This window comes from Haloarchaeobius salinus, from assembly GCF_024464185.1.
GTDB lineage: Archaea > Halobacteriota > Halobacteria > Halobacteriales > Natrialbaceae > Haloarchaeobius > Haloarchaeobius salinus.
This window is the reverse complement of record NZ_JANHAU010000002.1, coordinates 274334-331762: the sequence shown is the minus strand read 5'-3', so window position 1 is coordinate 331762 and position 57429 is coordinate 274334. Positions and strand designations below refer to the sequence as shown.

Here is a 57429-nt window from a genome sequence, read left to right as displayed (position 1 = left end):
TGTTCCTCCTCGTGGTGTTCGGTGCCGTCGTGCTCGTCGTCGTGGTGGTCGGTTCCGGTGTGCTCCGTGCCGTGGTCCCCGTCGTGGTGCTCCGCTGTGTGCTCGTCGTGGTGTTCGGTCCCGTGCTCCTCCTCGCCGTCGCCGTGGCCATAGCCGAGTTGGAGCAGGTCGACGTCCGCGCTCGCATCGACCGTCTCGACCCCGGCATCGTCGGCGTCCAGGTCGGTCGTGATGTCGTCGACCCAGGGCTGGAAGCCGGGCATCCCGTGGACCAGCAGCGACGCGTCGCGGATGGATTCCCGGACGCGGGGGCCGGGCTCCCAGCCGTGGCCGTGCTGGCCGACCGGGACGAGGACCGAGGCGTCCGTGGCGTCGCCTGCCACCGCGGCCGCGACCGCGCCGAAGACGAAGAACGACGACTCCACGCCGCCAGACTCGGTGTCGCCGCCTGCGCTCAGTCCGTCGAGACAGCCGGCGACGGCGCTGAGTCCCGCCAGTCCGGTTCCCGCCAGCACTCGCCGTCGAGTGAGTTCTCGCATATTACTAAGATGGGAACTATATTTAATAAGAATTGTGTTTCTCTGTTTCCCTATTGTTAACACCGGCTGGCGGTCCACGACCCCGCTGCAGGGACACCGTTTTGTCCCCGCCCGCGCAACGACGGACCAACCTGACCGATGCACGACCCACCACCGACACCGCCGCTCGCCGACGCACCCGACGCCCTGCTCGACGGCGGTCACCTCTGGCTCCGCGAGCACGTCACCGGGAGCCCGTTCCGGTTCCAGCTCCAGGCCTCGGGCGTGCTCGCCTTCGGCGACGGTGAGCGCGAGTTCGACCACGACGACGTGCCACTGCCGTACGCCCACGCGGTCCGGCACGTCCGCGAGCGCTTCGACCGCGAGGCGTTCCGGGCGTCGGTCGACGACGTGGCGTCGGTGACGTTCGTCGGCGTCGCGGTCGACGGGAGCCACGTCGCCTACGACTGGGCACGCACGCCGTCGTTCCTGGGCACCGAGGTGTACGACGCCGACCACGGCGCGTTTCTGCCACCGGACTCGGTCGCGAGCATCTACGAGGGGCTCGGGCTGGCACCAGTGAACGCACTCGAGAAGGAGGTGCGGGCTGTCGACTTCGACCCGGAGAGCTACCCGTTCCCCGACTCCGACTGGCGCGATGGCCCCGTCGCCGGTGTGTTGCTCGCGGACAAGACCGGCCACCGGGCCGTGCTCAGGAACCCAGCCGTCGAGACCGCTGGCGGACACGAACCGGTGGCCTCGACCCCGGAGGAGCTGGTCGAGCGCCACGTCACCGACCGCTGGCTCGAGGGCGTGGTCGCCAGCGTCGGTGTCGCCGCCGACGAACTCGGCTTCGACCTGCTGTTCGAGCGCGCCGTCGAGGCGCTGGCGCGGGAGCATGTCCGGGCGTTCCACGACGGCTCGGTCGACACCGACGAGTCAGCGGTCCGGAGCGCGATGGCCGACCGCGTCGAGGCGCATCTGGTCGAACGACGGGGGTAACGCTTTTTTCCGCGGCGGTTCGACTACCGCCCGCATTGAACACGTGCTCGCGGTCGACTCGGGCTCGCGTCGCGGTCTGACGCGAGGGTCGGCCGGCTCGCCGGCTGTGGGCACCGTGACGGACCGACCGGAGGGGTCGGCTCCCGGCGCGGCGTCACGCTGATCGGCACCCCGGTTCGCGCGCCCCGCCAGCGTTGCGTGGACCGTTCTCCCGGTTCTCGAACCCGCTAGCGGAGCGCGTGGGACGTTCCGCCCGCCGACCGCCGCCGCCGACGACCCACGTCGATGCACGCTACACCCACGATCCGTCCGCAGTTCCACCAGTCGCACCGCCCGCCGATCCTCACGCGCCCCACCACCGTCGTCTCCGGGCCGACGACGGGAGGTCCGCGATGCCGCTGAGTCGCCACGAACCGGACCTCGCCCTCGGCTCCCGCGTCGACGGCGGCCCGCCGCGCTACGAGTTCCACACCGCCGATGGCCTGTGTTCGCCCGACGCCTTCCGCACCCCTGCACTCGCCCTGCTGGAGGCGTGCTGGGGCGACGACCTGGGTCACCTGCTCGTCCCCCAGGCGAACTACGGCGTCGTCGGCTGCGTCCTCGCCGGTTCCGCCGACGCGGTCACGATGACCGAGACGAGCGCCCGCGCCGCCGCGTGCTGCGAGCGCAACGCCGCCACGAACGGCGTCGACGCGACGGTGTCGACGACCGCACACCCGGCAGACCGCGACGGCGAGTTCGACACCGTCGCCTACGCCCCGAAACCGTACACGCCCGTCGCGGTTGGCAAGCAGCGGGCCGCCAACGCGCTGGCGTCGCTCGCCCCCGGCGGCACGCTCTACGTCGGCGGCAGGACCGAGACGGGACTGGCCCGATACGAGGACTGCCTCGCCGACCTCGCCGGCAGCGTCGAGACGGTCCACGACGGCGACGCGCGCGTCGTCGCGGCGACTCGGCCCGAAACGGTCGACCCGCCCGTGTTCGTCGAGCCCCGCGAGTTCTCGGCCACGGTCGACGGCGTCGACCTCCCGCTCGTCTCGGTCCCCGGCACGTTCTCGGCCGGCCATCTCGACCACGGCACCCGGCTGCTCCTGGAGACCGCTACCGTCGCGGACGACGACCGCGTCCTCGACCTCTGCTGTGGCTACGGCCCGGTCGGTGCGTACGCCGGCTCCGTCGCCGGCTCCGACCTGTGGCTGACCGACGACGACGCGGTCGCGGCCGCCTGTGCCGAGCGCACGCTGGCCGCGAACGGCGTCGATGGGACCGTCGTCACCGCCGACGCGGTGTCGGGCGTCGGGAACCGGCGCTTCGATCGGGTCCTCTCGAACCCACCGACTCACGCCGGGGAGGGCGTGCTCACGGACCTGTTCTCGGGCATCGCACGCGTGTTGGCCCCCGGTGGCTCTGCGACCGTCGTCCATCACCGCGGCCTGGACCTCTCCCGGCAGTTCGAGCGGTTCCGGTCGGTCGAGACGCGGGCGACCGGCACGGAGCACGTGGTTGTTCGACTGTCCGGGGTGCGTTCGTAGCCGGGGCGGGCACCACCCGGTCGCGCCCCGCAGACCACCGGTCCGACCAGCGCGCCCGAGCGACACCATGTGTCGGAAACGTGATGGGCCTGGTTGCCACCACCTGACATGCCATGCAGAATATGCGGGGTAGGGCACCTATACCGTTCATTGAACCGTTCATTGCCACCACACTAAAATAATTGGATGCCCAACTATTCCTCGCCCATGGGGGTGGGCACGATGGATGCAAGCAATGGGGGAATCACGGTGACGAAGTTCGTGAACAGCGCGGAAGGCCAGTCTCGCGACGGCGTCGTCGTCACGTACCGAATCGAGTCGGAACGCGCCGACGACGCGAGGGTCCGGCTCGTCGACGACTGTCTGGAGACCGAGGCGATGGCACGGGGGATCACCTTCCGGGAGGAGCACGACCCGCAGAACTGGTCGGTCGAGGGGGGCCGACTCGTATGGTCCCGTCGCGTGAACGGCGAGAGCCAGCTGCTCACCGGGTACGACGTCCACCCGGACGCGGTCGAGGGCATCGGGCTCGACGCGACGCCGGAGATCGCGTCCGTCGAGACGGCACACCCGATCCTGCACGCCGGCGGTGGGAACGAGACCGACGAGGCCGTTCCCGAGTTCGGGGACGGGGCCGCCGACGAGGGCTCCGAGACCGAGGCGAGTGGCCAGGACGCCGAGACAGATGCGCCCGTCGTCGAGGTCGTCGAACCCGACGCGAGCGACGACGGCGGCGGGACCGCGGCCGGCGAGGACGCGACAGCCGACGCCACTGCGGACGACGGGGGAGACGGCGACGACGCGGTCGACCGCGACGTGGCAGACGACGACGCGACCGACCACGACGACCCGACCCACGATGACGCCCCCGACGACGACCCGACCGACGACGCGATACGGCGGGCGCTCACGAGCGGCCTCGACGACTCCGACACGCCGTCGCTCTACCACCTCCACGTCGAGACGACGTCGGGGGCGACCGCCGAGGACGTCGAACGGGTGCTCCGGTCGCTGGAGAACGCGTTCTACCTGCTCGGGAGCGACCCGGCCCCAACGGCCCTCCGGAACGGGTCGTTCGACCGGACGCTCGACCTGGTCGTCGGTGCACGGCTCGACGCCGAGCCGGTCCGGCGTGCGGTGGCGACGCTCGACCCGGTGACGGCCGTCGAACTGACGCGGGTCGACGAGACCGTGGTCGAGGAGCTCGACCCGGCCGCGCTCGTGATGGCCGCCGGCGACGCCGGCTGTGGCTCGGACGACGCCGGCGAGCGGTTCGCGTCGCTGGCGACCGAGCTCGAAACCGGGTTCAGCGGCGAGTTCGAGACCACGACGCCCGACGGGGTGGCCGAGGCCAGGACGCCCGACATGACGTGGGAGGAGTTCTCGGTCGAGCCCGGCGCGGAGTCGGACCGGCCCGACGCCGCGTCGCGATCCGGGACCGCGGAGCGGGCACGCGCCGACGACGGGCGACTGCTCGACGAACTCGTCGCGGAGCTCCGGACCGGGGTCCCCGAACGCCAGCGCACCGCCCTCCGGCGTGCGCTCGGCGTCGGACCGAAGCCGAGCGTCGCCGTCCGGCTGCGCTACCTGAGCGGCCGGGTGTCGGACCTGGCGGCGTACGCGGACGCCATCGAGGAGTTCATCGACGAGGAGGGCACCGCCCAGCAGGTGCTCGAGGACCTCGACGACCGGCTCGACTCGCTCGAAGCCGAGCACGAGGAACTGGCCGACGAGCTCGGGCGCGTCGAGGGCGACCTCGGGGACACCGAGGCGACCGTCGAGGAGCTCGGCGACTCGCTCGGGGCCGTCGAGGACGCGGTCGCGGAGCTGGAGGACTCGCTGGCGGCCCAGCACGAGCGCCTCGGGGAGAACCGGGACGCCATCGACGCACAGGGGCAGAAGGTCGAGTCGAACGCGGCGAGCATCGAGGAGAACGCCGACGCCATCGCCGAGGGCGAGCGCAACATCGCGCTGAACGCCCGCGACATCCGGCAGAACGCGGCCGGCGTCGAGGAGAACGCCGACGCCATCGCGGAGACGGAGGCGGCCGTCCTCGAGCTCCGCGAGGAGGAGTGTGCGGCCATCGTCGAGCGGCTCGACAGCCTCGAAGCGGCCGTCGAGGACAACACCGAGTGGCGCGAGCGGATGCGCTCTGCGATGGAGTAGCGACTCCCAGACACAGGGCGACTGCTGTACGCTCGCGTCGGGGTGAACCGCGCTCGCAGTGGAGCCCCGCGACCGTAGCCGTGGGAGGCTGTCAGAGCCCCCAGAAGTACACGATTCCGAGGGTCGTCACCACGGTGAGTATCAGCTGCAGCGGGAGGCCGACGCGGGCGAAGTCGGTGAACTTGTAGCCGCCCGGTCCGTACACCATCAGGTTGGTCTGGTACCCGACCGGCGTGAGGAGCGGGGTGCTGGCCGCGAACGTGACTGCGAGCGCGAACGAGAAGGCGTTGAGCTCGAGACGCGTCGCGACCTCCACCGCGATGGGGATCATCAACACGACGCTGGCGGCGTTGCTCACCACCTCGGTGATGAGCGCGGTCCCGAGGTAGAACACGGCGAGGAGGCCGGCCGCCGGGAGGAGCACGCTCGCGGACACGATGCCGTTCGCCAGGAGTTCGGAGACGCCGGCGGATTCGACGGCAATCCCCAGCGGGACGACCCCGGCGAGCAGGAAGATGACGTCCCAGTCCACCGCCCGATAGGCGTCCTCCGGCGTGACGATTCCGGTGAAGAGCATCGCGACCACGCCGGTCAGAGCGCTCACCACGATGGGCAACACCTCCAGCGCGGCCAGGACGACGACGCCGGCGAGAATCCCCAGCGCGACCGGAATCCGTGTCCGGTCGAACTCCTCCCACCGTCCCTCGCCCGAGACGATGACGCCGCGGTCGCTGCGAAGCCGGTCCAGAGCGGCGTCGCTCGTCTGGACGAGCAGCACGTCACTGGCCTCGAGCCTGACGTCCCGGAGACGTTTGCGGATCACCTCGTTGCCGCGCCTGACCGCCAGGACGGTCACGTCGTACTCGCGCTCGAAGCCCGCGATGTCGTCGCGCTGTCGTGCCCACGGCCGCGGAAGCAGGACGACCTCCGTGATCGTCGTCTTCACCCCGGCTTCCTCGTCGGGGTCCTCCTCGGTCGATGCGCCGGCCTCGTCCCCCGACACCGACGGGTTCCACTCGTGTTGGTCGGGCGTGAACCCCTCGGGGAGCGGTTCGTCCCCGTTCTCGGCCGCCTCGAGCACTTCGGGGAGGAGCCGGAGGTGTTCGTCGTCGAGGATCTGTTTGAGCGTCTCCTGGTCCGTCCGGACCGAAAGGACGTCACCGCCCCGAATCCGCTCGGCAGCCAGGCCGTGAACGACCGTTCGGCCGTTGCGCACGAGCTGGAACACGTCGACGTCGAGGTCGGCCTCGGCCAGCGTCCGGATCCGTTCGCCGACGAGCGACGACTCCGGGCCGACGAAGACGTCGGTCAGGTAGTCGGCCATCCCGAACTCGTCGGTTGCCGACTCGGTGGCCTGGATTCTCGCCGGGGTGAGGTATCGACCGACGGTCAGGAGGTAGACGATGCCGACGGCGAGGACGACCGCGCCGAGCTGGGTGAACTCGAACAGGGAGAACGGCTGGGCGTCCGGCCCGCCGACGTCCGCCCAGACGTCGCTGGCGAGGAGGTTCGTCGACGTCCCGATGACGGTCAGCGTCCCGCCGAGCATCGAGGCGAACGAGAGCGGGATGAGCAGCTTCGACGGGGAGGTGTTGGTCCGCCGTGCGAGGTTCGTCACGGCCGGAATCAGCATGGCGACGATGGGCGTGTTGTTGACGAACCCCGCGGGCGGACCAGCGAGGCCGACGATGGAGAGGAGCTGGCGGGTCTCGTCGTCGCCGGCGAACGCCTGCATCTTCAGGGTGAGGATCTGGATGAACCCCGTCCGGCGCACCCCCTCGCTCAGGATGAACATCGCGAGGACGGTGAGCGTCGCGGGGTTCGAGAACCCGGACAGCCCCTCCTCCGGGGACACCCCCGTCCAGGGACCGAGGAGTATCAGCGCCACCATGAGCGCGATGGCGGTGGCGTCGATCGGGACCGGTTGGGTCACGAACAGGACGAGGGTGACGACGACGACGGCGAGGACGACGAGAACGTCTACCGACACGGGAAGTTCGAGCGACGGCAGTTGGGAGAGGACCGCGAGGAACGGGGGGCCAGTCCGCATTACCGATTCCTTCGGAGCCAGCGTAATAGCAGTTGCTCTGGACGGTCAGGGTGGTCTCGCCAGGTCGGGGTCGCACAGCCCCGGGTCCCGACGAGAACGGCGACCGGTCACCCCAGGTCGCTCAACGGAGTCCCTTCGTTTCGCGCCGCGAGGAGACCCAGCGGGTCACGGTGGGCCGGAGTTCAGAGCCCGTACAGCCCCTCGAACTTCTCGCGGGCGTAGTCGACGAAGTACTCGGCGGTCAGCGGCTCGCCGGTCGCCACCTCGACCAGCTCCTCGGTCTCGTAGCGCTGGCCGTGGCGGTGGACGTGCTCGGTCATCCACTCCTGGATGAACTCGAACTCGCCCTCGCGGACGAGCCCGTCCACGTCGAGGTCCTCGCGGATGGCGGCGTCGAGCTGGGCGGCGACGACGCTGCCGAGCGTGTAGCCCTGGAAGCCCGCGAAGCCGGAGGTCCAGTGGATGTCCTGCAGGCAGCCCTCGCTGTCGGTGTCGGGGACGACGCCGAGGTACTCGTCCATCTTCTCGTTCCAGAGTCCGGGGATGTCGTCGGCCTCAATCTCGCCCTGGACGAACGCGCGGTCGATCTCGCACCGGAGGATGATGTGCAGGTGGTAGGTGAGCTCGTCCGCCTCTACGCGGATGAGGTTCTCCGGGTAGATGCGGTTCGCGGCCTCGTACGCCTCCTGGGCGGTGAGGTCGTCGTGGCCGTCGAGGTGCTCCGTGAGCGTCGGCAGGAACGCCTCCCAGAACGGCTTCGTCCGGCCGACGTGGTTCTCCCAGAAGCGGGACTGGGACTCGTGGATGCTGTAGCGCGGCTGGCCCATCGGCTCGGCGTAGCGGTCCGCGCGCAAGCCGAGCTGGTAGCTCGCGTGACCGAACTCGTGGACGGTCGCGGTGAGCGCGTCGAGCGGGTCGTCGGGTCTGTACCGCGTCGTCACCCAGGCGTCGAACTGGTTGCCGGCCATGAACGGGTGCGGCGCGCTGTCGAGGCGGCCGCGGTCGCGGTCGTAGCCGAGGAAGTCGAGCACGGCCTCGCAGAGCGCCCGCTGGTCGGCCTCGGGGTACTCGCCGTCGAAGGGGGCGGCGAGGTCGGTGCCGGACTCCCGGATCTCGTCGACGAGCGGCGGGATCTCGGCGCGGAGCGTCTCGAACAGCTCCTCCATGCGCTCGATGGGCAGCGTGGGCTGGCCGTCCTCGTACAGCACCTCGTACGCCGGTTTGTCGGGGTCGATGTGCCCGGCGCGCTCGACGCTGAGGTCGCGCAGTGTCTCAAGCCGCGGCGCGAACGACTCGAAGTCGTTCTCGGCCTTCGCGTCCTGCCATATCTGCTGGTTCTCGGCGGAGACCTCGGCCAGCCGCTCGACGAGCTCGTCCGGCACCGAGCGGTTGCGGTCGTACTCCCGGCGGATCTCGCGCACGGAGGCGGCCTGTTCGGCGTCGAGGTCGGCGTCCGCGAGGTCGTCCAGCCACGCCCCCACGTCGTCGTCGACGAGGAGCTCGTGGCTGGTCGCCGAGATGGCCGAGAGCTGTTTGGCGCGGCCGGGCGCGCCGCCCTCGGGCATCGTCACCTGCTGGTCCCAGTTGAGGAACATCGACGCCTGCCGGAGGTTCGAGACGCGTCGGTAGCGGTCGAGCAGGTCGTCGTAGGCGGCGGGGCTATCGTCGGCGGACATACTCCGAAGGCGTTCCGGCCGCCTCAAGGAACTCGGGAAAGCGGAAATCGGTTCGGGTGTGACGGTCGTCAGAACTCGCCGGTGACGATGTCCGCGACCCGCTGGCGGTCGAACAGCTCCTCGTCGCCGGTCACGTCCCCGAACTCGTCGGGATAGAGCTGCTGTGCGGCCCGTTCGGTGAGGAACAGGTTCTGGATGGGCCCCTGGTAGAGGAAGCCGCCGCGGTAGACGCGGCCGTTCTGGACCGCCGTCAGCTCCCGGCCGACCGGGTGGTCCTCCATGTACGCGAGGACGGTGTCGCGGAACTCCGATGGCGACTTGCGCTCGTGGCCCCGGACGAGCATGACGTCGGGGTCGATCTCCAGCAGGTTCTCGTAGTCGAGCTCGTTGCGGTTCGAGGTGCTGAGGTTCTCGATGTCGGTGCCGGCGAGGGCGTCGGTGACGCCGAGGTCGCGCCACTGCTTCTTGCTCGTCCCGTTGTCGACGAGACGGTACGGCGAGAACGTCTCGGGCTCCGTGGTCCCCTCGTAGGTGAGGAACACGCTGGGGCGCTCCTCGGCGGGCGGGAGCCGCGTCTGGAGCGACGCCACGAACTCGTCGTGGAACTCGGCGAACGCCTCGTAGCGCTCCGTCTCCTGGAACGGCTGTGCCATCTTCTCGAACGCCTCGTACAGCGTGTAGTAGCGGTAGTCGTGCCACTCGTCGGAGCGCCGGAAGATGAGGTTCGCGAAGAACGGCGCGACGTTCTCGGTTATCTCCTCGACGTCTGCCTCGCCCCAGTCGAACCAGTTGACGAGCATCTGCGGGTCGTACAGGTGGACGTCGGCGTCGAGTGCGTAGAACTGCTCCTTGGTCCGAACCTCCGGGTTCGCCTCGACGGTGCCACGACTGACCTCGACGCCGGGCAGCTCGTCGTAGACGTACGTGTAGTACCGCCCCGCGTTCCCGACGCCGGTCAGCCCGTCCGCCTGGCCGAGGGCGACCGCCATGTCGGCGTAGCCGCCGTCGTAGGCGACCCAGTTCTCTGGGACGGACTCGAACTCGACCTCGCCGACCGGGGCCATCGAGACGGTGTACGGGTCGGTGCCGTCGGTCGTCGTGGTCCCGTCGTCGGTGGTCGTGGCCTCGTCCGTCGGCCTCTCGGTCGGGTCGGCGCTCCCGTCACCGCTCCCGCCGAGACAGCCGGCGAGCAGCGCACTGCCCGCCAGCGTCCCGCCGTAGGTCAGGTACTTCCTGCGCGTCGGTTTTCCACGCGCAACGTGATCTCTGGACATATTGTTTAGGCTCGCCTAAAACGTTTTAACCGTTCCGATTTTTAGGCTGGCCAAAAAGTACGCTGGTACTCGCCTCAGACAGCGCCGTCCGTCACTCGTCGGCCGGCATCCTCGGGGGACGCTCGCGGCCCTCGTCAGCGTCGTCCTCGTGCCGGGCGCGAATCGGCTCCACACGCGGTCCGCGTTCGGTCTGTTCGACCGCGGCGTCGATCCTGAACACGTCCGCGAGCATCGACTCCGTCACGACTTCCTCGGGCGTCCCGCGGACCTGAATCTCCCCGTCCTTCAGCGCGACCATCCGGTCTGCGAGGCGGGCCGCCTGCTCGATGTCGTGGAGGACGACGACGACGGTGATGTCGCTCTCGTCGCGCAGCGTCTCGATTATCTCCATCACCTCGAGCTGGTGGTGGAGGTCGAGGAACGTCGTCGGCTCGTCCAGCAGGAGCACGTCCGTCTCCTGTGCGAGCACCATCGCGATCCAGACGAGCTGCTTCTGTCCGCCGCTGAGGCTGCCGACCTGGCGGTCGCGGAGGTGGCCGACGCCGGCGAGCTCGATGGCGCGGTCGACGGCCCGCTCGTCTTCGGCGGTGACCGTCTCGAAGAAGCCGCGGTGTGGGTACCGGCCGTGGAAGACGAGCTCCTCGACGCTGATGCTCCCCGGCGACGTGCTCTCCTGTGAGAGCAGCCCGAGCTTCTTCGCCATCTCCTTCGTGCCGAGGGACTTGACCTCCCGGCCGTCGAGCAGCACCGACCCGTCGGTCGGCTCCAGCTGGCTCGCGAGCCCCTTCAGCAGCGTGCTCTTGCCGGAGCCGTTCGGCCCGACGAGCGCGGTCACCGCGCCGGGTGTGGCGACCATCGACTCGCCGTCGAGCACCGGTTCGTCCGTTCCCGGGTAGCCGATGACGAGCTCGTCACCCGTCAGCCGTCTCGACTCGCCGTCACCCGCCGGCTGCTGGCTCCGGGTCGACTCGTCCTCGACCTCGTCCCAGTGCTGTCCCGACATCAGATCTCACCCATGTTCTCCTGGCGCCGCATCAGGTAGAGGAAGTACGGCCCGCCGACCAGCCCGGTCACGATGCCGACGGGTATCTGCGAGTCGGCACCGACGAGGACGCTCATCCCGAGCCGGGCACCCACGTCTGCGGCGACCATCAGCGCCGGCCCCGCGAACAGACAGCCGACGACGAGCTTCTTGTAGTCGCTCCCGACGATGTTGCGGACCATGTGGGGGACGATGAGGCCGACGAAGCCGACGATGCCCGCGACGGCGATGCTGGCCGCGGCAGCGAGCACGGCGACCCCGGAGAGGGCGAACCGGACCTTCTCGACGGACATGCCGAGGGACTTCGCGGTGCTCTCGCCGAGCAGGAGGACGTTCAGCTGGCGCGCCCCGGCCAGCGCGAGCAGCATCGCGCCGACGGTCCACGGCAGCGCCATGCGGACCTGCTCCCAGTCGGTGCCGGTCAGCGAGCCGGTCGTCCACGCGATCGCGGACTGGACGACGCCGATGTCCCCCGCGAAGAAGAACAGGCCCGTCTGCAGCGAGTTGAACACGGTCCCGACGATGACGCCGGCGAGCACGAGCCGGACCGGTGAGGTCCCGTTCTTCCAGGCGATGGCGTAGACGACGAGGAACGCCACCGCGCCCCCGGTCGCCGCGATGAGCGGCAGGAACGTCGACAGCCCCGAGAACACGACGAGCGTGAGCAGGATCATCAGCCCGGCACCGGAGGAGACGCCGAGGATGAACGGGCTGGCGAGCTCGTTGCGCGTGACCGCCTGGAAGATGGCTCCCGAGACAGCGAGGTTCATGCCGACGAGCATCGCGACGAACACCCGCGGGAGCCGGATGTTCCAGACGATGAGGCTCCGGCGGTTCATCTCCGGCAGCTCGTGACCGAGGAGGAACGCCTCCCACGCCTGCCGGTTGAAGAGGACGTCCGGGTTGAACACGGCCTGCCACGCCTGGACGATGCTCATGGAGAACGCACCGAAGCTCACCTGCACGAGCGCACCGGCGACGACGACGAGGACGCTCCCGATGCAGAGCGAGAGGAGCGACCCATCGAACCAGCCGAGCAGCTGCTCGCGACGCGGGGTGGTCCCGGTCCCGCGGACGGTCTCGCTCGACATTCAGTCGCCCACCTCCGTGACCCTCCCGTCGTCGAGGTAGGCCTCGACCACCGCGGCGTCCATCGCGTCGAGGAGGTCGTGCTCGTCGTGTGCGGCGACGACTGCCCCCGCGTCGAGGTGTGCCGCGACGGCCTCGTGACCGCCCATCCGCCGCGACTCGACCTCGTCCGTGTCGATGTACGCCGCCTCCCGCTGGTCGAGTGCCTCCCCTCGGACCCGTTCGTACGCCTCGGAGTCGAGCTCGTAGGGTGCGTCCGGGCCGAACTGCTCGTCGAAGTACGTTTCCCAGCGCTCGCGGTCGGCCCACTCGTCGTCGAGTTCGGCCTCCCGGCGCACCCAGTCGACGTTCGCCGCGATGGCCTCCCACCAGCCGTCGGCGATGCGCCGGTCGGCGACAACCCGGCGGGCGACGCGTGCGCCGCGACCGACCGCCATGGCGACCTGCTTGTCCCTCGGACTGGCCGGGGTCACGACGTACAGCCCTTCGACCGGCGTCGTGCCGTCCGTATCAGGGTAATCGGGGTCGAACGACTCGTGCTCCTCACCGTCGTGCTCGTACGTCCGGAACATCGCCCCGTCGTCGTCCAGTCCGCGCATGTACTCGCCGTCGTAGCGCGTCGCCGCGACGACCCGACGGGCGGTGACCGGGTCGCCCTCCTGTGGCGCGACGACGAACCCTACGCCGTCGTCGCGCCGTTCGACCGACTCGACCATGTCGCCGACGAGCTCGCAGCCCGCGTTCTCGGCCTGCCCGTGGAGCAGGTCGTAGAACGTCTCCACGTCGATGCCCATCGGGAAACCGGGGTAGTTCTCCAGGTGCGCACACCGCGCAAGCGAGGAGCGCCCCCGGTCGTAGATGGCCGTGTCGGCTCCCGACCGGGCCAGGAACACGCCCGCCGAACACCCGGCGGGACCGCCACCGACGACGACCACGTCGTGCTCGACGGGGTCGGGGGTGTCCCCCATCATCGGGACCCCAGCCCCGATTCGAGCTGTCGCGTCACCAGTTCGTCGTCGAGCAGGGCGTCGGGGCCAGCGAGATGGACGACCGGACCGTTCTCGACGCGGAGCCACTCGTCGCAGCCCTGGCCGGTCAGCGTCACGGTCTGGCGGGACTCGGGGACGCCGTTCTCGCGTCGCCGGTCGGTACGCCGGCGGACGCGTGTCAGGCTCCCGTCCACCGTGTCCGCACTGCAGACCGCGAGCTGGTACCGTTCGAGGCCGGGGTCGAGCGTCCGGAGCACGGCACGATAGCGGCGGGCGGCATCGCGGGCGCGCTCGGCAGCGTCGAACGTGTCGAACGTCGCCCCGTCGACGGGCTCGGGGCTGGTGCCCGTCTCGCGGCAGGCGACCGCGAACGCGCCGTCCTCGTGGGTGAGCCGTGCGACGTTCTCGCGCTCGTGGCGCAGCGTCGCGACGAGGCCCGCGTCGCACTCGCGCCCCGCCGCGTGGACCGGGTCGTCGACCGGCTCCATCGACTCGGACATCCTCAGAGCTCCCCCGCGACGATCTCGGCGACGCGCCCCCGGTCGAACAGCTCCTCGTCGACGCCGTAGAGCTGGCCGGCGGTTCGCTCGGTCAGCACCATGTTCGTGATGGGGCCCTGGTAGAGCCCGCCGGCGCGGTAGACGTCGCCGTTCTGGACGGCGGTGAGCGCGCTCGCGGTCGGGTGGTCCTCGAGGCTGGCGACGACCGTGCTCCGGAACTCGCTCTCGGACATCGCCTCGTACCCGCGGAGCATGAGCACCTCGGGGTCGACCTGGAACAGCGTCTCGATGTCGATGGCCGCGCGGCTCCCGTGGAAGTCCTGGATGTCGGTGCTCGCGAGCGCGTCCCGGACCCGCAGGTCGCGGAGGTGCTTGAAGCCCGTTCCCTCGCCGATGATGTACGGGTAGAACTGCTCGGGTTCCTCGCCGACGCCCCAGAGCACGGCGACCGCTGGCCGCTCGCCCTGCGTGGGAACGTGGGGGGCGAGGTTCGACTGGAACTCGTCGTGGACGGCCTCGAACGCCTCGTACCGGTCGGTCCGCTGGAACACCTGCGCGAGCTTCTCGAAGCCCTCGTACAGCGAGTAGTACCGGTAGTCAGCGTGCCACGGGTAGTGCTGGGCGTAGATGCAGTTGCCGAACAGGGGCGCGACGTTCTCCTCGATCTCCGCCACGTCCTCCTCGTTCCAGCCGCTGAAGCGGTTCATGAGGAAGTTCGGGTCCATCACGTGCACGTCGGCGTCGAGGCTGTAGAACAGCTCCTTGCTGACGCCGCTCTGGTAGAGCGACACCATGTCGCTCTTGTCGACCGAGACGCCGTCGATGCCGTCGTAGTACTGCGTGTGGTAGCGACCCGTCAGCCACAGGGCCTTCGGCGGTTCGAGGCCGAGCGCGACGCCCATGTCGGCCCAGCTGCCGTTGTTCGCGACCCACGTCTCGGGCACCGACTCGAACTCGACCGAACCGACCGGCTCGATGGAGACGCTGTAGGGGCCGGTCTCCCCGGACGACGCCTCGGTGGTTGAATCCGTCGTCGAGTCGTCCGTCGTCTCCGTGGGCGCGGTCGACGTCGGGTCGTCGGTTGGTGTGCCGTCGCCGGTTCCCACCCCGCCGAGACAGCCCGCCAGCAGGCTGACCGTCGTGAATCCAGCACTCGTCTGCAGGAACCGCCGCCGTGTCGAGTCGTGATGTGAGTCGTCGCTCATGGGTTTTAGGCTCGCCTAACAATTTAAATCGCTTTCGAATTTTAGGCAGGCCTAATTTCTGCAGGGGCAAGAAACGAACACAGACGGCACCACGAATTTGACGTGGGCGGTCGAACCACTCCGACATGACCGCCACCGTCTCCCGCTGGGCGCGCCGGTACGTCGGCGTCGCCGTCGCCGCCCTGTTCGCCTGGCAGGTCGGCCTGCTCGTCGGCGTCCCCCGTGGAACCGAGGTGGCACTGGGCCTGTACGGGTTCGTCCTCCACGTCGTCTTCGGGAAGGCGTACTCGCTGGTGCCGTCGTACTTCGACCGCGAGCTCGCCGAGCCTCGAGCCGCAATCGCCCAGCTCCCGCTCACCGCCGTCGGGACGGCCTGCCTCGCGCTCGCACCGCTCCGGAGCACGCCCGACACGCTCGAGGCCGCCGGTGCCGTGCTGTGGGCCGCCGGCGTCGTCGTCTTCGTCGGCACGCTCGCGTGGACGGTCCGGGACAACCTCACCGGGGCGGAGACGGGGACGGGCGGCCCGAACGCACACCGCGCCGGCGTCGACCGCGCCGCCAACGCGGTCGTCCCCGTCGCGCTCGCGTACCTGCTCGTCGGGAGCTACGCGACGCTCGGGGTCGCCGGGGTCGTCCCGCCCGTCTTCGACGGCTACCCCCCGCGAACGACCCACCTGCTCGGGACCGGAACGGCGACGCTGCTCGTCTTCGGCATCGGCGCGCGCCTCCTGCCCCGGTTCCTCGTCGCCGAACCGCCGAAGTCGCTGGTGTGGGTCGTCCTCCCCGCGGGCGCAGTCGGTCCCGTCCTCCTCGCGGCGACCCTGCCCGCTGGTCCCGGCTTCCACCTCGCCGCCGCCGTCGAGACCGTCGCCGTCGTCGGCTACGCCGCCATCGTCGGGACCCTGTTCGTCCGGTCCGACAACCGCCGGACCGCGCTCTACGGCGTGCTCCTCGGTGCCGGCGGTGGCGTCGCCGCGGTCGCACTCGGCGCGTGGTTCGCGTTCGCCGGCCTCGACGGCGCGCTGGTCCCGGCACACCGCCGGCTCACCCTGCTCGGGTTCCTCGGGCTGACCGTCGTCGGCGTCTCCCTCCAGTTCTACCCGCCGAACGTCGGCCGCTGGCCCGGCTGTGACGACCGCACCGCGCTCGCGTCGATGGCGCTGCTCGCGGTCGGCGTCGCCGTGCAGGCCGTCGGTGCCGCGGTCCTCACCACGTGGATCGAGTCGGTCGGTGTCGGCCTCGCACTCGTCGGCACCCTCGGCTACGCCTACCTGCTGGCGGGGGCGTTCGCGACCCGCTGACGGGCGACGAGGACGGTGAAAATGCCGTGGACGGGGCGAACATGTGCGGCCAGCCAACCTTGGACGTGGCGACCGGAGCTGTCGACATGGTCTCGACTGGCGACACCGCACCGACGTTCACCGCGACGTACGGCACGAGCGACCACGAACCGTTCGACCTCGCCGACCACCTCGGCGACGGCCCGGTCGTCCTCGCGTTCTTCCCGGGCGCGTTCACGCCACCCTGCACGAACGAGATGGTCGCACTGCAGGAACGCCACGACGAGTTCACCGCGGCCGGTGCGACGCTGCTCGGCGTCAGCGCGGACTCGCCGTTCTCGCTCGGCGCGTTCCGCGACGAGCACGGCATCGAGTTCGACCTCGTGAGCGACATGGCCGGCGAGGCCATCCGTGCGTACGGACTGGAGATGGACATCCCCGACCTCGGGCTGTACGGCATCGCGAACCGGGCGGTGTTCGTGCTCGACGGCGAGCGAACCGTCAGCTACGCCTGGGTCTCGGACGACCCGACGAACGAGCCTGACTACGAGGCGCTACTGGACGCGGTCGCGGCGGCCTGAGTCCGTCGCCTGGAGGGAGTGGCGTCGAATCAGAAGGGTTCGTACACGGAGACCTCGCCGTCGCCCCGCACGCAGACGTCGAACTCGTCGACCGAGAAGTCGACGCTGACACAGTGCCCGCAGCCGTTCTCGATGCCGTGGGCGACGAGTGCGTCGAGCGCGTCCGTGTCGATGTGGTCGTACAGTGGCCGGATCCTGGCCGGGTCCCGCCCCGCGGCCCGGCCGAGTGCGGTCGCGACTGTCGTGCTGACCGACTCTCCGATACTGAAGTCGTGTGCCACTCTCGCTACTGGTTCCGGGTAGGTTCCATCGTCGCTTGCAGCCATGCTCTTTTATAATACAGCATGATATTTATAGCCCCGGTTTATCAATACTCGGTGGTATCCGTCGGGGATGTGACCCACGCCCCCGTCCTGTCACGGCGGCCGTCGACGACCGGGGGCGACGGGGATTCCGAACCGATTCCCCACACCGACGGGGACCGCGGTAGTTTACAATAGACGTAAACCTCAAGGCTGGTGACGCCGTAGTCCGGCCCATGCCCACGACGACACCCTTCCCGCAGTCGCTCGTCGACGACGCGGCGCGCGACCACGGCGTCGACCCGGACCGCCTCGCCGACGCGCTCGCGACCATCCACGACGACCTCGCCGACGGCGGCGACGCCATCACACAGCACTACGACGACGAGTACGACCAGCCCTGGCACACCACCGACGACGGACTGGCCACGGTGCTGTACGTCGGCACGGACGTCTGGAACCAGCTGGCCGACCGACTCGACCTGTCCGGCGAGCTGTGCGACGCCGCGATGGCCGTCCACGCCGCGTTCGCCGCTGACGTGATGGACGAGTCCGTCCCCGGCAGCGAGGCGCTCGTCCTCCCGAGCGATGCGGTCGGGTCGCTCGTCCGCGCCGGGCTCTCCCCCCGACAGGCACAGGTGCAGGTACTCCGCGACGACGGCCGGTCACAGGCGGCCATCGCCGAGGAACTCGGCCTCGACCTCGGCACCGTCAAGACCCACTGCCACCGCATCGACACGAAGGTCAGGGAGGCGCGGGCGCTGCTCGAAGCCGTCGACTCTGGCGGGGGGTAACCCCTCCCCAGCAGCGACCGGCGCGATCAGCACCGACGGACGGTCGCAGTGATGTCGTTCGCTGGACGGAGCTGGCGACGTGCTCGCCAGCTACGACATCGGCGGGCTCGCGCTGCGTGGCTCCCCATCGACCGAGATGGACGCCGAGGTACGCGTGGGGGACCGCGTCGCTGGAATACACATCGGCGAGAACTCGCAGGGGTACTGGGTCAGCCTCTGAGTACGGACCGGGCACCCCCCGTTGCGTCGTCGGTCGCAACGACAGCGAGCCGCTCACAACCGCGGTCGGCCTGGAGCTGAACCTGCTCCCATGCGTCGCTGACGTCGTCTCCCGACGACGGTCCGGACGACCGTCAGGAGGAGACGCTCCCGTGCGAGACGACGTGTTCGCCACCCCGCCGACCTCTCGTGGGAGCCGGTGGCTGCGCGTCGTGCTGCTGAAACCCCTCACCGACGCGTCGACGCTCGGCCAGGTGTTCGACGGTATCGAGGTATCCCGATACAGCGAGTGGATGGGCGCTCGAAGCTCCAGTTCCGGTTCGGCGCGGCCGAAGGACCAGCTCAGGATGTGAGAGCGCCCACCGGCGCTCCGTCGAGGGCGGCGTGCAAACACGTCAGGCGGTCCTGCCCGGTCAGCTCCCGGCCATCATTGCAGGCGTCGACGACGTGGAACACGAGCACACCGTCGTTCTCGAACGAGAGTTGATACCGTGGGGACTCCACGAGCGACTGGTGGAGCCCCTCCGAGGGTCGTACCTGTTCGCCACGGACGGTGTAGCTCTCGTTGGGCACGTAGACGTAGTCCGCGGTCACGTTCGTCCGCTCGAGCGTCCGCGTGAGGCAGGTGGCCGTCGCGCACTCCGAGACGGCCCGATAGCGCTCCATCTGCTCCCCGTACTCCTCCGAGGACTTCCACTCGACCCCCCACGGCCCGACGAGGAGCGTCCGGTTGGAAAAGAGCGGGAACCACTCGGCGCTGTCCCCGAGCACGACGAACTCCTCGTCGGCACCGGTGTGAACGTCGATCCAGTCCATCGCCTCCTGGTCCTGCTCGTCCATGAACGCCGGCTGGGGCGGTCGGTCGGTGGCGACCGGGTCGGTCAGACCCATCGCGTAGACGACGCCCGACGTGAGCGCGAGCGTAGCGACCACCGCGACCGTCGCCACCGGGACGACGCGTCCGAGCGAGTCCACGTCCAGAGCGAGGTCCGCTCCCCACAGTCTCGAGTGGCCCCACTCACCACGACGGGCGGCGACGGCCGCCACGACGCGTGGGACCACCCACCCGTAGACGAAGACGGCGGCCATCATCGAGCCGGCGACCAGCAGGAACCGCCGCTTGCCGATGAGGTAGCCGGTCGTGACGAACCACGCGGGCAGGAAGAACCGACGGTTCCACACGAAGTACCAGCCGGCGGCGAACATCAACAGGAAGTGGTACAGCGTCATGTCGAGGCTGGCGGTGAACAGGACCCCGAACAGGACGCGTTCGAGTCCACCGCCCAGGCCGCTGTGGGTGCCCGATGCAGCCAGGAACACGTCGGGGCCGTACCGGGAGACGACCATGACCCACCACGGTGCGGCGATGAGGGCCCCCGCGGTGGCGACGAGCGCTCCGACGACGAGCCCTCTCGGCGTCCGGTCGAACGCGAGGAACAACAGCACGTGACTGAGCCCGAAGAACACGGTGTACACCGGGTGCGAGAGCACCGTCAGGCCGAACAGCACAGCCGAGGGAACCGCCCAGCGACGGTCGTCGCGGTACGTCCGGATACCCGTGTACACCCCACAGATCGCGAACAGGAACGACGGCGCACGAACGAGGCCGCCGGCGGAGAGGTGCCACTGCAGAACCGCCGGCGCACACGCGAAGAGGAACGTCGCGAACCCGGCCACGCGACGCGAGTCGAGCAGTTCGCGAGCGATGAAGTAGTACGGGACGACGGCCAGGATGACGAAGAGTCCGGGGGCGAACCGGCTCACCACTATCGCGTTCGCACCGGCCGACCGGAGCCCGGCGAGGGCGTAGAACAGCAGCGGCGGGTAGGCGAACGGGACGCCATCCTCGGTGTACTGCGGGATGGTCTCCGGGAGCGCGAAGCCCGCCCCGGTGATCTCGTCGGCGATCTGCATGTACAGTCCGGCCCCGTAGGCTGGATAGGGGTGGGTCAGGACGTACGCGAGATAGGCGACGGTCGCGGCGACCACGGCAGCAACCAGCCACGACTGCGCGGTGTCGAGCGGCACCCGTCCGCCCGGTTCCGTGGCTGCCGGTTCCTCCTCGTCCCCGTCCGCGGGTGTGTCCAACCCAGTCATTCGTCTACTCCGGTCATGTGTCTTCCTGATCGGTTCCGTCCACGTCCTCGTGGCCACTCTCCGCCGACCCCTCGTTCGTACCGCCAGTCGTCGGCTCGTCGGTGTCCGTCCCGTCACCGCCGCCGTCCTCGGCGGCCCCGACCGACATCGCCTCGGCACCCGTCGAGCGAAGCCGGACCGGCGACCGCACCGTGACCGTGTAGGGGGCCCAGTACAGCTCCGTGACGACCCACGCCGCCCCGACGAGCACGAACCCGAGGAGCGCCAGCGCCTCCGCGGCCCCCATCCAGTACGGGAGGACGTAGAACACGGCACTCAGGTACGGCCCCGCGAACGTCGACCGGATCGTCAGCCACACCGAGGTCAGCAGCCCGGGCGACCCACCCTCGGCCGTCTCCCCGGGCGTCCGCGATTCGAGGTCGGCCGACGCGGCGCTCGGGCCACCCGTACTCTCGTCGCCCGTGCCCAGTCGTTCGACCTCGTACGGGAACGCCACGTCGGCGCTCCAGACGATCTCGCCGTCGCGGTCGACCTCGAACACGCGGTTCCCGTTCGAGTCCGCGACGAGCGTGTGCCCGTTCGGGAGCCGGTCGGCGTCACGACCCCACTGGAGTCGCTGGTCCGCCCAGCTCCACGTCCGGTTCCACTCGCCGTCATCCCGCTGGTACTCCACCAGGCGGCTGTTCTCCGAGTCCGCGACGACGACCGCCGGCCCGCCCGCCGACTCGGGGATGTAGTCCGGGTTGTGCTGTTCGTACAGCGTCCCGTGGTCGCCGTCGCTCCCGAGCGTCCACTCCCCGTCCATGCCCGTCTCGGGGTCGACGAACACCACCTGGTCGTGGTTCCGCAGACTCGCCATGAACCGCCCGTCGGGCAGCACCTCGACGTCGTTGACGTGGGTCCAGTCCTCCGGGTACGGACCGCCGCTGCTCGCCGGGTCGAACTCGGTCTGTGCGTCCCACGCCCACTCGACGTGCCCGGTCGTCGTGTTCGCGACGAACAGCCGGTCCTCGGCGATGTCCGCGACGGCGTAGCGCTCGCCGTCCACCCGGTCGCCGTCGTGCCAGCGCGTCGAGTGCTTGCCCGGCGTCACCCGGCTGTACACGTCGGTCGACTCGCCCGTCGTCAGGTTCACCCGCTCGATGCCGTTCCGGGTACACGCTGACTCCCCACCGCACTCCGACGGCGAGAGGTGGTCGGCGTAGAGGAACTCCACGGTCGCCTCGGTCCCCGGAACCGGGTCCACGTCCCAGTAGCGCGTGTGGTCGTCCTCGTAGTACAGGACGCTCCCGTCCGTGTCGAAGGCGATCAGCTCCGCGTTCGCGCGCGGCCCCTGTTGGGCATCACCGAGCCACGTGTTCGAGTCGGTAGCGACGACCGTCACGTTCTCCCGGGGCTCGACGACCGGTTCGGCGTCGTCGGTCCGCGTCACCGCCTCGCCGCCGCGGACCTGCGGCTCGATATCGCCGTTCGAGACGGCCTGCGCCACGTCCACGCGCTCGTCTCCCAGTACCCCGGTGTACCCGACGACGAGCGTGGCACTGCAGACGAGAAGCACGATCGCGAGTATGATCCGGGCAGTCCGTCTGGATAGCACTAGTCCGTGTGGTCAGTATCAGAGCGTAATCAAGCTACGGTTTCCAGTAGCCTTCGCTGGCTGCGAGAGGACGTCGCCGCCCACCCACACCGACGACACCGCCGCCAACGTGGACAGCAGTTCCCCACCGGGTGGTCAGCAGTTCCCCGCCAGCGTGGCCACCAGTACCTACTCGTTGCAGCCGTCCGTTGCCGTCGTATGGACCGGTCCGCACTCCCCGACGCGGCCTTCGTCGACCCGGGCGGCGGGAACGCCGACGCGGTACGGCACCTCTCCGAGTCGGTGCTCGACTCCCTGCTCGACCAGCTGACGACGGCCGACGAGCGCTCACCGATGCCGGCCGACCCGGCGGTCCCGGCTGCCGAAGTCCCCGACTCGTCCCGACCGACCGACGCCATCCTCGACGATCTGGACGACGTGATCGCCGGCTCGATGAACCCCGCACATCCGGGGTACATCGGCCACATGGACACCGTCCCGACGACCGTCTCGGCGCTCGGCGATCTCGTCGCGGCCGCCATCAACAACAACATGCTCAGCGTCGAGATGTCGCCGGTGCTCTCCACCCTGGAGGTCGACCTGACCGACGCCATCGCCGCCGAGTTCGGCCTCGGACCCGACGCCGGTGGCGTGCTCACGAGCGGCGGCAGCCTCGCCAACCTCCACGCGCTCGCCGTGGCCCGCAACCACGCGTTCGACGTACACGAGGGGGGCCTCACCGCGACCACCCACCTGCCCGTGATTCTCGCATCCGAAGTCGCACACACCTCGCTCCAGAAGGCCGCGATGATCCTCGGGCTGGGCACCGACGCCGTCGTCCCCGTCGAGACGGACGCCAACTCCCGCATGGAACCCGACGCGCTCGACGCCGCCGTCGAGGCCGCCGAAGCGGACGGCCGCGACCCGTTCTGCGTCGTCGCCACTGCGGGCACGACGACAACCGGGAACATCGACCCGCTCCCCGAGATTCGGGACGTGGCAGCAGCGCGGGGGCTCTGGTTCCACGTCGACGCCGCCTACGGTGGCGCGCTCGTCTTCTCCGAGCGGGAGCGTGACCGCCTCGCCGGCATCGAGGCCGCCAACTCCGTCACGTTCAACCCGCAGAAGTGGTGCTACGTCGCAAAGACCTGCGCGATGGTCCTGTTCGCCGAGATGGACCATCTCCACGACGAGTTCCGCGTCGGCGCACCCTACATGCGGGGCGAGGATGCGATTCCGAACCTCGGGGAGCTGAGCGTGCAGGGGACCCGCCACGCCGACGTGCTCAAGCTCTGGCTCACGTTCCAGCACCTCGGTCGGGCCGGGCTGACACAGCTCGTCGACGAGAGCTACCGGCTCACAGACCTCCTTTTCGAGCGAGTCCGGACACATCCCGCGCTCGAAGCCGCCACCGAGCCCGACATGAACCTGTGCTGCTTCCGTGCGGCCCCCGACTGGTGTCCAGCCGAGGAACTGGACGACCTCAACGGCCGGGTGCAGGAGAGCCTGCTTCGGGAGCACGACGTGTTCGTCTCCCTGCCGACCTACCGGGGGAGTCGGTGGCTCCGCGTCGCCCTGTTGAACCCCTACACCGACGCGACGACGGTCGACCGGCTGGTCGGCGGTATCGAGGCGTTCCTCGACGGCGAGCGAGACTGAGCTATCACCCCACGACCGGCACGACCACCGTCACCGCCGAGACACCGTCGCGCGTCGTCACCGTCAGGTCCACCGCGACGGCGAGCACGGTCGTCTCGCCGGCGCGCTCCTGCACGACGACGCCGTCGACGGCCTCGCAGTCCCCGAACTGCCGGTCGGGACCGGACGGGCAGTGTTCGGCCGCCCACGCGCTCGCCGCCGAGTCGTTCAACGCCACCTCGTAGGCGACGCCCTCCGCGACCCGGGACGCCTCGAGCGACCGGAATCGGGGTGCGAGCATCTCGCGGACGGTCGCCGCACTTTCCCCTCGGTCAGCCCACGACTGCCCCGTCGCGTCGCTCCCCGCCTCGTGGACGGCCCGCTCGAGCACGCGGACACCGTCGCGGACCGAGCTCGCGGCGTCCTCGCTCGCGTCGATGTCAGGGTGGGCACCGAGCTGGAGGTACGCGAACGTCAGCGGTAGCAACGCGACCGCGAGGACGCCGGCGGCCGCGAGGACGAGCTGCGCGCGTCGTGGGACCCGCATCATACGTACCACACCCGTATCGTCACCTCTCCCCGACCCGTCGGCACCGTCGCGACGCCGACCGAGACGCCCGCCGGGACGCGATAGCCGACCGCGCCATGCGGGGTCTCGACGCGGTACAGGAGGTTGTCCGGCAGGATGCGCTCGACGCGCCGCTCCAGCGCCTCGTGCTCGCGCTCGAACGAGGTCTCGGACCGGGCGACCTCGGAGAGCCGCGTCGCCCCGCCGTGTCGCGGGGGTTCCCCCGAGAGCACCGTCGCCGCGTCGCCCGCGTAGGTGTCGAGCTGTGCCTCAGTCGTGTCGCCGTCGGCGACCGGCAGGGCGAACGTCGCGACGACGGCGAGCACGAGCAACACGCCGATGGCGGCCTCGACGGCGGGCAGCGACAGCTGTGCACGCTCAGTCATCGACGGTCACCACGAGCAGTGCCTTGATCGTCCGCGTCGGGTGGTAGGTGAGCCGCACGCTACCGGTCGGGAGCGTCCCGTTCGCGTCGAACGCGAGTGTCGTCGTCTCGAAGCGCGAGACGGAGACCGTGACGTTCCCCGTCAGGCCGGCCGGGTCGTGCGCGACGACGCGGCCGTTCGCGCGGACCGTCGTGAGTCGCGTGCCGGTCGGCGGGTCGACGTCCAGTGTGACACGGTCGGTCCGTCGTGGGAGAGTCACCGCGTCGCGGTCGAGGTTCGGCGTTGTCGTCACCGTCTCCTCGCGTTCGACGAGGACGATACGACGGACGGTCGACCCGTCGGTCACGTCCCCGGTCCAGGCGACAGTCTCGCCGTCGAGTCGGACCCGCACGTCCCGCCCCTCGACCACCGGGAACGAGTCCGCGAGCGCGTCGCCGTCGAGGTCGTCGACCGCGGTCGCGTTCAGCACGTTCGTACGGGTGGTCAACGGCCCGGTGCCGTCGACGAGTCGGTCCGACAGCGAGTTCGCGAGCCTGTGCTCGCCCGGTTCGCGGTCGGCACCGGCGAACGCACCGTCGGCGACGACGAGTGCGACGCCGAGCACGGCCGTGAGCGCGAGCAGCGCCACGCCGAGGGCGACGAGGTTCGCCTGCCCCCGGTTCGTCCGGACGGTTTCGAACTCGGTCACGACGCCTCACCCCGTGCCAGTCGGACGACCAGCCCCGCGTCGGTCCGCTCGACGACGACGAACGCCTCGGCGGTGCTCGACCACGAGCCCTCGACCCGGACGACCGCGGCGGGCACCGCGAGCGTCGTCTCGGTGCCCACGTTGGGGTCCGGGTGGTCGAGGACGAGCGTACGGTCGTCGGTGCGGACGTGGTACGGCTCGCCCCGGACGGTCCGGGGGAGCTCGACCCGCCGCCGGACGTCGACCGCCGTCATCGAGCCCGGCGGCACCGCGTCCTCGATCTCCTGTGTCGCCCCGGCGAGCGTGCGGTCCGCCAGCTCGTCGCCCGCCGTCGACCTGAAGTCGGGGACGACACCGCCGTACAGCGTCGTCGACAGGAGCCCGATGTAGAGGACGACGACGCCGATCTCGAGCGTCTTCCCGACGACCGGCGAGACGGCACGTCCGTCGCGGGGACGGCCCGAGCGCCCGCTACGCATCGCCCACCTCCAGATTCAGCGCGTGGACGACCAGGTATGCGGTCCGCTCGTCCGGGAACGTCGCGACGACGCTGTCGACACCGTCCCCGTCGAGGTCGCGGTCGGTGACGGTCGCGCCGAGGTCACGGAAGTACGAACGCCACGCCGCCGGCGTCTCGGTCTCGATGGCCAGCCGGTACTCGTCGGAACCGAGGGGACGACGCTCGTGCGTGACGTTCGTGCGGAGCCGGACGGGTTCGCCGGCGAAGTCGACGCTCGTCCGGTCCGCGCCGAGGGTCGCGACGCCGAAGACGAGCACGTCGCCGTCCGGGGTGGCGACGACAGGCGGCTCGGTGGCGAGTCGGGCACCGCGCCCCTCACCGCGCACGACGCCACCGGCGAGGAACGTCACGCGCTGGCCGTCCGTCTCGTAGACGAGCGCGTCAGCTTCGAGACGGGCGACGGTACCGGAGTCGTTCAGCACGCGCACGTCGCGGGCGACGGTCCTGAGCTGGCCGTCGGTCGCCCGGACCGACCCGACGTGCTCGCCGGTCACCTCGACCGGCCTGAGCGCGTCGTCGACGTCGTCACCGACCCGTGCGGCGTCGGCTGCACCCGTGCCTGCGTCGACCGCGAGCCCGATGCTCGCCGTGAGGACGCCGAGGGCGACGACGGTGATACCGAGCAGCAGCGCGACGCCGACGACGTTCGACTGTCCACGTTCGACCGATGGTCGGTGCCAGCCCGTCATACCATCCCCGCCCCCCTGAACACGACGTGTGCGACGAGAACGAGCAGGCCGGACTGGAGCAGGGCGTCGTACCGGTCGCGGTTTGCGACGCCCGCGAACCAGCCGCTGGCCAGCATCGTACACTGCGTGACGACGTAGAAGCGGTAGTGCTCCCGGGAGACGTCGACCGCGTCCGAATCGAGGACGAAGCCGGTGCCCGGTGTCGAGACCGCCGAGAGCTGGGTGAAGCTGTCGAGCACGTAGCCGTTGACGGCGACCATGATGCCGACGACGAGCAGTGCGACGGTCCAGCCGACCGCGACGTAGACGAGCATCGCGTTCCGGAGCGACTTCTTCTCGTGGTAGAGCCGGCCGACCTCGGTCTGGAGCGTGTCGAACACCGTCTCCACGTCGCTGCCGGCGTCGAGCGCACCGGTCACCAGCCCCATCGTCTGCTCGGCCAGCGGCGTGCCCACGCGGTCGACGAACCGCTCCAACGCCGCCGCACGGAGGTCGCCCTCGCGGGTTGTCAGCGTCGCGTTGAACGCGAGGTCGGCGACGTCCTCGTCGAGCGGGCCGAGGTCCACGTCGCGGGCGACCAGGTCGACGGCCTCGGCGAACGGCCGGCCGAGCGCGACGTGGCCCGAGACGGCGTGGACGAAGTCCTTGATCTCGCGGTCCTTCGCGTCGTCGATGCGCGCACGCCGGGTGGCGACCAGCCCGACCGGGACGGCGTATGCGACGTAGCCGAGCAGGGCGGCGGCGAGGGGGCGCTCGCCCGCCGTGAAGACGATGAGTGCGAACAGCGCGGCCGGGAGCGCCCAGACGACGGCGGCGCTCGACGGGTTCGTCGTCGCGGTCCCGAGCAGATCGAGGAGGCCGGCGGGCCGGCGGTACGACGGCCGCCCCGTCGGCGGCCGCAGGCTCGCGACGAGCGCGGCGGCGCAGGCCCCGACAGCCAGCACGAAGAACCCGGAACCGTAGACGAGGACGGCCCGGGGCGTCACCTGACCGAGCGGCGTGCTCGCCGGCTGGTTCAGTCCGGGCGTCAGGACGCTCATCACGGTGAGGACGATGACGAGCAGCGCCGGCAGCACCAGCAGGACGATGAACAGCTCGGCGAGCAGTTCGAGGAACCCCTCGGCGCGGTTCCGGTCGCGGGACTGCCGATGGCCGAGCATCCGCGCCTCCATCCGGAGGTAGCTGGTCAGTTCGGCAGACCCCTGGTCGGCGTGCTCGCGGAACTTCAGGAGGAAGGGGGCGAGCGCGTCCCGCGACGGTGTGTCGCGGGCGACGATGCGGAGGCCGTCGTCGAGACTGCCCGTCAGTTCGGCCTTGTTCAGGACCGTCCGACAGGCGACGGCCGTCTCGCCGTAGGCCTCCCGGTTTGCCGCGACCTTCCGGAGCATCTCGCGCTGGTCGTCGCTGCCGGTCGAGAGCGCCCGGAGGTACCGGACCGCCCCGGGCAGTGTCGCCTCGATGGCGGACCGCCGTGCCGCGACGAGCCACTGCAGGTAGCGCCCGCCGACCAGTCGGGTGCCGAGCTTGGTCGCGGCCGCGACGAGGAGCCCCACGCCGACCGCGACCGCCGCCTGGGAGACCACCGGGACGGACCCCGGCGATAGCAGAGGGAGCCCGATCTGGACGAAGTCGGCGACGCCCCGGAGCGTCGCCGACCGTAGCGCCAGGGCGAGCGAGGCCCCGACGAGGAAACCGACGGCCGCCGCGAGCCACGACAGCGCGTAGAGCCGCGAGAGGTAGAGGTCGAACGGCACGTGCAGGTCGGTGCCCCGGTAGCGATCCCGGTCGCCGTCGTGGCGGGTCCGGTCGGCGTGGCGCGAGAACAGCGCGTAACAGACCTGGTCGAGGAGGGCGTCCCGGTTCGCGCCGAGCGTGGGGCGGTCGTCGTCGGAGAGGCTCACGCTCCCCTCCCCGCGCCGATGCGCTCGACCGTCGCCGCCTCGTCCGTGCGGAGGTCCGAGAGGAACGAGAACAGCTCGTCGAAGTCGTCGACGCCCTCGCGGACCAGGTACTCCACGTAGCGATGCTTGCGGTGGAACTCCCGCTCGACATCCTCGGTGGGACGGTCCGTGCGGTCGGCGAGCCGCTCGAACAGGTCGACACCGCAGCGCCGGTTCTCCACGTCGTGGACCACCGGATGTGCGTAGTCGAACGCGAACTCGCCCTCGACGGTCCGCTCGAAGATGGCGTTCCAGTAGACCGTGGTGTCGTGCTTCTCGACGACGCCACAGCGGCCGCTGCACGTGCGGTACGTCTCCTCGTCGACGAACTCGACCGCGCTCCCGACGTAGCGCTCCCCGTCGACGCGCTTCGGGAAGACGACGAGGTCGAGCTCGCGGAGCAGGTACGGCGGAAGTCCCTGCTCGACGACCCGGTTGACGAGCTTCTCGACGTTCTCGGCGTGGGTCGTTCCCAGTAACCCGTGTCCTGTATTGAGGCTCTCCGCGAAGGTCGAGAACGACGCGGGCGTGTTGATCTCCGCGATTACCTCCACGTCGGGGTTCAGGTAGTTCGCCTCGGTCATCAGGTCGGCCATCGTCACCGCCTTGAACTCGTCCTCGTGGTCGCGCGTCGTCAGCGAGATACCGGTCTCGTGGGGGAGCCTGACCTCCCGGCTCCCCTCGTCGATGGAGATGGGTCGGTCGTCGAACGGGACGAACGGCATGTGCGCGTTCATCAGCGTCGTCTTCCCGACCCCGGTCGGGCCCGAGAACAGCACGACGCCGTGGTGCTCGTACAGCAGCCAGAGCACCGTGACGAGGTCGGCGGTGAGGCTCCCGCCCTCCACGAGGTCGACCGGCGTCAGCGCGTCGGGTGCCTGCTTCCGGATGGAGATGTGCGGGCCGTCCTCGGAGATGACCGGCAGCGCGACCGCACAACGGATGGTCACGCCGTCGTCGACCTCGCCAGGGCGGAGGTTCACCTTCGCTGAGGGGTTGGAGGCGTTGAGCTCCGCGCCGTCGGCGGCCGCGAGCTGGGTGACGACGTTGACGAACGCCGACTCGTCTTCGAAGGTGAGGTTCGTCGGGATGCGCCCATCGTGGCCCACGTCGGTGCGCGGCACGACCTTCACGCGCTCGCCGACCCGGTTCGCCTCGATGTCCTCGAGGTTCGGGTCGCGGATGGGGACGGTGAGCTGTCCCTCGCCGACGTAGTCCCGGAGGACGTAGTAGACGAGGTCGGCCAGCCGGCCGTCCTCGTAGCGGCCATCGACCGGCGGTACCCCGAGCCCGGTATCGGCGAGTACGCTCCGGACGCGGTGGCGGGTCGCGTCGAGCCACGCGCTCGCGTTGCGTGCCGTGAGTCGCCGGGCGAGCAGCTGCTCGGCCCGCTCGCGGACGAACGCGGTGCTGTCGTCGACGACGTGCTCGACGTTCGTCTCCCAGATGCGCTCCTTGGCCTCGGCGAGCAGCTCCTCGTCGCCCGGGAGGAGACCCGGCTCGCGCACCGCGTACTTCGTCGCGAACGCGTCGTGGCCGAGCAGTCGCTCGCGGTAGAGCACGACGGGAATCGAGAACCCCCGGAACGGGACCCGGTACGTGGTCAGCCGCTCGCTCGCGACACGGTCGAGGAAGCGTACGTCCGCCGGGAACTCGGTCTCGGCGGGCGCGAAGTTCGTCGTGTGGACCGACAGCCGGTCCTCGCCGGGGTCGGCGACCTCGACGTGTTCGTCCAGCGCGAGCGGCGTCACCGCGCCCAGACAGCCCACGTCCCGGAGCGCGTAGTACCGAAGCCGCCGGCGTGTCTCCGGGCTCCCCTCGAGGATCTGGTCGAGAGCCGTACGGTACTTCGGCCGCAGCCCGGTCTCCATCCGCGAGACGGTTCCCTCGCGGGTGCGTGGCCGGCGAAGGTTCGCCGCCGCGAAGTGCTCGCGGATCTCCGCAAGCGTCGTCTCCTCGTCGGCGGTGAGCGACGGCTCCCGCACGTCGTACGTGAAGCCCTCCTCGGTCTCGGCGACGGTCGCAACCACGTCGCCGTGGACGGTGTAGTGGTCCCGCACGTCGGGTGCGTACCAGGCGTCGGGGTCGCCCGGCGGGATGGGCGGGGGGACGCGCCCGTCGTCGTCGGTCGACGCTCGACCCTCGTGGTCGGGGTGTTCGAGCGTCGGGTCGTCAGTCATAGATTAAATTGCATCACATCTGTATTTAAATTCTAAGGATTGGTGTGGCGGGGACTCGTCGGGGTGAGCAAGTCGGTGTTCGAGCGCTCCAGGCCTCGTTGGCACCGCTCCCTGTCGGGGAACACGTCTCGACAGAGTCGCCACCGAGGAAGAACGGGACCTCAGGCGAGGAAGCCCACGTACACCGCGAGGGCGTAGAACAGCAGGGCGACGCCGACGAGGAGCCACTGGTTGGTTCCGAGGTCCGCGGTGAGTTCGTCCCGGGTCATGTCGGAGACGATGAACTCCCCGCCGTCGTCGCCGATGGTGTCGGTGCCGTCGTCGTTCTGTCGGGCGTACCCGAGGACGTAGCCGGTGTCGCCGGGCTGGAGTGCTCGGCTCTGGTAGTCGAGTCCGTCGACGCCGTGGACCCTGGCCTCGTTGATGGGGGTGTTGTGGACCTGTGTGGTGCCGGCGTCGTGGCTCCGGCGTTCGTTCTCCTGCACGCGCTCGATGAACGTCCGGGCCTGCTCGCCGGGGGCTCGCAGCTGGTCGACGAACGTCTCGCCGTGGGTCGTCGAGAGGTGGAGGTCTGCTCCGGTTGGGTCGACGTCGACCGCGCCGTCGTCGTCGACCAGACGGAAGGGGACGGTCTGGCGGCCGCTGTCGTTCACCTCGGCGACCTCGTCGTCGACGCCTCGTTCCTCGACGTCCCAGCGGACCGCGAGCGCGTCGGTGCCCGTGACCGGATGGGTGAGCGTCCCGGCGGGGCCGGCCTCGACCGTGCCGGCGACCGCGACGGTGCCGTCGGTCAGCGACGCGGTCGAGCGCGTCTCGGTCTCGCCGACCGCCTGCGAGGCCTGTCTCGCCTGGACGAACAGGTAGGTGGGGATCACTGCGATGCCGAGGAAGACCAGCCCCGTGGTGACCGAAGCCATGCGAGGGGAATCACGTCTCGAACGTTAAGCACTCGGGCCGCACGGTCGAGCCGACGGCGGTCCGTGGACGACGGGGGGAGCCGACGGTGGGCTGGCGTGCTCAGGCCTCTGCACGCCGGTCGAGCGGGTCCTGGAGCTCGCCCATCACAGCTTCGAGCGCGTCGGGGAGTCCCCGGCCGTCGGGTCGCCTCGGTGTCGCACGCACCGTCAGTCCCGGGGGTGGAACCGTTCGACGGCCGTTCGGACCGCGTCGCTGTCGCCCAGAAACGTCACCCGGTCGCCGAGTTCGATGACCTCGTCCGCGTCGGGCACGTGCGAGTCCGCCCCGGTGCCGATCTCCGCGATGAGACAGCCCCGGGGGATGCGGTCGTGCAGTTCGCGGACGGTCAGGCCGGCGACCGACGCCGCGGTCACCTCGATCTCCTGGACATCGTGTCGATCGGCCGTGTCGGTCATCCACTGGGAGAGCGCCGGCCGTTCGATCTCGTTGTCGATGGCGTAGGCGGTCGCCAGCGGGTCGTCGATCGCGGAGACCGACAGCGACTCGAAGGCGCCGACGTTCTCCGTCCGGTTGACGCGTGCGTACACGTCCTCGACCCCGAACTTGGTCTTCGCGAGTTGGCTGACGAGCAGGTTGACGTCGTCGTCACCGGTGCCGGCGACGACGATCTTGGCCTCCTCGATACCCGCATCGGCCAGCGTGTCTGTCTCTGTGCCGTCGCCTCGGTAGACGGTGAAGCCGTCCTCGCGGGCCGACTCCACCCGGTCCGGGTCGTCCTCGACGATGACGACGAACTCTCCACGTCGCTCCAGTCGTGTGGCGAGGGCACGGCCGACCCGTCCCCCGCCGATGATGATGATGCGCATCGGTGTCACTCCAAGCAGGCTCCCGATCTGTCGTGCCAGCCCCGCCTCGACCGTGTCGGTCACGAGGATGACGATGAAGACGGTGCCCAGCAGGGTCTGTGCTGCGGCCTCGTTCCCCGCCGTCGCGAGTTCGATGGCGAACAGCGTCGCCACGCTCGCGGGGATGATGCCCCGGGGACCCATCGCCGCGAGGAACAGGCGCTCCGACCGGTCGAACTGCTCGACCCCGACGGTGGCGATCCCGGCCACCAGCGGGCGGATGACGAGCATGACGACCGCGACGATGACGAGCCCTGGCACCCCGAGGGCGACGACCGCGCGGACGTCGATCAGGGAGGCCAGCGAGATGAACACGAACCCGAGGACGAGCAGCGTCAGGTCCCGGGCGAACGCCTCGATCTCGCCCCGGTGGGGCAACGCCAGGTTCCCGAGCGCGATGCCGGCGGTCGCCGCGGCGGCGATGCCCGCCTCGGTCGCGACGGTCTCCGCCAGGACGAACGACCCCACGGCGGCGCTCAACGTCAGGAACCGTGCGGCCTGCGGGCCGGCGTTCTTCTCCGTCTCGTACCGCAGGAGGCCGTAGATCACCACCGCCGCCAGCAGCCCCGAGGCCACGCCCACGCCGAAGCGCTCGACGAACGCGAACGCAGTGACTGACACTCCGACGTCGTCGAGCAGCAGCGTCTCGAAGACGACGACGGCGCCGATGGCGGCGGTCACGTCGTTGACGATGCCCTCGGTCTCCAGCGCGGCGGAGACGTGCTCCCTGACGGTGATGACCTCGAGTATCGGCGTGATCACCGTCGGCCCCGTCGCGACCAGCAGCGCCCCCACGAGGAGCGCGAGCTCCCACGTCGTCCCCTCGACGAGTCGAACAACCAGCGCCGTCCCGAGGAACATCACGAGCGCGCCGACGGTCACCAGCCGGAGGGAGGTCGTCGACGCCTCCCGGATGCGTTCGAACCGTAGTGCGAACGCGCCGTCGAACACGATAATCGCGACGGCGAGGCCGACGATGGTCTCGAGGCCGTCGCCGAACGTCTCCAGCGTGACGACGCCGAGCAGTTCCGGTCCGAGGACCAGCCCGACCACGAGGTAGAACAGGACGCTCGGGACCCTGAACCGCTGTGCGAGCAGGTGCGCCCCGATCCCGGACAAGAGCACGACCGCGACGACGGGGAGGAGATCAGCAGTCACGGTGGATCGGTCGTCGTCGGATTTGACTCGGACCGACAAAAAGGAGGTGGGAACGCCACCGTACCGCCGTTGGGTCGGCGGCCGACGGGTCACGAATCGAGGGGCGGGCGGTCGTCGGTCGGCAGGCCCCAGTCCATCGCGGGGTGGAGTCCAGAACACGGTCAGCGCGTTCAACGGGAACGCCAGCAGCGCCACACTGACCGCCGTGGACCCGTTCGGAACCGGCGACCCGGTTCGTCGCTTCGCCCCCTCGTCAGCAGTCGTCGTACGCCTGCACGGTCAGCCGGAGTCGACCATCGGTAGCGACCGTGACGACGGGGATGACACACTGCTGGCCGTCGCTCGCGTGGTCGGTGAGGCGTTCCCGGGCGGTCTGGTCGTCCACGCCGACGTCGAGGACGTAGTCGTCGGGGCCGTCGACCGGCGATTCGATGGCGACGCCCGACCGCGGCCCGAGCGTCCGCGACTCCCGTGCGACCGTCTCACCGTCGGCGTGGAGCTCGACGGCGAGGTGGTGGCGACTGTCGTCGTCGTTGTGGACGGTCAGCGAGTCGATGGCGACGCCGTCGACGTCGTCGCCGGCGCGGTCGAGACAGCCGGCAGTGCCGGGGGCCGCGAGGGCGGTCATCGCGAGGAGCGTGCGACGGGAGGGCATTGCTGGGTTGGACGCAGGGACAGCGTGAAAGTGCTGTGGTGCGCGTCGTCGGCGACCGCCCCGACCCGTCGTTCCAGCTGTACGACAACACCGACATCCTGGACAGCCACTTCGACCCTGAGTTGGACGTGCGGGAGGTTCGAATCCGCCTCGAACCCGACGTGAGAGCGGAGACGGAATGACCGCGACGCGGGGGGAGCCGACCACGCGCTTCTCGTGCCACACGCGGTCTATTGCGGTGTCTGAACCGGATCGCCTGGGATGCCTGAACCAGTGGGCTACGGGAGCGGAATCTCGACCAGCGACAGCTCGTTCGCGGGGACGGCCTCGTCGAGCACCGACTGGACTTCGTCCCAGCTGTCGGGCCGGTAGCCCGCGATGCCGAAGCTCTCGGCGAACCGTTCGAGGTCGGGGTTCGTCAGCTCGGTGCCGAAGTGCTCCCCGGTGTGGGCGACCTGCTTCTCGGAGATGAGGCCGTAGTCGTCGTCGTTGAACACGACGATGGTGAACCCGAGGTCGAGCCGGGTCGCCGTCTCTATCTCGGCGGCGTTCATCAGGAAGCCGCCGTCACCCGTGGCGACGACGACGTTCGAGTCGACCGCGAGGTCGGCCGCGACACCGCCCGGGACGGCGATGCCCATGCTCGCCAGTCCGTTCGAGACGATGCAGGTGTTCGGCTCGTACGTCGGGAACGACTGCGCGATGGCCATCTTGTGGCTCCCGACGTCGGAGATGAGCACGTCCTCGTCGGCCATCGCCGCACGCAGGTACGGGAGCGTCTGCTCGACCGAGAACGGTTCGTCGGCCGCGGGTTCCCGCTGCACGTCCGCGACGATGCGCTCGCGGAGGTCACGACACCACGACGGGACGGTCGACGGCTCGAGCCGGTGGCGCAGTTCGTGGAGGACGGTCGAGATGTCGGCGACGATCTCGACGTCCGGGTTGTAGTGCCGGTACACCTCGGCCGGTTCGTGGTCGACGTGGACGATCCGCTTGTCGAGGTCGGGGTTCCACGACTGCGGGTCGTGTTCGGCGATGTCGTAGCCGACCGCGAGCACGCAGTCGGCCCGCTCGACGGCCGTCGAGGCCTCCCCGTCCGGCCCCGAGTCGAGCGTCATCAGCGAGGCGTCGAGTCGGTCGGACACCGCACCCTTCCCCATGTACGTCGCGACGACGGGGAGCCCCGCGTGGTCGACCAGCTCGTACAGGCGGGTGGCCGTCGCGGTCCGGACGGTGCCGTTGCCGGCCAGCACGAGCGGGTCGGTGGCGTCGGCGAGGAGCTCGACGGCCCGTTCGAGCGACGCCTCGTCGGGGTCGGCCCGGCGGACGCGGGGGCGCTCGGGGAGCGGCGCGGCGTCGATGGACTCGCCCGCGACGTCCTCCGGGAACTCGAGGTGGGTCGCACCGGGCTTCTCGTACTCCGCGAGCTTGAACGCCTTGCGGACCGACTCCGGGACGATCTCCGCGTCGGTTATCTGCGTGTTCCACTTCACGACCGGCTCGAACATGTGGACGATGTCGAGTGCCTGGTGGCTCTCCTGGTGGAGGCGCTCGAGCCCGCCCTGGCCCGTGATGGCGACCAGCGGCGACTTGTCCAGGTGGGCGTCGGCGACGCCGGTGATGAGGTTCGTGGCACCCGGTCCCAGCGTCGAGAGACAGACCCCGGCCTCGCCCGTCAGCCGGCCGTGTACGTCGGCCATGAACGCCGCGCCCTGCTCGTGGCGCACCGGGATGAACGCCACGTCCGACTCCTCCAGCGAGAACAGCAGGTCCTCCAGCTCCTCGCCGGGGAGCCCGAAGACGTACTCGACACCCTCGGCTTCGAGGCACTCGACGAGCAGGTCCGAGGCCTTCATCGTCCGACCCTCGCGTCGGTGTCGTCGTGCGCGAGGGTGCGCGTGGACGTCGTTGGCGGTTCCGCGTGCGGTTCGACCCGGCCGCCGGTCGCAGGGAAGACGACCTGCATACTGTCTCCTTCTTCGAGCAGCGTGAAACGAGTTTCTGCGTGCGAGCGACGACCACGTGTTCGAGCAGGCTGCCGGCTGGGCTCGATGGGCGTGGAACGGGGCGTCTGGGTCGAGGCAGCGTGCCTGAACTTAACTCTGTCGGGGATGAGAGGGAGCGACACCCGTCCGTAGTAGCTTGATTAGCGGTGGTGCCGTCCATCCGGACAACACATGAGCTCTGAATCGACCGCGGTCAGGCAGGTCCGTCCCGGTGGAACCAGCAGCGAGTCCTTCTTCGTCGAGCCACCGGCGGCGTTCGACGAGGTCCAGGACGTGCTCGGTCGCAAGTGGCACCTGCGCATCGTCTACCAGCTGCTCGAACACGGGCCGCTGGGGTTCAACGCGCTGAAGGAGCGGGTCGTGGGGATCTCCTCGAAGATGCTCTCGGAGAGCCTGACCCGCCTGGAGGACGGGGGGCTGGTCGACCGCGAGCTCGTCAGCGACCAGCCGCTCCGGGTGGAGTACTCGCTCACCGACCGGGGGGCCGCACTCGAACCCGTGGTCTGGGGGGTGCTGCGCTGGAGCGTCGAGCACGGCACCACCTCGGAGGGCGCGTAGATGCCCGAGTACGACGTGCTCGTCGTCGGTGGCGGCCCCGCCGGGATGACCGCCGCGCTGTACAGCACGCGACTCGGCCACAGCACGGCACTGGTGAACCGCGGCGGCGGGCGCGCGGCGATGATGCAGGAGGTCCACAACCTCATCGGCGTCCCCGAGGAGACCAGCGGCGGGGAGTTCCTCGGCATCGGGCAGGAGCAACTCGCGGAGTACGGCTGCGACATCCACCGGGACATGGTCACCTCCTGTGCCGAGGGTGAGGACGCCCAGTTCCACCTCTCGGGCAACAGCGGCGAGTACGCGGCCGAGATGGTGGTCCTCGCGACCGGGTTCAACGACGTCCGACCCGAGCCACCGCTGCCCCGTACCGGGCGAGGCCTGCACTACTGTCTGCACTGCGACGCGCACATGTTCGTCGACGAGTCGGTGTACGTGATGGGCCACTCCGAGAGCGCGGCCCACGTCGCCGGCATCATGCTGAACTTCACCGACGGCGTCGACCTGCTGACCCGCGGCACGGAGCCGGAGTGGAGCGACGAGACGGGGAGCATCATCGAGACCCACCCCATCGACGTGGTCCACGCGGACGTCACCGGCGTCCAGAACGGCGAGGACGGCTGGCTGAAGGCGCTGGAGTTCGCGGACGGCTCGGTCCGGGAGTACAGGGGTGGCTTCGCGATGTACGGCGCGGAGTACAACAACGGGCTCGCCCGCGAGCTGGGCTGTGACATCAACGACGACGGCACCATCGAGGTCGGCGACCACGGCGAGACTTCAGTCGACGGGGTGTACGCCGTGGGCGACTGCACGCCCGGCCACAACCAGATCCCCGTCGCGCTCGGCCAGGGGGCGAAGGCCGGCATCGACGTCCACTTCCGGCTCAGGGACTTCCCGCGCAGCCCCGAGGAGCTGGACGAGATGGGCCCGGTCCGCGACGAGGAGGTGCCCGGCATCCCCGACGAGCTGCTGGAGCAGGCCGTCGACTTCCACACGTACGACTGACTGCCGGGACGGGTCGGTCGCTAGATCGACCGGCTCGGGGTCTTCGATCCGTCGGACGGACCGGGCGGGGCTCGGGAGCGGGGACACTGCGAGGACGGCGGCCGTTCGGGCCGCTCGACCGCTGCCAGTCGGAAGGTTACCTAGAGGTAAGTTACGCAATTACCTCGTCGTTAGCTCGTAATTATGGTTCTCCGACGTATCGCGTCCTTACGGATGGTTGACGGGAACGACGAGACGACCCGGCGAGCACTGTTGTGCGCCGGCGCGCTGGTCGCGGCGGTCTCGACCGCCGGATGCAGCGTCCAGATCGCCGGCCACGAGTTCGGGGTCGGTGACGGCGGTGACGATGGCGACGGCGAGGACGAGGACACCGAGACGACGTTCGGCTACGGCGGCACGCAGACGACGGTGGCGACGACCGTCGTGACTGCGACTACGACGTCGATTCCCACCGACACGAGCGACGGGAGTACCGGGACGAGAACCGATAGCGAGACGACGGGCGCGACGACGACGGAATCGACCACGACCGGACCGGACGACGACTACGGCGAGCAGTTCTACGGCGAGTTCGGATACGGCGGCGTCACTCGCTGAGCCGACGAGACTGAGACCACCATGACTGACACACCGAACCACGGCTACAACGTCCCCGAAGCGGGCGAGGAGGACTGGCACCGACCGCTGAACGAGAACTTCGAGGCCTACGACGTCGATATCGAGCTGCGCGACGAATCGGCCAACCTCGAGAACTACGAGCCACAGGCGGGCGCGAAGTTCCTCGCGACCGACACCGGCGTCGTCTACGTCGGCGACGGCTCCGACTGGCTGGCGACCTTGCAGGCGGGCCGTTACACGCCACCAACCGACCCGAGCAACGCGGGGAGCGTCGCCTTCGGCGGCTCCGACAACGACACCGGCGACGCCGACGGCGCGTCGGTCGGTGGCGGCGACGGGAACGAGGCGAGCGGCGACGGCGCGACGGTCGGTGGCGGCGAGAGCAACCGGGCCAACGACTCCGACGCGACCATCGGTGGGGGCTCCCTCAACCGTGCCTCGAGCGAGCGGGCGACCGTCGGCGGCGGGTATCGGAATCGAGCCGGCGGCGCGAGCGCGACCGTCCCGGGCGGTCGTCAGAACGTCGCGGCCGGTGACTACAGCTTCGCAGCCGGTCGGAAAGCCGAGGCAATCGGTACGGGGACGTTCGTCTGGAACAACAGCGGTAGCCGATTCCGTTCCGGGGGTGACAATCAGTTCATCGTGAACGCGGTGGGCGGGGTCGGCATCGGCACCGCCCCGGACGCCCCGCTGCACGTCGGTCCCACGGACGACCCTGCGATGGAGGGCGACTTCAAGATCGGAACGGACGATCACCGCTTCTTCGTCCACGTCGAGACGGAGGGGGAGGACTCCGGAACCGTCCACTTGGTCGCCCGGGGAACGGACGCCGTCGATCAGAACAACATGCTTCTCGGAGCCGGCGAAGAACAACTCAGGATAACCGACGGGTTCGACGACGGCTTCAGAGACGTCCCCACTCTGGCCCCGACAGAGAACGAAGGTGTTGACCTCGGCAGTGGTGACGGGCTGCGTTTCAACGGGCTCTGGGCGGAGACCGTGTTTGCAGACGACCTAATCGAGAACTCGGACGCGCGTCTGAAGGAGAACGTCGCCCGACTCGAGGCCGGGCTCGAAGCAGTAACGTCACTCCGGCCGGTCACCTACGAGTGGACGGACGAAAACCGAACGGATGGCCGTCAGCTGGGCCTCATCGCACAGGAGGTCCAGGAGGTCGTCCCGGAGGTCGTCCGACGCTCGGACGAAGGCGACGAGGATTCGACACTCAGTCTCAGCTACTCCAAACTCGTGCCGGTCCTGATCGACGCCATTCAGTGCCAGCAGGCCGACATCGAGGAGCGCGAGGAGCGCATCGACGACCTCGAAGAACGCCTCGTGGCACTCGAATCCCAGGTAAATGGTGGATCGTAAGCGACGAACGTTCCTCGGCGGTGCAGGCGCAGTCGCGTCGGCGACGCTCGCGGGCTGTCTGAGTGGCAGCACCGAGACCCTCGGGACGTACGACCCGGAGGCACCGGCCGACGAGGTCGGTCGAGAGTGTCCCGAAGCGGAGTTCCTGGACGAGAACGTCAGACTGCGCGGGCGCCTGACGTCCTCCCTGATCGGGTCGGCGGCGAAGGAGTGGCACATCGAGCTGCAAGCGGGCGAGGAGCTCGACGTCTACCTGTACAAGGAGCGGCCTCGTGCCGATTACCATCTCCCGGCACTCGTGATACTCGACCCCGACGGCGCGGCGCTCGTCGACGTGAGCGAGCCGAGCGCGACCATCCACTCGATCGCGGCGGCTGCGGACGGTACCTACACCGTCCGGATCAAGAACCGCCCGCTCTTGGGGACGAACGACTACGTGGTACGGGCCACCTGGTACGATGGCGAGGGCTGCGCGGCCGACACGTGACCCCGGTGGTCGGTCAGTCCTCGATGCGGTCCTCGAGCGCGTCCATCCGCGAACACAGCGTCTCGTAGGTGTCGTTGCCGGCGAGCGTCTCCGGCGAGTAGTGCGACTCCAGCAACGAGCGCTTCGCCGCGAGTGTGCCGTACTCGCGGACTGCCTCGGACGCCCCGCGGCGTGAGAGCTGTTCCTCGAGGACGGAACGCAACTGCTCGCGGACGAGCGGCTTCCGGACGACACCGTCGCACTCGACGGCGAGTATGTCGAACCCGGGTCGTTCTTCGACCACCAGCACGACCTGCGCCGTCGGCCGGACCCGCTCCGCGATGCGCTCCGGGGCGATGCCGGGGACGCTCTCGGCGACGAGGACCACGTCGATCTCGTCCCCGAAGCGTGCCTCGAACTCCTCGTCGTTGTGCGCACGGACCGCGATGTAGGACGCATCGAGCCAGCGGCCGTACATCTCGGTGAGGCGTCGGTCGCCGTCCGCGACGAGGACGGTGGGGACCACCGACCCCAGGTGACGGTTGGCCCACGACGCGAGCACGTCGAACACCGCGTCGAGGTCCTCGCCCGCGGGCGTGAGTGCGTACTCGACCCGGAGCGGGGACTCGCTGACGACGGTGCGGTCGACGAGGTCGACGTCCTCGAGCGCCGTCAGCGTCTCGGTGAGGACCTTCCCCGAGATCCCCGGGACCGACTCCAGGAGTTCGTTGAAACCGCTCGGGCCGCGGTCGGCGAGCACGATCAGGACGGTCGGGTGCCACTTCCCGGACAGCACCGCCACCGCGTCGAGCGCTGCCTGCCGGTCTGGCGACACGTCGACCTCCTGACGACCCATGCCCGTACTTCAGACAGTATGCTCTTAGAGGTATGGACTCGCCACGTCGAATCCGGCCGCAGCGACAGGCGATTCGGGCTGGGCGACGTCGCACAGAACCGCAGCATCGGCGGCCCGAAACGCCGGAATACTTTACTCAGGCCGGACACGAACACATGTCGTCGTCCGTCGACCGCCGCGATGTGCGGAGGACCGACCGAGAGATCAACCGTGCCGTCCAACACAGCGACCCAGACCGTCGAAGTGCTCCTCGTCGAGGACGACGCCGACGACGCCAGGCACTTCCAGCGATTGCTCTCGGCAGCGCGCCAGGTTCCGGAGACCGACCGGCTCGCCGGGTTCGAACTCGCCGCGCACACCGACCGGCTCGCCGACGCACTCGACCGGCTGACCGAGTGCGAACCCGACGTCGTGTTGCTCGACCTCCGGCTCCCCGACAGCGACGGCCTCGGAACCCTCGAAGCCGTGGTGTCGGCGGCCCCGGACGTCCCCGTGGTCGTCGTCACCGGCAACACCGACACCGGTCTCGGGCCGGCGGCTATCCGGGCCGGCGCCCAGGACTACCTGGGGAAGGCCAGCATCACGGCCGAGTTGCTCCGACGGACGCTCCGTTACGCGATCGAACGGCACGAGCGCGAGCGCGAGCAGGCGACGACGAACCGTCAGCTGATGCTCCTGAACCGTATCATCCGGCGCGACATCAGGAACGACGCGGGCGTCATCGTCGGGCAGAGCGACGAACTCCGCGGACACGTCGACCAGCAGGGCGCGATGCTCGTGGACGGCCTCCTCGACACGGCCCAGGATGTCGTCGGGCGCATCGAGACGGTCGCCGCGATCGTGGACGCCCTCACGGCCGGTCCCGATGTCGACCGCGAACCGATCGACGTGACGGCGGTGCTCGACCGCGAGGTGGCACGCGTTCGGGACCGTCGTGCAGTCGACATCACGGTCAGTCGTCCAGGTGAGTCCACGCTGACGGTCGGGGCGACACCGATGCTCGCAGCGGTGTTCCGACAGCTCCTCTCGAACGCGGTCCTGCACACCGACCGCGAGACGCCGCGGGTCGAGGTGTCCGTCGACGCTTCGCCACAGGCGGTCACCGTGGTCGTCGCGGACGACGGCGTGGGGATGCCGGCCAGGGTGCGGGACGGTCTCACCGATCTCGAGGCCGAGTCGCACGACGAGACCGGGATCGGCACGGGCTTGTTCCTCGTGACGGTGCTCCTCGAGCAGCTCGACGGCGAGATCGAGTTCGCCGACAACCAACCGCGCGGGACCATAGCGACGGTCACGCTCCAGCGACCCTGACAGGACACGGGCGTCGCTGTGGGACCGTCCGCGATTGTCCACCTGTTCCGCGCCCGGAGATGCGGCTGTGCGATGGATGCAGTCTCACGACGACCAGCCGCGGCCGTCGACGGCCGTGACTCCCCGGTCACCTGCAGGTAGCTTGGCCATTCAAGGAGCGGCGCACCGAAGCACGACACATGGAGGAGTTCGACTTTCTCGTCGTCGGGTCCGGCTCCGGGCTCGACGTGGCGAACGTGGCAGCGAACCGGGGACAGTCGGTCGCCGTCGTCGAGAAGGGGCCGCTCGGCGGCACCTGCCTGAACCGCGGCTGCATCCCCTCGAAGCAGCTGCTGTACCACGCCGACGTGATGGAGACCGTCGAGCGGGCCGGCGAGTTCGACATCGAGGTGTCCGTCGACGGCGTGGACTTCGCGGAGATCGTCCGCAAGGTGAACGAGGACGTCGCCGGGGACGCCGACTCCATCCGGCGCGGGCTGGAGTCCTCGCCACAGCACGAGCTGTTCCGGGGGACCGGGCGGTTCGTCGACGACCGCACGGTCGAGATCGTCGACGGGGACGCCGAGGGCGCGACGCTCCGGGCGGACACCGTGCTGCTCGCGGCGGGGACCCGTCCGGGGGTACCGGACATCGACGGCATCGAGACCGTCGACTACCTGACCAGCACCGAGGCGCTGCGGCTGGAGACGCCCCCCGAGCACCTGGTCGTCGTCGGTGGCGGCTACATCGCCGCGGAGCTCGGGCACTTCTTCGGGACGTTCGGGAGCGAGGTGACCATCGTCGGTCGTCGACCGAACCTGTTGCCCGAGGCCGACGAGACGGTCGCCGAGGCCTTCACCGAGCGCTACGCCGACCGCTTCACCCTCCACACGGGCCACGCGGCGACGGCGGTGTCCGAGGACGGCGACGGGCGGGTGACCGTCGAGGCGCGACCGTACGAGTACGGCCCCGGCGGCGGCGTCGACGAGGCCGCCGAGCCGGTCGAGGTCACCGGCGACGCGCTGCTGGTCGCGGCGGGGCGCGTCCCGAACACCGACATCCTGGACGTCGACGCGACGGGCGTCGCGGTCGACGACGCCGGCTTCGTCGAGACCGACGAGTACCTCAGGACGACCGCGGAGGGCGTCTGGGCGCTCGGCGACATCGTCGGCGAGTACCTGCTGAAACACAGCGCGAACCACGAGGCACGGACCGCGGCACGGAACATCTTCGGCGGCGAGCTCGAGCCGGTCGACTACACCGCGATGCCGTTCGCCGTCTTCGCCTCGCCCGAGGTGGCCGGCGTCGGTGCACTGGAGCAGGACCTCCGCGCCGAGGGCCGGGAGTACGCGACGAACACGTACCGCTACGAGAACACCGCCCGCGGCGACGCGATGCACGCCGACGGGTTCGTGAAGGTCATCGTCGACCTCGACGGCGAGATACTCGGCTGTCACGTCATCGGCCCCGAGGCCGCCACGCTCGTCCAGGAGGTCGTCGTGGCGATGACGGCCGGGAGCGGCACGGTCGCGGACATCCGGAACGCCGTCCACATCCACCCGGCGCTCCCGGAGGTCGTCCAGCGAGCGTTCTCCGGGCAGTTCTCGCAGCCGGGACACGACCACGGGCACGACCACCACTGACGGCGTCGGCTCTACGGGATGTCCTGACGTCACCCCTGCTCCCACGGGAACGGCCGCCTGTGCAGTTCGGCGAGGTCGTCGACGACGTACTCCGGTACCGTCTCGTCGTCAGCCGAACCGTCCGCACGGAGCCACACCGCGGGTATCCCCGCGGCCTGGGCACCCACGACGTCGGAGGCGAGCGAGTTCCCGACGTGAACTGCTCGCTCCGACTGCACGCCCAGTGCGTCCAACACACGGTAGAACGGTTCCGGGTCGGGTTTGACGCCGGTCTCGGGCGTCCCGAACACCGTCGTCTCGAACGCACCGCTGATACCGAGCGTCTCGAGCTTGGCTCGCTGGTGGGACGGCTCGCCGTTGGAGACGAGCGCGAGCCGATGGTGGTCGGCGAGCGAGTCGAGCGCCTCGCGAGCGCCGGGCAGGAACGAGACCGCGGTCGGGTCACGCTCGGGGTACTGCTCCGCGAGCCGGTCCGCGACGGCGACCGACCGCCCGTTCTCCGCGGCGAGCACTCTGAAGCACTTCCGACGCAGGTCGAGCGGACTCTCGCCGGTGACGGTCGGAATCGTCGCCACGAACTCGGCGGCGGTGAAGAAGGGCTCGACGTCGGCCCGGTCGAAGGCGAGTGCGAGCAGGTCCGCGGTCGAGCGGTCGTACCGACAGAGTGTGTCGTCCAGGTCGAGGGTGACTGCGGCGGGGCCGGTCTCCATGTCGAAGGGACGACCAGCGGGCTGTTCAGCCTTTCGACGGCGGGCCGTCCCACACGACACCACCTCGCCGTCATCGCCGCAAGACGTACCTTCTTCCCGCCGCCGGCCGCACGCCGAGTATGGTCGTCGACGCCGACGTCACGGTGTACCTCCTGGCGCTCCTCCCGGCCGTCATCTGGGGGTTCACCCCCGTCCTGGACAAGCGCGGGATGTCCGCCGACGGCACCGCGCTGCAGGCGGCGCTCACCGTGGTCGTCGTCGACCTCTCGCTGTTCGTCCTCGCGCTGCTCGCACTCCGCGGCCCCGCACTGCTCGCGGGGCTCGACCCCGCCATCGCAGGGCTGTTCCTCTTCGCCGGCGCGACCGGGACCGCACTCGGCCGGCTCGCCATCTTCGTCGGCGTCGACCGCGTCGGCGCGAGCATCAACAGCGCGGTGGTGAGCGCCCGCCCCCTGTTCGGGGCCGCGTTCGCCCTCGGTCTGCTCGGGGAACCCGTCACGGCCAGCACCGCGGTCGGCATCGTCGTGCTCGTCGTCGGCCTCGTCGTCCTCAGCCTCGCGAAGGGCGGCGACCTCGCCGGCTGGGAGCCCCGCGACCTCGTCTACCCCCTCGGCTCGGGCGCGCTGTTCGCGTTCGGCAACGTCCTCAGACGGTTCGGGCTGGAGGACGGCGGCGCGACCGTGCTCCAGGCCGTCGCGCTCAACGAGGCCGGCGCGCTCCTCGTCTTCCTCGCCTACGCCTCGGTCCGGGGAACGGAGGGCTTCCGCTCGGCCGACCGCAGCTCCTACGGCTACTTCGCCGTCAGCGGCTGTCTCACCGCGGTCGCCCTGCTCTCGCTGTTCGGCGCGCTCGCGCTGCCGGCCGGCCGCGTCGCCATCGTCGAGTCGCTCGCGTCGACCGCACCACTGTTCACGACCGTCTTCGCGTACTTCCTCCTCAGAGATCTGGAACGCGTGACGCGGGGGGTCGTACTGGGGGCCGTGCTGGTCGTCATCGGCGCTGCGCTGGTGACGCTCGGCCCCGGCGCTGCCGGCGTATGAACCCCGGCTGTACCGGTCATCCGGGCCCGGTCAGCGACGCCGTGCTGCGAGGACCGAGAGCGCCAGCATCGCCACGATGGCGACGGCGGGGCCGAGGCCGAGCCCGCCCGACCCGTTCGGTGTGGTTTCGGGCACAATAGCGGACGTCTCGGCCGGCGTCCCACCGTCCGCCGGCGGACTCGTCGGGGAGGTTGGCCCGCCAGTGGCCTCGGTCGGCGTGTCAGCCGCGGTCGTCGGCATCGCCGTCGCCGTCGCCGTCGGGGGATCTGACTCCTCGACGGTCACCGTCTCCCTCACGGTGGCCGTGCGACCGGCGTCGTTCGTCACCGTCAGCGCGACCGTGTACTCGCCCGGTTCGTCGAGCGTGACCGTCGTGGTCTCGCCGGACAGTTCCCGTCCGGCGACCGACCACTCGTAGCCCGTGAGGTCGCCGTACGGCGTCGACGACTCGCTCGCATCGAGCGCGAGTTCGTCGCCGGCCGTCACCGCGGCCGGGAGCGCCGAGAACGTCGCCTCGGGGGTCCCGACCGCGGTCACCGCGAACGGCGAGAAGCCGGTCGTCGTGAACTCGACGGTCACCGAATCGTCGGTCTCGTCGACGACGGTCGCGTTCAGCAACTCCCACGTGCCCCCGGCGTAGTGCGCGACCCGGACTGCGGATGCGTTCGCGCCGGCCGCCCGGAGCTCGGCCCGTGGGACCCGCATCCGGACAGTCGCGGACGTGTTCTCGACCGCCTGCGAGCCGGTGAGCCGGAGCGGCACGAGCACCCGTCCGGGGACGCCGTCGGGGAGCGAGGCGTTCGTGGCGAACGCCGTCACGGTGAGGTTGCCCCTCGCGTCGGTGTCGGGGCCGAACCGAACCAAGGAGACGGTCGAGTTCGACGTGAAGTTGACCGACGGGGAGCCCGACGGCCCCGCCGTCACCGAGACCCGTTCCGCGTACGTCGGGGTCGTGTTCTCCGGCAGTTCGAGGAGCCGGCGGATCGTCTCCGGGTCCTCGAACACGGTGCGTTCGACACCATCGTCGACGACGAGTGTGACCGTCGCACTGTCGGTCGCGCCCTCCAGGTCGGCGACCGCGTAGGTGAACACGTCCGTGCCGGTGAAGCCGTCGTCGGGCGTGTACGTGAACGACCCATCGGAGCCGAGGTCGAGCGAGCCGTCGGTCGGTCCGTCCACGACCGAGACGGTGAGGTCGCTCACCGCGCCGTCGAGGTCGCTGTCGTTCGCCAGCAGTCCATCCCCGGTCGCCACGTCGAGGCGCGCCCCCGCCGACAGGCTGTACGAGTCGGCGTTCGCGGTCGGGATGGCGTTCCAGTCGTCCGGGGCAGCGCCGTCGTCGTCCCGCTGGACCGCCACGGTCACCGTCTCGGTGGCGGTGTTGCCGCTCGCGTCGGTGACGGCCAGGGTGACCGTGTAGTCGCCGGCGTCGTCGTACGTGTGCGTCGGCGTCGCGCCGGTCGCGTTCGCCGAGCCGTCGCCGAAGGCCCACTCGAAGGCCGCGATCGCGTCGTCGTCCGAGGAGTTCGAGGCATCGAACGTCACCGTCGTTCCCTCGTCGACGGTCCGGTCGGAACCAGCGTCCGCGGTCGGGGCCGTATTGTCGATGGCGACCGTCTCGCCGCCGGTGAACCCACCGTCGCCCGCCCCGGTCGTTCCCACACCGCCCAGTTCGACGCCGGTCCCGTCGCTCGTGATGCTGTCGTCGTCGGTCACGTCGAGACGGAGGTCGCCGTCGCCGATGATGGAGTCGACGGTGACGGTGTACGTGCTCCCGGACCCAGTTACGGCCGAGACGGTCCCGGACACGTCACCGCCCGCCTGCGTCGCGACGAAGTCGTCCGCGGTGACACCGACGACGCTCTCGGAGAACGTCACGTCGAAGTCGACGCTGTCGGCGCTGGTCGGACTCGCACTGGTCCGCGTGATAGAGTCGACGTCCGGCGCGTCGAGGACGGTGACGGACGACGGCGTCGCGACGGTCTCGCCGACTTCGTCGTCGTACTTCCAGGCGAACTCCGGGGCGTGGTCGTCCGGCATCCCCGCGGTGAACGGGAACGTCGCCTGCCCGTTCGCGTCGGTGACCGCCTCGCCGGAGAGTCCCGGGAGACCGTCGGCGTTCGTCACCTCGATGGTCGCGCCCTCGACGGCACCCCCCTCGCTGTCCGTCGCCGTCACCGTGATGCTCCCGGTCCCGTTCTCCCCGACTGCCGGGTCCGTGGCACCGAGCGACTCGACGGCGAGTACGTCGACGCCCTCCCACTGGAGGCGGGGATAGTCGCTGGTGACGGTCCACGTCGCGTCGAAGTCCAGCGCGGGCATGCTGTCGTAGACGGCGTCGCCCGTGGCGTTCGCCGCCGGGGTGCTATCGCCCACCGAACCGAAACCAGCGTTGTCGGTCAGGATACCACCGTCTCCGCCCGCGCGTTCCTGACCCGTCGTTCCCACGTCCCAGTAGGAGTTCTCGATAGTGCCGTCGCCGTCCGGTCGCTCGTTGCGACCAGCCAACCCACCGGCCTCCGCGTCGCCTTCAGTGGCAGTGACGGTCCCGGTGGCGTAGGAGCGCCTGACTGTCCCGAGACCAATACCACTAGGATCCGCACCGGTGTTCTTCCCGACCAGCCCACCGGCAGTGTACCCTGCGGTGACCGTTCCGGTGGCGTAGGAATCCGCTATCGTCCCCTCGTTGTGGCCGACCAGCCCGCCAGCAAGCGTGTCTGCGTCGACGTCTCCAGTGGCGTAGGAACGGTCGACCGTTCCGAAGCTTTGGCCAACTAGCCCGCCAGCCCTACTGTTCTCACTGGTACTTTGCCCAGTGGCCGAGGAGCGACGAATCGTGCCATCGTTCCGGCCGACCAGTCCGCCAACGTACTTGTTCCCGTTGGTGGGACCTGTAGCAGCAGAATCTTTGATCGTCCCGTAATTAAGCCCGACTAGCTGTCCGACCCGGAACTGTCCGGTGACGTTACCGCCCTCAAGCGTGACGTTCGCTATCGTCCCCGCCGAACCGACGTAACCGAACAGACCGACCTCCTCCGCCCCCGGTCGGTCGATGGTGAGTCCCGAGATCGTGTAGCCGTCGCCGTCGAAGGTGCCCGTGAATCCGGTATCGGAGTCACCGAGCGGCTCGAAGCCGCTGCCGCCGTTCCATCCGGCCGTCGGACCCGCGTCGATGTCTCCGGTCAGCACGTAGTCGTTCCCCAGTCCCTGCTGCTCGATACACTGGAGTTTGTACAGGCTGTCGACCTCGTGGTACGTCGCGCCCGAGATCTCCCGAGTCGTCCAGGAGAGGCCGGCGCAGTCCGTCGCCGTCGGAGCAGTGTCCGGCGTGTTGCCCTGGGCTCGCAGCTGGACCGTCCGGTTGACCCCCCGCAGTATCGGATAGCCGTCCATCGCCGCGTCCGGGTCCTCGCTCTCGACCGTCTCCCACGTGCTCGTGAAGTCGAGACCGGGCAGGTTCGTCTCCGCGCTCGCGCCCTGCATCTCGGGAGCGGGGGCGGTGTCCGCCGTCGACCCGAAGCCGCTGACGCCGGTCACAGTTTCGATCGACTGCCCACTGACGCTCGCCTCGTTCGTCGTTCCCACGTCCCAGTAGGCGTTTTCCACGGTGGTATCACTAACAGCGGAACCACCGACGATTCCACCGATCCCCTGGCTCTCGTCGCCGATACTGAGGGCTCCAGTGGCGTAGGAGCGCCGAGTCGTTCCCCCGTCGTCCGCCTGGTACGACCCGAGCAGTCCACCGACGAACCAGCTTGCAGTTACCGTGCCAGTGGCGTAGGAATCCTCGATCGTTCCCGTGGAGACGACGCCGACGAGTCCGCCAGCAGACGCGCCATCGAAACTGCCCCCCTCTCCGACGACGGCGCGTGCAGCGAAGGAGCGATTGACCGTCCCCCGATTGAAACCGACCAGTCCGCCGACCCAATCGGTACCGCGAGTGGGTTCCCCGCTCGTGTAGGAGCGACGAATCGTCCCATCGTTTCGGCCCACCAGGCCGCCGACCCGCTCGGTCCCGGAGACTTCGCCAGTCGCGTGGGAGTCCTCGACCGTCCCATCGTTGAACCCGGCGAGCTGTCCGGTCCGTCTCGCGCCGGTAACGGATCCGCCTTCGAGACCAACCGCCGTGATCGTTCCGCCCGACCCAACCTCACTGAACAGGCCAACGGAGTACGTCCCACCCCGGTCGATGGTCAGTCCCGAGATCGTGTGATCGTTGCCGTCGAAGGTCCCGGTGAACTCGTTGTTCTTGTCCCCGATCGGGTCGAACCCGCTCCCGCCGTTCCAGGTCGCGGTCTCGCTCGCGTCGATACTGTCGGTCAGGATGTAGTTGCTGTCGAGCCCCTGGCTCTCGATGCACTGGAGCGTCTCCAGGCTGTCGACCTCGTAGTACGTCTCCCCAGAGACGGTCTGTGTCGTCCACGAGACCGTACTACAGTCCGGTGCCGGCGAGCTGTCGGATGCGCCAGCGACGCCGACGACGCCGACGGACGCGGCCGCGAGCATCGACGCAACCAGCAGCAACGAGAACGTGACCACCCCCCATCTCCCCCCTGGATTCGTCGTCACGCAATCCTCCTCCCTGCAGGTCGCCGCTGCCGGCCGGAGCCGGCAGCTCCCGTCGTCCCTGTCGCATCCATGTAGACGGTGAGGGCCGACCCCGGATTATAGGCATCGAGTGAGACGATGTTTCACCCCGTGAGATTCTGCCGAAACGCTTACCACCCGTAACTTCGAGAATTTCACATGAACCAACACGAACACGAGTATCTGACGGTGCTGAACCGGGTCCCGGTGCTCGAAGCGACCCGCGACCGGTCGGTGGACCGGTCGACCCTGCAGGACGAACTCGACATCTCCCGCGCGACGGCCTACCGCCGGACCTCCGCGCTCACCGAGGAGGGACTGCTCGAACAGACGCCGACGGGCTACCGCGCGACCGGAGCGGGCTGTGCCGCCATCGATGCCGCCGAACGGTTCGAGCGCTCCATGGCCGCCATCGACCGGCTGCAACCCCTGCTCTCCCAGCTCTCCGCACCGGAACTCACGCGAAACATCCACCGCTTCGCCGATGCCGAACTCGCCGTCGCCACGCCACAGAACCCGAGCGCCCCGGTCGAACCCTGGCTCGAACACTTCGAGTCGTTCGACCGCTGCCGGACCCTGGTCGTCGCCGGCTGCCCGCCCGCGGTCACCAAGCTGGGCGTCGAGCACGCCCGGAACGACGTCGACTTCGAGTCCATCTGTACGCCGCTGGCACTCGAAGCCGACCAGAACGCGTCCGAAGAGGCGTTCGACACCATCGCCAGCGCCGAGGCACCGTCGCTCTACACCCACCCCGGCCTCCCGTTCACCATGGGCATCATCGACGACGTTGTCATCGTCGGCGGCTTCGACAGCGAGACCTCCCTGCCCGTCGCCTCCGTGGTGACCGACGACCCCGACGCCCGCGAGTGGGCTGCCGAACTGTACCGCAAGTACCGGCGCGATGCGGAGCCGCTGGACGTGCCGGAAGCCGTCGCCTGAGACGCGGTCCGGGGTCCGGCTCGACCGAACGTCTCGGTCACGAACGACCGCCCGTGCTCTGGTGGGTCTCCCGCGAGTCGTCGACGACCATCCGGTGTTCGTCTCCACGACTCCCCGCTTCACGCCCGTCCCCTGGAAGCCGCTTTGCTCGGGACGGAAGAGCACCGCGGACCAATCCCCCCGACTCCTCCCCGTATCGGACGGCCGCCACCGCCACTGGGGCAAATCTACTTGTCACATGAGAATGTTTTATGGCTAGATGAATCCGTTACGAACCGCGGGGAGCGGGGGACAGCGATCGAGGACCGATCCGGGTAGATATCGCCTCGAGGAGTGACGGTATGCACGAACGAGACGCCGACGGGAGCCGGATCGGTTCCGGGCTCTCGCGGCGGGACGTCCTGAAGACGTCGAGTGTACTAGCCGGGGTGACTGCGACGGCCGGCTGTTCGATCCAGTCCGGGCTCGACGCCGTCGAGGAGATAGCCAACGAAGCCGAAACCCCGCTCCTCGATCCCGAATCCGTCGACTGGGTCGCCGATCGGGCCACGACCAGCGAACGATTCGAGCAGATGAACGACGACGCCCGAGCGGACGGACTCATGCTGGTGGAACTCGGCGTCGATACGACCACCAGGGACTACTACGGCGTCTGGCACGAGAACGTCAGACACGTGGAGTTCTCAGAGCACTTCGACTGGGAAGCACACTGGGATCTCGCGTACGACGAGTTCGAGGGAGTCAACGACGACCTCGAAGCCGACTACCGCCTCGTCGACCAGGTACAGTACTTCCTCCCCGACGAGACCGTGGGCGACGACGGTCGATGCTACGGCGGCATCTGGCTCGAGAACCCCGACGAGTTCGAGTGGCGGTCGTCACAGGTCGTCCTCGACGGGCAGTTCGACGAGATGGCCGCGAACTACGAAACCCAGCTCGACCCCGCCCTCGTGCCCGTCGACGTCGAGGGATACTGGGACGAGTGGGCGGAGGAAGTCAAGTACGCCTGGGCGTGGGTCGAGAACGTCGACGACCGCGAGTGGGAGCTCGCACGCGACATGACCGTCGACGAGTTCGAGTCCGCGAACGACTCGAAACGAAGCGAGGGCTACCGGCTCGTCGACGTCTCGGTGTACGCCAACGACGGGACGTGCGCGGTCGCGGCCATCTGGGTGGAGAACACCGACCGGAACGCGTTCCAGGGCAGTCAGGACGGCACCGACGACGGCGACGGTCGCGCGTGGGACGCGCACGTCGACCTCACGAGAACGGCGTACAGCGACACGGTCCGGGAGATGCACGATCGAGGCTACCGACCCGTGAGTCTGTCCCTCGTCGACGCGGTCGGCGGTGCAGGAAGTCACGCGGCCGCGTGGCGCCAAAACTCGATGCGCCCCAGCTGGGCGGATCGAGCGGACGCCGACGACGAACTGCTCGACTTCATCACCGACCACGACCTCCCGAGCATCAGCGCAGCCATCTACCAGGACGGCGTGAACGTCTACCGGCGCGGGTTCGGCTACCGCGACATCGACGAGCAGCGCCCGGCCGACGCCCGCACGCGTTATCGGCTCGCGTCGGTCAGCAAGCCGATCGGGGGACTCCTCGGATTCCGCCTGCAGGAAGCCGGTGACGTCGACCTCACGGCGGACGAAACGAGCGACTACCTCCCGCTCGGCGACGCACACGAGCACACGCTCGCGGACTTGCTCGCGCACCACGGCTGTATCCCGCACTACGCCGAGTCCACAGTGACCACTGGCGAGTACGATCACTACGAGTCGGCGGTCGACGCCGCCGAAGCATTCGACTACTGGGACGAGGAACTCATCGAAGAACCCGTCGAGCTGGACGAGGACGGTGACGGCGAGGACGAGAAGTCACTGGAGTTCGGCGAAGTAGACGAGGACGACATCGATCTCGGGCCAGACGCGAGCGAGTGCGTTGCTGGCGAGGCGTACCGGTACAGTACGGCCGGCTACACGCTACTCGGCGCGGCGTACGAGGAAGCGACCGGGACGGTCGTCGACGACCTCGTTCGCGAGGAACTCAGCGAACCATTCGACCTCCACTCCCTCCGGCGAGAGGACCGCCGCGAGGACGACCCGCATCGAGCCCGGATCTACGAGTTCGACGACGACGTCGATCAGACCTATCCCGGCGAGGACGACGACGACTACGTCGCCTGGGCGAAGAACGTCGCCCTCGAAGAGGGCGACCCCGGCCCCGACGACGACGCCTGGGAGTACGTCGACAGCAACAGCTGGTCGGTCCTCGGTGCCGGTCTCGAATCCCACGTCACCGACCTCGCCCGCCTCGGGCAACTCGTCCTCGACAACCAGATACTAGAGGAGAGTAGTCGCGACGAGATGTGGGAGCCGTACAATCCCGACGTGGAGCCACAGCGAGCCCTCGGGTGGCACACCGATACCCTCTGGGGGATAGACAGGGTCGGGCACGACGGGAGCAATACCGGTGGGAACGCCTCCCTCATGGTCTTCCCCGAAGACGACGTCGTCGTCGCCGTCCAATCGAACCGACAATCCGAAGACAACGACCACGTGAAAAACGCCGCCGTGGACCTCGCAATCACCCTCGACATCGTCTAACCCCCACGCTACCAGCCCTGATTCTCATCCCGTACAGGTACCGATCCGGATTTCACGCCCTGCTGAACGAGACCGACGTCCGATACGTGACGCCGCCGGATTTGAAAAACGCGAGACTGGCGTCTCGCTTCCCCGCTCGCTGCGCTCGCAGGGAGAGGGGACAGCTCGAACGATGGACGGGGTTAGTCTCGGTGAAGTACTCCCGCAAGAGCTCGCGAATTTCGTCCTCGTAGCCCATGATCGTCCAAAGCTATTTGCGCGAACGCGGCGAATGCGATTCGCGTGAACGGCATCCACGACATGGGCGGGATGCACGGATTCGGGGCTGTCCCCGTCGACGATGAGGCCCAGTTCCACGCGGACTGGGAACGGGTCGTCTTCGCGTTAGTGCGCGCGATACGACCGCAGGGCATCTACAACATCGACGAGAGTCGCTACGGAATCGAGCGGATGGATCCGGTGGACTACCTCGCGGCGTCGTACTTCGAACGCTGGCTGGCGAGCCTCGAGCGGAACCTCGTGGAGAAGGGCCACCTCACCGAGGACGAGATCGAGGCCGCCCACCAGCGGGCTCGCGACCTCGAGGACCCCGGGGAACTGGTCCCCGAACGGCAGGATCCCGACCTCGCCGAGCGAGTGAGAGCGGCGTTCGAGCGGCCGGCGTCGTTCGATCGGCCGAACGACGAGCCCCGGTTCGGCGTAGGAGACGCGGTTCGCGTGCGCAACGACCACCCCGAGGGACACACGCGCTGCCCTCGGTACGTCCGGCGAACGACCGGCGAGATCCGAACCGTCCACGGAAACCACGTCTTCCCGGACGCCAACGCCCACGGCGAGGAACGAGACGAGCCGCTGTACACCGTCGCCTTCGACGCCGCCGAGGTGTGGGGTCCCGACGCCGAGGACCCCGACGACACGATCCACGTCGATCTCTGGGAACCGTATCTGCGACCCGCGGAGGCGGAACGATGACCGACGAGCACGGGCACAGCCACGACGACGACGACCACGCTCACGAAAACGAACACAGTCACGACCAGCACGACGACCATCACCACCACGACGACCACCACCAAAACGACGAAACCGCGGCCGATCCACGGCCCCGCGTTCGAGCGATCCAGTCGCTGCTCGTCGAGAAGGGGCTCGTCTCGACCGACGCGATCGACGAGGCGATCGCCTCCTACGAACGCGATATCGGCCCGAAGAACGGGGCTCGCGTCGTCGCCCGGGCGTGGACCGATCCCGACTTCGAGGAGCGACTCCTCGAGGACGCCCCCGCTGCACTCGAGGCGTTCGATTTCGACGTCGGCGTCCAGCACATCGACGTGAAGAAGAACACCGAAGACGTCCACAACGCCGTCGTCTGCACGCTGTGTTCGTGCTATCCGTGGTCGCTACTCGGGCTGCCGCCGACGTGGTACAAGACGCCGTCCTATCGATCGCGAATGGTCCGGGAGCCGCGAGCCGTCCTCGAGGAGTTCGGGCTCGAACTCGACGACGGGATCGACGTCGACGTCTGGGACTCCAGCTCCGAGATCAGGTACATGGTGCTCCCGAGACGCCCCGAGGGAACGGGCGGCTACGACGAAGACGAACTCGCGGAACTCGTCACCCGCGACGCGATGATCGGCGTCGAGCGACTCGCCGGTCACGGCTCGGCGGACGGGGGCGCGGACGCGACCTCGGGACCAGCCGCCGACGGCGGACACGCCGACCCCACCAGCGCCTTCGCGGACCTGCTCGGCGTCGACGCGGAGCCGACGTTCTCGGAACCGTGGCAGGCCCGAGCCTTCGGCGTGACCGTCGCCCTGTACGACGAGGGCGACGGATTCGATTGGTCGGCGTTCCAGCGACGCTTGATCGATGCCGTCGAGGCGACGCCGACCGACGCCTACGCCACCGACGGCGACCGCGAGCGAGACGGTCCCGGCACCGGAACCGGAGCCAGAAGCGAAACGAGCGAAACCGCCGCCACGACCGAACGCATCTACTATGACCAGTGGCACACCGCCCTCGAGCGCTTGCTCGTCTCTCACGACGCCCTCGAGTCCGACGCAATCGACGCTCGAGCGGCCGAATTCGCCGCCGGCGATCGGACGGCCGAGGAGTTCGTCGCCGGCGACCGCACCCATTGACCGGACCTCTCCGACGCCATTCCGTCTTCGACGCGGCGGTAGCGTACCGTCCCCTGCTGTCCGTTCGAACACTTCGCCGCCACCGACGCTCGACCACGGAACGCGACACGTGGAGACAGCACCGAACCCGACGGCTGGACTACTGCCGGGGTAACCGGCCGCTCTCAGGTGGCGCCATCCGATCTCATCCCGAGGCACGGACGAGTACAAGGGTACGGAGCACGAAACGAGAGTATGGAGCTGACAGAGAACCTCGACGATCGCGACGGGCTCGCTCGCAAACTCTTCGCCGCCGGCCTGGCAGTATTCGCCCTCTGGTCGCTCCGGAAGGGCAAGCGACCACGCGGCGTGCTGGCGGGAATCGGTGCCGTTGCGCTCGGATACAGCGCGTCGACCGGATCCGGCGACGTGAAGGAAAACTTCTCGGAGAGCCTCGGCACCGAACCAACGAGCGAGACCGAAAAGCTGCGCTGTGCGATCTGCGAGGAACCCATCGTCACGGGACAAGCCCGAACGCCGAACGAAAACAACGAGACCGTCCACGAGAACTGTCTCGAAGCGTCCGCGTGAGCATCCGAGCTCCTTCTCGATTCCTCCACGCCATCCGCCGAGAGTGACAGCCACAGAGAGGTGTCGCCACCTGGATCGTGAACTTCCGAAAGACGACCCCGGCCGGATCTTGTAGCTACTCGGTCGCCGCGCTCGCGGAAAAGGAACAGTTCGAGTTCAGGTGAGCGAGAAGGCTCGGGGAAAATCGACGCGAAATTCGTATGCCGCCTCCCGGATTTGAACCGGGGACAGCTCGATCTTCAGTCGAGTGCTCTCCCAGTCTGAGCTAAGGCGGCGCGCACTCTGACTTCGGTGGATGCACTAAAAAAGGATTTCGAATCACCAGCGGGTACCCAGCAGTCGGGAGTCGGTTGCAGAAGGCACGACGTCCCGCCGCCTACTGGTCCCTAACTGCCGGTGAACCCGGAACCAGACTTACACGTCCATCTCCCGACGGTTTGGTCCGTATGAAACCAGATGGCCTCCGACGGCGACGCGTCCTTCAGCTGACGGCTGGACTCGCGACAGCGGCCCTGGCGGGCTGTGCGGACACGGGCGATGGTGGCAGCAACGGGACCGGGAACGGCACGACGACCGGGCCGATGGGGACGACCGCGGGCACGACAGATGGCGGGATGCAGACGACGGAGGGGACGGCCAATGGCACGACGGAACAGACGACGGAGGGGACGACCGAACAGGGGACCACCGAGGAGCAGACGACGACGACCGGCGGTTCGGGACGGCTGCGGGCCGTCCACGCGTCACCGGACGCGCCGGCCGTGGACGTGTACGTCGACGGCGAGGCGATGCTGACCGATGTGTCGTTCGGAACTATCAGCGACTACCAGACGGCACCGGCGGGCGAACGGGCGGTCCGCATCACTGCGGCGGGCGACGAGAGCACCGT

At 69.3% G+C, this 57429-nt stretch carries 51 protein-coding genes and 1 tRNA gene (2 of these 52 only partly in view); 24 read left to right on the top strand and 28 right to left on the bottom strand.

Translation table 11 applies throughout. From position 1 onward, the window contains the following. Positions 1–539 carry the 5' portion of a metal ABC transporter substrate-binding protein gene (locus NO345_RS08220; protein ID WP_256298207.1) on the bottom strand. The gene continues 562 nt to the left of window position 1, outside the view, so 539 of the gene's 1101 nt are visible here — the first part of the coding sequence; its start codon is at positions 537–539; the stop codon falls past the left edge of the window. A gap of 138 nt (positions 540–677) precedes the next feature. Between NO345_RS08220 and NO345_RS08215 the strand changes: the two genes are divergently transcribed. From NO345_RS08215 to NO345_RS08205, 3 genes are all read left to right on the top strand, one after another. Next, positions 678–1520, top strand: a complete 843-nt coding sequence (locus NO345_RS08215; protein ID WP_256298205.1) for a hypothetical protein — start codon at positions 678–680, stop codon at positions 1518–1520. A gap of 392 nt (positions 1521–1912) precedes the next feature. Beyond that, on the top strand, positions 1913–3052 hold the full coding sequence (locus NO345_RS08210) for a methyltransferase (RefSeq protein WP_256298203.1): 1140 nt from the start codon (positions 1913–1915) through the stop codon (positions 3050–3052). Positions 3053–3274: 222 nt separating this feature from the next. Beyond that, positions 3275–5218 (top strand): hypothetical protein, encoded by a 1944-nt coding sequence (locus NO345_RS08205; RefSeq protein ID WP_256298201.1) that lies wholly within the window; start codon positions 3275–3277, stop codon positions 5216–5218. A 91-nt stretch (positions 5219–5309) separates the two neighbouring features. On the opposite strand, the gene NO345_RS08200 is transcribed toward NO345_RS08205, so the two are convergent. From NO345_RS08200 to NO345_RS08165, 8 genes are all read right to left on the bottom strand, one after another. Continuing rightward, entirely contained in the window at positions 5310–7268 is a 1959-nt protein-coding gene (locus tag NO345_RS08200; RefSeq protein ID WP_256298199.1) for an SLC13 family permease, read from the bottom strand. A gap of 182 nt (positions 7269–7450) precedes the next feature. Then, positions 7451–8944 (bottom strand): carboxypeptidase M32, encoded by a 1494-nt coding sequence (locus NO345_RS08195; RefSeq protein WP_256298197.1) that lies wholly within the window; start codon positions 8942–8944, stop codon positions 7451–7453. Positions 8945–9012: 68 nt separating this feature from the next. After that, positions 9013–10218, bottom strand: coding sequence for an ABC transporter substrate-binding protein (locus tag NO345_RS08190; RefSeq protein WP_256298195.1), 1206 nt, complete (start codon positions 10216–10218; stop codon positions 9013–9015). 91 nt (positions 10219–10309) lie between these two features. Then, positions 10310–11221, bottom strand: coding sequence for an ABC transporter ATP-binding protein (locus NO345_RS08185; protein WP_256298193.1), 912 nt, complete (start codon positions 11219–11221; stop codon positions 10310–10312). Continuing rightward, entirely contained in the window at positions 11221–12351 is a 1131-nt protein-coding gene (locus NO345_RS08180) for a FecCD family ABC transporter permease (protein WP_256298191.1), read from the bottom strand. Before NO345_RS08180 ends, NO345_RS08185 begins: the two co-directional genes overlap by 1 nt. Then, positions 12352–13320, bottom strand: a complete 969-nt coding sequence (locus NO345_RS08175; RefSeq protein WP_256298189.1) for an FAD-dependent oxidoreductase — start codon at positions 13318–13320, stop codon at positions 12352–12354. It lies immediately after the preceding gene. After that, complete coding sequence (locus tag NO345_RS08170; protein WP_256298187.1) at positions 13317–13838, bottom strand: DUF7552 domain-containing protein; 522 nt, start codon at positions 13836–13838, stop codon at positions 13317–13319. The genes NO345_RS08175 and NO345_RS08170 overlap by 4 nt, the downstream gene beginning before the upstream one ends. Before the next feature lie 2 nt (positions 13839–13840). Beyond that, on the bottom strand, positions 13841–15043 hold the full coding sequence (locus tag NO345_RS08165; protein WP_256298185.1) for an ABC transporter substrate-binding protein: 1203 nt from the start codon (positions 15041–15043) through the stop codon (positions 13841–13843). Between the two features lie 125 nt (positions 15044–15168). Between NO345_RS08165 and NO345_RS08160 the strand changes: the two genes are divergently transcribed. Next, positions 15169–16344, top strand: a complete 1176-nt coding sequence (locus NO345_RS08160; protein WP_256298183.1) for a hypothetical protein — start codon at positions 15169–15171, stop codon at positions 16342–16344. A gap of 86 nt (positions 16345–16430) precedes the next feature. Beyond that, on the top strand, positions 16431–16904 hold the full coding sequence (locus NO345_RS08155) for a redoxin domain-containing protein (RefSeq protein WP_256298181.1): 474 nt from the start codon (positions 16431–16433) through the stop codon (positions 16902–16904). A 29-nt stretch (positions 16905–16933) separates the two neighbouring features. Here the strand turns inward: NO345_RS08155 and NO345_RS08150 are convergent, their stop codons facing one another. After that, complete coding sequence (locus NO345_RS08150; protein WP_256298180.1) at positions 16934–17230, bottom strand: HalOD1 output domain-containing protein; 297 nt, start codon at positions 17228–17230, stop codon at positions 16934–16936. Positions 17231–17442: 212 nt separating this feature from the next. Here NO345_RS08150 and NO345_RS08145 point away from each other — a divergent pair, with 212 nt between their 5' ends. The 3 genes from NO345_RS08145 (at position 17443) to NO345_RS08135 (ending at position 18572) form a co-directional block, all read left to right on the top strand. Then, positions 17443–18000: a DUF8048 family protein gene (locus NO345_RS08145; protein ID WP_256298179.1), complete on the top strand. Its 558-nt coding sequence runs from the start codon at positions 17443–17445 to the stop codon at positions 17998–18000. Positions 18001–18079: 79 nt separating this feature from the next. Then, complete coding sequence (locus NO345_RS08140) at positions 18080–18220, top strand: hypothetical protein (RefSeq protein WP_256298177.1); 141 nt, start codon at positions 18080–18082, stop codon at positions 18218–18220. 151 nt (positions 18221–18371) lie between these two features. Beyond that, positions 18372–18572 carry a hypothetical protein gene (locus tag NO345_RS08135; protein WP_256298175.1) on the top strand — a complete coding sequence of 67 codons (201 nt, stop codon included), beginning with the start codon at positions 18372–18374 and terminating at the stop codon, positions 18570–18572. Here NO345_RS08135 and NO345_RS08130 read toward each other — a convergent pair. Together NO345_RS08130 and NO345_RS08125 are read right to left on the bottom strand one after the other, a co-directional pair. Further along, positions 18562–20316, bottom strand: a complete 1755-nt coding sequence (locus NO345_RS08130; RefSeq protein WP_256298173.1) for an ArnT family glycosyltransferase — start codon at positions 20314–20316, stop codon at positions 18562–18564. The two genes, NO345_RS08135 and NO345_RS08130, sit on opposite strands and share 11 nt — an antisense overlap. Positions 20317–20329: 13 nt before the next feature. Then, positions 20330–21874 (bottom strand): arylsulfotransferase family protein, encoded by a 1545-nt coding sequence (locus NO345_RS08125; RefSeq protein WP_256298171.1) that lies wholly within the window; start codon positions 21872–21874, stop codon positions 20330–20332. Between the two features lie 237 nt (positions 21875–22111). Between NO345_RS08125 and NO345_RS08120 the strand changes: the two genes are divergently transcribed. Then, positions 22112–23551 carry a pyridoxal phosphate-dependent decarboxylase family protein gene (locus NO345_RS08120; protein WP_256298169.1) on the top strand — a complete coding sequence of 480 codons (1440 nt, stop codon included), beginning with the start codon at positions 22112–22114 and terminating at the stop codon, positions 23549–23551. 4 nt (positions 23552–23555) lie between these two features. Here the strand turns inward: NO345_RS08120 and NO345_RS08115 are convergent, their stop codons facing one another. From NO345_RS08115 to NO345_RS08070, 10 genes are all read right to left on the bottom strand, one after another. Beyond that, positions 23556–24080, bottom strand: a complete 525-nt coding sequence (locus NO345_RS08115) for a DUF7261 family protein (RefSeq protein ID WP_256298167.1) — start codon at positions 24078–24080, stop codon at positions 23556–23558. After that, positions 24077–24484: a DUF7262 family protein gene (locus NO345_RS08110; protein WP_256298165.1), complete on the bottom strand. Its 408-nt coding sequence runs from the start codon at positions 24482–24484 to the stop codon at positions 24077–24079. Before NO345_RS08110 ends, NO345_RS08115 begins: the two co-directional genes overlap by 4 nt. Further along, on the bottom strand, positions 24477–25172 hold the full coding sequence (locus NO345_RS08105) for a DUF7263 family protein (protein ID WP_256298163.1): 696 nt from the start codon (positions 25170–25172) through the stop codon (positions 24477–24479). Before NO345_RS08105 ends, NO345_RS08110 begins: the two co-directional genes overlap by 8 nt. Continuing rightward, positions 25169–25651 (bottom strand): DUF7266 family protein, encoded by a 483-nt coding sequence (locus tag NO345_RS08100; protein ID WP_256298161.1) that lies wholly within the window; start codon positions 25649–25651, stop codon positions 25169–25171. Before NO345_RS08100 ends, NO345_RS08105 begins: the two co-directional genes overlap by 4 nt. Beyond that, positions 25644–26381, bottom strand: coding sequence for a DUF7289 family protein (locus tag NO345_RS08095; protein WP_256298159.1), 738 nt, complete (start codon positions 26379–26381; stop codon positions 25644–25646). Before NO345_RS08095 ends, NO345_RS08100 begins: the two co-directional genes overlap by 8 nt. After that, entirely contained in the window at positions 26378–28282 is a 1905-nt protein-coding gene (locus NO345_RS08090; protein WP_256298157.1) for a type II secretion system F family protein, read from the bottom strand. The genes NO345_RS08095 and NO345_RS08090 overlap by 4 nt, the downstream gene beginning before the upstream one ends. Further along, complete coding sequence (locus NO345_RS08085) at positions 28279–30501, bottom strand: type II/IV secretion system ATPase subunit (RefSeq protein WP_256298155.1); 2223 nt, start codon at positions 30499–30501, stop codon at positions 28279–28281. The genes NO345_RS08090 and NO345_RS08085 overlap by 4 nt, the downstream gene beginning before the upstream one ends. A gap of 161 nt (positions 30502–30662) precedes the next feature. Continuing rightward, entirely contained in the window at positions 30663–31418 is a 756-nt protein-coding gene (locus tag NO345_RS08080) for a GIDE domain-containing protein (RefSeq protein ID WP_256298152.1), read from the bottom strand. Between the two features lie 207 nt (positions 31419–31625). Further along, a complete protein-coding gene (locus NO345_RS08075; protein WP_256298150.1) occupies positions 31626–33482 on the bottom strand; it encodes a cation:proton antiporter domain-containing protein in 1857 nt (618 codons plus the stop codon). A gap of 253 nt (positions 33483–33735) precedes the next feature. Beyond that, complete coding sequence (locus tag NO345_RS08070) at positions 33736–34137, bottom strand: Ig-like domain-containing protein (RefSeq protein WP_256298148.1); 402 nt, start codon at positions 34135–34137, stop codon at positions 33736–33738. A 38-nt stretch (positions 34138–34175) separates the two neighbouring features. Between NO345_RS08070 and NO345_RS08065 the strand changes: the two genes are divergently transcribed. Beyond that, entirely contained in the window at positions 34176–34319 is a 144-nt protein-coding gene (locus tag NO345_RS08065; RefSeq protein WP_256298146.1) for a hypothetical protein, read from the top strand. Positions 34320–34415: 96 nt separating this feature from the next. Here the strand turns inward: NO345_RS08065 and NO345_RS08060 are convergent, their stop codons facing one another. Then, positions 34416–35993: an acetolactate synthase large subunit gene (locus tag NO345_RS08060; RefSeq protein ID WP_256298144.1), complete on the bottom strand. Its 1578-nt coding sequence runs from the start codon at positions 35991–35993 to the stop codon at positions 34416–34418. A gap of 321 nt (positions 35994–36314) precedes the next feature. On the opposite strand from NO345_RS08060, the gene NO345_RS08055 reads away from it, so the two are divergent. The 5 genes from NO345_RS08055 to NO345_RS08035 all read left to right on the top strand — a co-directional run bounded on the left by NO345_RS08055 (position 36315) and on the right by NO345_RS08035 (position 40179). Continuing rightward, positions 36315–36701, top strand: coding sequence for a winged helix-turn-helix transcriptional regulator (locus tag NO345_RS08055; RefSeq protein WP_256298142.1), 387 nt, complete (start codon positions 36315–36317; stop codon positions 36699–36701). Continuing rightward, positions 36702–37703: an NAD(P)/FAD-dependent oxidoreductase gene (locus NO345_RS08050; RefSeq protein ID WP_256298141.1), complete on the top strand. Its 1002-nt coding sequence runs from the start codon at positions 36702–36704 to the stop codon at positions 37701–37703. It begins immediately after the preceding gene. A gap of 213 nt (positions 37704–37916) precedes the next feature. After that, positions 37917–38300: a hypothetical protein gene (locus NO345_RS08045; protein ID WP_256298139.1), complete on the top strand. Its 384-nt coding sequence runs from the start codon at positions 37917–37919 to the stop codon at positions 38298–38300. A gap of 21 nt (positions 38301–38321) precedes the next feature. Continuing rightward, positions 38322–39692, top strand: a complete 1371-nt coding sequence (locus NO345_RS08040) for a tail fiber domain-containing protein (RefSeq protein ID WP_256298137.1) — start codon at positions 38322–38324, stop codon at positions 39690–39692. Further along, positions 39682–40179, top strand: coding sequence for a hypothetical protein (locus tag NO345_RS08035; protein WP_256298135.1), 498 nt, complete (start codon positions 39682–39684; stop codon positions 40177–40179). The genes NO345_RS08040 and NO345_RS08035 overlap by 11 nt, the downstream gene beginning before the upstream one ends. A 13-nt stretch (positions 40180–40192) precedes the next feature. On the opposite strand, the gene NO345_RS08030 is transcribed toward NO345_RS08035, so the two are convergent. Continuing rightward, positions 40193–41014, bottom strand: a complete 822-nt coding sequence (locus NO345_RS08030; RefSeq protein ID WP_256298133.1) for a winged helix-turn-helix transcriptional regulator — start codon at positions 41012–41014, stop codon at positions 40193–40195. A 210-nt stretch (positions 41015–41224) separates the two neighbouring features. Here NO345_RS08030 and NO345_RS08025 point away from each other — a divergent pair, with 210 nt between their 5' ends. Next, positions 41225–42325 carry a hybrid sensor histidine kinase/response regulator gene (locus tag NO345_RS08025; protein ID WP_256298131.1) on the top strand — a complete coding sequence of 367 codons (1101 nt, stop codon included), beginning with the start codon at positions 41225–41227 and terminating at the stop codon, positions 42323–42325. Between the two features lie 179 nt (positions 42326–42504). Continuing rightward, positions 42505–43947 (top strand): dihydrolipoyl dehydrogenase, encoded by a 1443-nt coding sequence (locus tag NO345_RS08020; protein WP_256298130.1) that lies wholly within the window; start codon positions 42505–42507, stop codon positions 43945–43947. A gap of 29 nt (positions 43948–43976) precedes the next feature. On the opposite strand, the gene NO345_RS08015 is transcribed toward NO345_RS08020, so the two are convergent. Beyond that, positions 43977–44657, bottom strand: coding sequence for an HAD family hydrolase (locus NO345_RS08015; protein WP_256298129.1), 681 nt, complete (start codon positions 44655–44657; stop codon positions 43977–43979). A 119-nt stretch (positions 44658–44776) separates the two neighbouring features. Here NO345_RS08015 and NO345_RS08010 point away from each other — a divergent pair, with 119 nt between their 5' ends. Further along, the gene (locus NO345_RS08010; RefSeq protein ID WP_256298128.1) at positions 44777–45697 is read left to right on the top strand and encodes an EamA family transporter; all 921 of its coding nucleotides are present in this window, start codon (positions 44777–44779) and stop codon (positions 45695–45697) included. 30 nt (positions 45698–45727) lie between these two features. Here the strand turns inward: NO345_RS08010 and NO345_RS08005 are convergent, their stop codons facing one another. Beyond that, positions 45728–50203, bottom strand: a complete 4476-nt coding sequence (locus NO345_RS08005) for a GLUG motif-containing protein (RefSeq protein WP_303646813.1) — start codon at positions 50201–50203, stop codon at positions 45728–45730. A gap of 240 nt (positions 50204–50443) precedes the next feature. Between NO345_RS08005 and NO345_RS08000 the strand changes: the two genes are divergently transcribed. Both NO345_RS08000 and NO345_RS07995 read left to right on the top strand, forming a co-directional pair. Further along, complete coding sequence (locus tag NO345_RS08000; RefSeq protein WP_256298126.1) at positions 50444–51223, top strand: helix-turn-helix transcriptional regulator; 780 nt, start codon at positions 50444–50446, stop codon at positions 51221–51223. A 341-nt stretch (positions 51224–51564) separates the two neighbouring features. Beyond that, a complete protein-coding gene (locus NO345_RS07995) occupies positions 51565–53832 on the top strand; it encodes a serine hydrolase (RefSeq protein WP_256298125.1) in 2268 nt (755 codons plus the stop codon). A gap of 52 nt (positions 53833–53884) precedes the next feature. On the opposite strand, the gene NO345_RS07990 is transcribed toward NO345_RS07995, so the two are convergent. Further along, positions 53885–54070, bottom strand: a complete 186-nt coding sequence (locus NO345_RS07990; RefSeq protein ID WP_256298124.1) for a hypothetical protein — start codon at positions 54068–54070, stop codon at positions 53885–53887. 44 nt (positions 54071–54114) lie between these two features. Here NO345_RS07990 and nthB point away from each other — a divergent pair, with 44 nt between their 5' ends. From nthB to NO345_RS07975, 3 genes are all read left to right on the top strand, one after another. After that, positions 54115–54804: a nitrile hydratase subunit beta gene (gene nthB / locus NO345_RS07985; protein WP_256298123.1), complete on the top strand. Its 690-nt coding sequence runs from the start codon at positions 54115–54117 to the stop codon at positions 54802–54804. Beyond that, entirely contained in the window at positions 54801–55970 is a 1170-nt protein-coding gene (gene nthA, locus NO345_RS07980) for a nitrile hydratase subunit alpha (RefSeq protein WP_256298122.1), read from the top strand. Before nthB ends, nthA begins: the two co-directional genes overlap by 4 nt. 234 nt (positions 55971–56204) lie before the next feature. Beyond that, the gene (locus tag NO345_RS07975; RefSeq protein ID WP_256298121.1) at positions 56205–56540 is read left to right on the top strand and encodes a DUF2892 domain-containing protein; all 336 of its coding nucleotides are present in this window, start codon (positions 56205–56207) and stop codon (positions 56538–56540) included. A gap of 201 nt (positions 56541–56741) precedes the next feature. Here the strand turns inward: NO345_RS07975 and NO345_RS07970 are convergent. Continuing rightward, positions 56742–56815, bottom strand: a tRNA-Phe gene (locus NO345_RS07970). Positions 56816–56986: 171 nt separating this feature from the next. Between NO345_RS07970 and NO345_RS07965 the strand changes: the two genes are divergently transcribed. Then, a protein-coding gene (locus NO345_RS07965) for a DUF4397 domain-containing protein (protein ID WP_256298119.1) crosses the window boundary here: on the top strand, positions 56987–57429 show its beginning. Its footprint extends 454 nt past the window's final position; only the first 443 of its 897 coding nucleotides appear in the window; its start codon is at positions 56987–56989; its stop codon lies beyond the right edge, outside the window.

Excerpts from the sequence above, each read along its gene's own strand:
- NO345_RS08215 (WP_256298205.1), top strand. The coding sequence starts at position 678 with ATGCACGACCCACCACCGACACCGCCGCTCGCCGACGCACCCGACGCC.
- NO345_RS08210 (WP_256298203.1), top strand. The coding sequence starts at position 1,913 with ATGCCGCTGAGTCGCCACGAACCGGACCTCGCCCTCGGCTCCCGCGTC.
- NO345_RS08205 (WP_256298201.1), top strand. The coding sequence starts at position 3,275 with ATGGATGCAAGCAATGGGGGAATCACGGTGACGAAGTTCGTGAACAGC.
- NO345_RS08200 (WP_256298199.1), bottom strand. The coding sequence starts at position 7,268 with ATGCGGACTGGCCCCCCGTTCCTCGCGGTCCTCTCCCAACTGCCGTCG.
- NO345_RS08195 (WP_256298197.1), bottom strand. The coding sequence starts at position 8,944 with ATGTCCGCCGACGATAGCCCCGCCGCCTACGACGACCTGCTCGACCGC.
- NO345_RS08190 (WP_256298195.1), bottom strand. The coding sequence starts at position 10,218 with ATGTCCAGAGATCACGTTGCGCGTGGAAAACCGACGCGCAGGAAGTAC.
- NO345_RS08185 (WP_256298193.1), bottom strand. The coding sequence starts at position 11,221 with ATGTCGGGACAGCACTGGGACGAGGTCGAGGACGAGTCGACCCGGAGC.
- NO345_RS08180 (WP_256298191.1), bottom strand. The coding sequence starts at position 12,351 with ATGTCGAGCGAGACCGTCCGCGGGACCGGGACCACCCCGCGTCGCGAG.
- NO345_RS08175 (WP_256298189.1), bottom strand. The coding sequence starts at position 13,320 with ATGATGGGGGACACCCCCGACCCCGTCGAGCACGACGTGGTCGTCGTC.
- NO345_RS08170 (WP_256298187.1), bottom strand. The coding sequence starts at position 13,838 with ATGTCCGAGTCGATGGAGCCGGTCGACGACCCGGTCCACGCGGCGGGG.
- NO345_RS08165 (WP_256298185.1), bottom strand. The coding sequence starts at position 15,043 with ATGAGCGACGACTCACATCACGACTCGACACGGCGGCGGTTCCTGCAG.
- NO345_RS08160 (WP_256298183.1), top strand. The coding sequence starts at position 15,169 with ATGACCGCCACCGTCTCCCGCTGGGCGCGCCGGTACGTCGGCGTCGCC.
- NO345_RS08155 (WP_256298181.1), top strand. The coding sequence starts at position 16,431 with ATGGTCTCGACTGGCGACACCGCACCGACGTTCACCGCGACGTACGGC.
- NO345_RS08150 (WP_256298180.1), bottom strand. The coding sequence starts at position 17,230 with ATGGCTGCAAGCGACGATGGAACCTACCCGGAACCAGTAGCGAGAGTG.
- NO345_RS08145 (WP_256298179.1), top strand. The coding sequence starts at position 17,443 with ATGCCCACGACGACACCCTTCCCGCAGTCGCTCGTCGACGACGCGGCG.
- NO345_RS08130 (WP_256298173.1), bottom strand. The coding sequence starts at position 20,316 with ATGACTGGGTTGGACACACCCGCGGACGGGGACGAGGAGGAACCGGCA.
- NO345_RS08120 (WP_256298169.1), top strand. The coding sequence starts at position 22,112 with ATGGACCGGTCCGCACTCCCCGACGCGGCCTTCGTCGACCCGGGCGGC.
- NO345_RS08115 (WP_256298167.1), bottom strand. The coding sequence starts at position 24,080 with ATGATGCGGGTCCCACGACGCGCGCAGCTCGTCCTCGCGGCCGCCGGC.
- NO345_RS08110 (WP_256298165.1), bottom strand. The coding sequence starts at position 24,484 with ATGACTGAGCGTGCACAGCTGTCGCTGCCCGCCGTCGAGGCCGCCATC.
- NO345_RS08100 (WP_256298161.1), bottom strand. The coding sequence starts at position 25,651 with ATGCGTAGCGGGCGCTCGGGCCGTCCCCGCGACGGACGTGCCGTCTCG.
- NO345_RS08095 (WP_256298159.1), bottom strand. The coding sequence starts at position 26,381 with ATGACGGGCTGGCACCGACCATCGGTCGAACGTGGACAGTCGAACGTC.
- NO345_RS08085 (WP_256298155.1), bottom strand. The coding sequence starts at position 30,501 with ATGACTGACGACCCGACGCTCGAACACCCCGACCACGAGGGTCGAGCG.
- NO345_RS08080 (WP_256298152.1), bottom strand. The coding sequence starts at position 31,418 with ATGGCTTCGGTCACCACGGGGCTGGTCTTCCTCGGCATCGCAGTGATC.
- NO345_RS08070 (WP_256298148.1), bottom strand. The coding sequence starts at position 34,137 with ATGCCCTCCCGTCGCACGCTCCTCGCGATGACCGCCCTCGCGGCCCCC.
- NO345_RS08060 (WP_256298144.1), bottom strand. The coding sequence starts at position 35,993 with ATGAAGGCCTCGGACCTGCTCGTCGAGTGCCTCGAAGCCGAGGGTGTC.
- NO345_RS08055 (WP_256298142.1), top strand. The coding sequence starts at position 36,315 with ATGAGCTCTGAATCGACCGCGGTCAGGCAGGTCCGTCCCGGTGGAACC.
- NO345_RS08050 (WP_256298141.1), top strand. The coding sequence starts at position 36,702 with ATGCCCGAGTACGACGTGCTCGTCGTCGGTGGCGGCCCCGCCGGGATG.
- NO345_RS08045 (WP_256298139.1), top strand. The coding sequence starts at position 37,917 with ATGGTTGACGGGAACGACGAGACGACCCGGCGAGCACTGTTGTGCGCC.
- NO345_RS08040 (WP_256298137.1), top strand. The coding sequence starts at position 38,322 with ATGACTGACACACCGAACCACGGCTACAACGTCCCCGAAGCGGGCGAG.
- NO345_RS08030 (WP_256298133.1), bottom strand. The coding sequence starts at position 41,014 with ATGGGTCGTCAGGAGGTCGACGTGTCGCCAGACCGGCAGGCAGCGCTC.
- NO345_RS08020 (WP_256298130.1), top strand. The coding sequence starts at position 42,505 with ATGGAGGAGTTCGACTTTCTCGTCGTCGGGTCCGGCTCCGGGCTCGAC.
- NO345_RS08015 (WP_256298129.1), bottom strand. The coding sequence starts at position 44,657 with ATGGAGACCGGCCCCGCCGCAGTCACCCTCGACCTGGACGACACACTC.
- NO345_RS08010 (WP_256298128.1), top strand. The coding sequence starts at position 44,777 with ATGGTCGTCGACGCCGACGTCACGGTGTACCTCCTGGCGCTCCTCCCG.
- NO345_RS08005 (WP_303646813.1), bottom strand. The coding sequence starts at position 50,203 with ATGCTCGCGGCCGCGTCCGTCGGCGTCGTCGGCGTCGCTGGCGCATCC.
- NO345_RS08000 (WP_256298126.1), top strand. The coding sequence starts at position 50,444 with ATGAACCAACACGAACACGAGTATCTGACGGTGCTGAACCGGGTCCCG.
- NO345_RS07995 (WP_256298125.1), top strand. The coding sequence starts at position 51,565 with ATGCACGAACGAGACGCCGACGGGAGCCGGATCGGTTCCGGGCTCTCG.
- NO345_RS07990 (WP_256298124.1), bottom strand. The coding sequence starts at position 54,070 with ATGGGCTACGAGGACGAAATTCGCGAGCTCTTGCGGGAGTACTTCACC.
- nthA (WP_256298122.1), top strand. The coding sequence starts at position 54,801 with ATGACCGACGAGCACGGGCACAGCCACGACGACGACGACCACGCTCAC.
- NO345_RS07975 (WP_256298121.1), top strand. The coding sequence starts at position 56,205 with ATGGAGCTGACAGAGAACCTCGACGATCGCGACGGGCTCGCTCGCAAA.